This window comes from Streptomyces sp. NPDC001920, from assembly GCF_053594495.1.
The window spans coordinates 575,446-627,932 of sequence record NZ_JBSFEP010000001.1 but is presented as its reverse complement, the minus strand read 5'-3'; the positions used below and the strand labels follow the sequence as shown (position 1 = coordinate 627,932).

Below are 52,487 nucleotides of genomic sequence, written 5' to 3'. Positions count from 1 at the left end.
GTAAGGCTCCCAGTAGACGACTGGGTTGATAGGCCGGATCTGGAAGCACGGTAACGTGTGGAGGTGACCGGTACTAATAGGCCGAGGGCTTGTCCATAGAGGCTCGCGTCCACTGTGTTGGTTCTGAAACCACGAACAGCCCCGCACATTCTGTGTGTGGTGCGGCGGTTCACAGTTTCATAGTGTTTCGGTGGTCATAGCGTGAGGGAAACGCCCGGTTACATTCCGAACCCGGAAGCTAAGCCTTACAGCGCCGATGGTACTGCAGGGGGGACCCTGTGGGAGAGTAGGACACCGCCGAACTCCTTTTGGAGGGCTGGATCCTGAACTTCGGTTCGGGGTCCAGCCCTTTTTTGTTCTCCGTCATCTGAAGTTCACGTTGCGCAACCACCATCGCCGATATGGGTACTGCTGCGATGCTCAAGGCCGCCGGCATAGGAGTCGGCGACGAGGTTGTCGTACCGGCCTTCGGGAACGTCGAAGTCGCCGAGTCCGTGATATCGGCGGGGGCGCTGCCGGTCTTCGCCGACATAGATCCGGTGACGTACTGCCTGGATGCCGCCGCTGTCGAGGCGGTCGTCACTCCGCGGACGGCGGCTGTCGTCGCCGTACATCGTTTCGGTCGATCTGCGGATATCGCGAGGTTGCACGCGACAGGGCACCGGCACGGGCTGTTGGTCCTGGAGCAGGGGGAGTCCGAGGCGCCGTACGACGAGGTGGCTCAACGCAGGCAGCGGGCCGCCTATCTGGATGCGAAGTTGAAGGGTGTGCGCACGCCCGATGGTGGTGACGGGCACACCTACCAGCAATATGTCGTGCGGGTACCGGGGAACGGTCGGCCGGATCGGGACGCGTTCGCCCGAGCCGTGCGGGCCAAGGGAGTTGAGTGCCGGGTGCCGGTGAAGACGCCTGTGCACCGGCTGCCGGAGTTCCGGCGGTGTGTGTCCCTGCCGGAGACCGAGCGAGCCGCGGATGAAACGTTGGCTCTTCCGGTCGATGCCGCTTTGACCAAGCGGGACATGCAGCGGATTGTGTCCGCCTGCAACGCGCTCGGTGGGCTTCTCCAACCCGCCTTCTAGCGAGTTTGGGAGCACGGGCGTGTTCGGGGTATGATCTATTCCGTTGCCGCGAGGGACACTTCGCAAAAGGCAGCTGGCCCCTATAGCTCAGTCGGCAGAGCGTCTCCATGGTAAGGAGAAGGTCAACGGTTCGATTCCGTTTGGGGGCTCCAGGCAAAAAGGCCCCGCCCTTTCGGGCGGGGCCTTTTTCGTGCCCGTTCGGGGTGTCCTTCCTCAGTCCTTGTGGAGGCCCGGTACGCGCATGGCCAGGATCGCCATGTCGTCGGAGGGGGCGTCCGAGGCGAAGCGTTCGACGGCGCGCATGATCCGTGCGGCGACCGCGCCGGCGGTCAGGCCCGTGCAGGTGGTGAGGACGTCCGCGAGGCCGTCGTCCCCCAGCATGCGGCTGCCTTCGCGGCGCTCGGTGACGCCGTCGGTGACGCACAGGAGGACGTCACCCGGATCGAGGGTGACCGTCTGCTGGTAGAGCTCCAGGTCGTCCATGACGCCGAGGAGCGGCTGGGGATCGGCGGCCGGTTCCACGGTGCCGTCCTGGCGCAGGCGCAGGGGGAGCGGATGACCGGCGCAGACGACCTTCAGTTCCGCGCTGCCGTCCTCCTGCGGCCTCAACTCGCCGTAGAGCAGGGTCAGGAAGCGGCTGCGGGCCCCCTCGTCCAGGATCGCGGAGTTGAGGCGCTCCAGCACCGCCGGGCCGCTGAGACCCTCGCGTGCCAGGAGGCGCAGGGCGTGCCGGGCGAGCCCCGTGACCGCCGCCGCGTTCGGGCCCGTACCGCAGACGTCACCGATGGCGAAGCCGTACGCGCCGTCGCTGATGGGGAAGAGGTCGTAGAAGTCACCGCCGACCTCGTTGCCCTCGCCGGCCGCGCGGTAGATGACCTCGACCTCGACACCGTCGATCTCGGGCAGCTCCGGCGGCAGCAGGCTGCGCTGGAGGGATTGGCTGATGGCCGTGCGCTCCGAGTAGAGGCGGGCGTTGTCGAGGGCCAGGGCGGCTCGGCGGCTCAAGTCCTCGGCGAGTTCCAGAATTTCCTGGCGGAAGTGTTCGTCGGTGGGCTTGCCGAGGGTCAGCATGCCGATGACGCGGTTGCGGGCGACCAGGGGGAGGACCACCGTCTCGCCGCCGACCGCGGACGCGGTGGCGAGGGTCGGTCCGATACCGATGCTCCCGCTGACCCGATGCGGGGGCTCGCCCAGGCCGAGGCTGCGCATCGAGGTGCGCAGGGCCGCTTGGTGAGCGGCCTCTGCGGGGGCCGACCAGACGCGGGCGCCGGGGGTGGGAACCGGGTCCGGCGGAGCGATCTTCGACAGCAGGGACTTGATGCCGTCGATCAGTTCCTCGTCCTCGTGCAGGACGTACGAGAGGTAGGGCTCCGAGGCCTGGTCGGCGATCGTGTAGACGGCGCACCAGGTGGCCAGGGTCGGGACCGTCATCTGGGCCATCAGGGCCAGGGTCTGGTCGCGGTCCAGAGTGCCGGCCAGGAGGTCGGAGGCCTCGACCAGGAAGCTGAGCGAGCCTCGGCGCAGGCGTTCGAGTTCGCCGAGGCGGGCGGACTCGACGGCCAACGCGATGCGGTCGGCGGCGAACTGGAGGCGCAGGGCCTCTTCGTTGGAGTATCTGCCGGGGGCTTCGGCGGCGACGCCGAGGGAGCCGGTGAGGCGGCCCTCGACCTTGAGGGGGACCGTGACGACGGAGCGCATGCCGGTGCCGCTCAGCAGGGGGACGGCGCCGGGGACCATGGTGAGGTCCTCGTGGACCGACGGCATGCGGGCGGAGCCGTAGCGGCCGGGACCGGCTTCGACGGGCACGCGCGCGAAGCGCTGGCGGGCGGAGGGCAGGCCGGTCGAGGCGCGGACCTCCAGCTCCGTTTCGTCGTCGGTGGCCAGGAGCAGGAACGCGGAGTCGCCGTCGAGCATGTCGCGGGCGCGTTCCACCGTGCGCTGGAGCAGGCCGTCGAGGTCGTCGGGGGCCGGGGAGCCGATGAAGACCTCGAAGGGGTCGGTGCTCTGGGCCTCGGTGGTGGTGGAGGTGTCGGAGGCCGGGACGCGCAACGGGGTCTGCAGTACTGCGCGTTCGTGGTCGCGCACCAGGAGGCAGACCGTGGACGGCTCGCCGCCCGTGTCGCGGACGCGCAGGTGGGAGGCGTACACCGGGGTGACGCGGCCGTTCGCGCCCCTTATGCCGTAGCTGCCTTCCCAGCGGGAGAGTTGGAGGGCCTCCGCGATGCCCGTGCTGGTGCCGGGTGTGTGAGGCCAGGCGGCGAGGTCGGTCAGTGGTTTTCCGACGACCTGCTCAGGGGCGTAACCGAAGAGGTCCTCGGCGTCCTCGTTCCAGGACGAGATGGACCCCGTACGGTCGATCTGGACCACCGCCACCCGGACGCGGCCGTCGGCGAGCGGGAGGAGGTCGGAGGGCAGGGACGGGCCTGCGGCGCGGGTGCCCACCGGGCGCTCGGGAAGGTCGAGTTGGAACCACACCTGCTTGTGCGTGGGCGTGTACTCGACGCCCCAGCGGCCGGCCAGGGCCGCGCAGAGCTGGAGGCCGCGGCCGCCCTCGCGGTCCGGGCTGCCCATGTTGACGGGCGATCCCTGGAGAGGGATCTCGCGCTCGGGATAGCGGTCGGCCACCTCGATGCGTACACCGTCGTCGCTGCGCAGGCACAGGACGTCGGCGGAGGTGCCCGCGTGCACCACGGCGTTGGTCACCAGCTCGCTGGTGAGGACGACGGCGTCGTCGACGATGTCGGCGAAGCCCCAGCCCTGGAGGGTGTCGCGGACGAAGGAGCGGGCGCTCGCCACCGATCGCCCGACGGGATCGAAGCTGGCTGCCGCGCGCGCGGTGATCACAGAACTCCTCGACCGGTTGTCGACGTGCAGGGCTTCCGGGCCGGCAGGCTCGTGCCGCTGGTGCGGCAGCTGTGTGCCGTTCGGCCCGTCCGGGGGCTGTCCCCCCGGGATCAGTCCGGTGGTCATGTCCGGCTGTCCCTCCGATGCCCGCTCGTACTCCTGCCACCGCCCAGGCCGGACGGACCGGTGCGGCTGGACAGCCGCATGCAAGGTTACTTACCTTCGCCGTCGATGCGGATGCCGGTCTGCAGTGTTTCCGTCCGGAGGGTGTGCGGACGATGTGCGAAGGTGCCGAACTGTTATGGCCGGGTTCAGCCGGGGTGAAACACTGGGCAAGCTTCTTGTGAAGGTCCGGGCAGGCTGAGTGTCATTCACGTACCGCGGGCAGCAGCACGTGGAGTGGCCTGGTATATCCGGCAGGAATACGCATCAGTAACGGGTACGCCGAGCAGTAGCACCCGAGCACAGCAGTAATGGTCGACCCCTGCGGGAGGGACACAGTGGAGTCTGGCGCAGCGACGCGGGGCACTAAGACGCGCGCGAAAGGCGGACAGTCCCTGAAGAACGAGCGCAAGGCGCGAGGCGGGACCACTGCCGTGGACACGGCTGCCCTGAACCGGCTGCTGGCGGCCCTGGTGTCGATGCGCGACGGAAACTTCCGCAAGCGGCTCACGGTGTCCGGCGACGGCGTGATGTCGGAGATCGCCGCGGTCTTCAACGAGGTGGCCGACCGCAATCTCCACCTGACGGGTGAGCTGGCGCGGGTGCGGCGCATGGTGGGACGTGAGGGCAAGCTCACGGAACGCCTGGAGACGGGGGCCTGCGAGGGCTCCTGGGCGGCTGCCGTCGACAACTCGAACGCCTTGGTGGACGACCTGGTACGGCCGGTCTCCGAGGTCGGACGGGTGCTGTCCGCGGTGGCCGAGGGTGATCTCTCGCCGCGCATGGAGCTGCGGACGCAGGCGCCGGACGGCACCGGGCATCCGCTGCGGGGCGAGTTCCTCAAGGTCGGGCGGACTGTCAACAACCTTGTCGATCAGCTGTCGACGTTCACCGACGAGGTCACGCGTGTGGCCAGTGAGGTGGGCACCGAGGGCAAGCTCGGCGGGCAGGCACGCGTGCGGGGCATGTCGGGTTCGTGGAAGGACCTGACGGACTCCGTCAACACGATGGCGTACCGGCTGACGGCTCAGGTGCGGGACATCGCGCTGGTCACCACGGCGGTAGCCAAGGGTGATCTGTCACGGAAGGTCACGGTTCATGTGGCCGGCGAGATGCTGGAGCTGAAGAACACCGTCAACACGATGGTGGACCAGCTGTCGTCCTTCTCCTCCGAGGTGACGCGGGTCGCCCGTGAGGTGGGTACCGAGGGCGAGCTCGGCGGGCAGGCGCAGGTGCCCGGCGTCGCCGGTGTGTGGAAGGACCTCACCGATTCGGTGAACCTGATGGCCGGCAACCTGACGGCGCAGGTGCGTGGGATCGCCCAGGTGACGACCGCTGTCGCCAACGGTGACCTGTCGCAGAAGGTGACCGTGTCGGCGCGGGGCGAGGTCGCGCAGCTCGCGGACACGATCAACCAGATGACGGAGACGCTGCGGATCTTCGCCGACGAGGTCACGCGTGTGGCCAACGAGGTCGGGGCCGAGGGGCAGCTGGGCGGTCAGGCGAACGTTCCGGGTGCGGCGGGGACGTGGAAGGACCTGACGGACTCCGTCAACACGGTGTTCCGGAATTTGACCATTCAGGTGCGGGACATCGCCGCGGTGACGACGGCGGTGGCCAACGGTGACCTGTCGCAGAAGGTCACCGTCGACGTGGCCGGTGAGATGCTGGAGCTGAAGAACACCGTCAACGGCATGGTGGACCAGCTGTCGTCCTTCGGCTCCGAGGTGACGCGAGTCGCTCGTGAGGTCGGTGTCGAGGGTGAGCTCGGCGGGCAGGCCCAGGTGCCGGGCGCGGCGGGGACGTGGAAGGACCTGACGGACTCCGTCAACACCGCGTTCCGCAACCTCACCGGACAGGTCAGGAACATCGCCCAGGTGACGACGGCGGTGGCCAACGGTGACCTGTCGCAGAAGGTCACCGTGGACGTATCCGGCGAGATGCTCCAGCTGAAGAACACCGTGAACACGATGGTGGACCAGCTGTCGTCGTTCGCCGATCAGGTGACCCGGATGGCCCGGGACGTGGGCACGGAGGGCCGGCTGGGGGGTCAGGCGGTCGTACCCGGAGTGGCCGGTACGTGGAAGGAGCTCACCGACTCCGTCAACGGAATGGCAGGAAACCTCACCGCCCAGGTGCGCAACATCGCGCAGGTGACCACCGCCGTCGCCCGCGGTGACCTCTCGCAGAAGATCGACGTCGACGCGCGAGGCGAGATCCTGGAGCTGAAGAACACCATCAACACGATGGTCGACCAGCTCTCCGGCTTCGCCGACCAGGTGACCCGGGTGGCCCGCGAGGTGGGTACCGAGGGCCGCCTCGGCGGTCAGGCGCAGGTGCCCGGCGTCGCCGGTGTGTGGCGGGACCTCACCGACTCGGTGAACGGTATGGCAGGAAACCTCACCGCCCAGGTGCGCAACATCGCGCAGGTCGCCACCGCGGTGGCCCGGGGCGACCTGTCGCAGAAGATCACCGTGGACGCGCGCGGCGAGATCCTGGAGCTCAAGAACACGCTGAACACGATGGTCGACCAGCTGTCGTCGTTCGCGGAGGAGGTCACCAGGGTCGCCCGAGAGGTGGGTACGGAGGGCCAGCTCGGCGGTCAGGCCGAGGTGCAGGGTGTCTCCGGCACCTGGAAGGACCTCACCCAGTCGGTGAACGGCATGGCGAACAACCTGACCCTTCAGGTGCGCTCCATCGCCGACGTCACCACGGCGGTCGCCAAGGGCGATCTGTCGAAGAAGATCACCGTCGACGCCAAGGGCGAGATCCTCGAACTCGTCACGACCGTCAACACCATGGTCGACCAGCTGTCCAGCTTCGCCGAGCAGGTGACCCGGGTGGCCCGTGAGGTGGGCACGGAGGGCATCCTGGGCGGTCAGGCCCATGTGCCCGGTGTCACGGGCATCTGGAAGGACCTGAGCGACAACGTCAACCTGATGGCCAAGAACCTGACCATCCAGGTCCGCAACATCTCCCAGGTGTCGGCCGCGGTCGCCAACGGCGACCTGACACGCCAGGTGACGATCGAGGCGCGCGGTGAGGTCGCGCAGCTCGCCGACACCATCAACACCATGGTCAAGACGCTGAGTTCGTTCGCCGAGCAGGTCACCAAGGTGGCCCGTGAAGTGGGCACGGACGGCATCCTCGGCGGTCAGGCGCACGTTCCGGGCGTCGCGGGCACCTGGAAGGACCTCACGGAGTCCGTGAACCAGATGGCGTCCAACCTGACCGGTCAGGTGCGCAACATCGCCATGGTCACCACCGCCATCGCCAAGGGTGACCTGACCAAGAAGATCGACATCGACGCGCGTGGCGAGATCCTGGAGCTGAAGACGACGATCAACACGATGGTCGACCAGCTGTCGTCCTTCGCCGAAGAGGTGACCCGAGTCGCTCGCGAGGTGGGTACCGAGGGGCAGCTCGGTGGACAGGCACGCGTGCGGGACGTCGACGGCACCTGGCGCGACCTGACCGAGTCCGTGAACGAAATGGCAGGAAACCTCACCAGGCAGGTGCGTGCCATCGCGCGCGTGGCGACCGCGGTGACCCGTGGCGACCTGAACCTGAAGATCGACGTCGACGCCTCCGGCGAGATCCAGGAGCTTCAGGACTACATCAACAAGATGATCGCCAATCTGCGTGACACCACGATCGCCAACAAGGAGCAGGACTGGCTCAAGGGCAACCTCGCCCGGATCTCCGCGCTCATGCAGGGCCGCCGCGACCTGGAGGACGTGGCCTCGCTGATCATGAGCGAGCTGACGCCGGTCGTGTCCGCCCAGCACGGCGCGTTCTTCCTGGCGATGCCGCTGGTCGACGGCAAGGACATGAGTGCCGAGGGGGAGGACCAGTACGAGCTGCGGATGCTGGGTTCGTACGCCTACTCGATGGGGTCCATGCCGACGTCGTTCCGGCCGGGGGAGGGCCTGATCGGGACGGCCGCCATGGAGAAGCGCACGATCCTGGTGGAGAACGCGCCGAGCGGCTATCTGAAGATCTCCTCCGGGCTCGGCGAGGCGCCGCCCGCACAGGTGATCGTTCTGCCGGTGCTCTTCGAGGGCAAGGTGCTCGGCGTGATCGAGCTGGCGTCCTTCACGCCCTTCACGCAGATCCAGAAGGACTTCCTCAACCAGATCGCCGAGATGATCGCGACCAGCGTCAACACCATCTCCGTCAACACCAAGACCGAGGTGCTGCTGAAGCAGTCGCAGGAGCTGACCGAGCAACTGCGCGAGCGGTCGGCCGAGTTGGAGAACCGGCAGAAGGCCCTCCAGGCGTCCAACGCCGAGCTGGAGGAGAAGGCCGAGCTGCTGGCCCAGCAGAACCGCGACATCGAGGTGAAGAACACCGAGATCGAGGAGGCGCGGCAGGTCCTGGAGGAGCGGGCCGAGCAGCTCGCGGTCTCCATGCGCTACAAGAGCGAGTTCCTCGCGAACATGTCGCACGAACTGCGTACGCCGCTCAACTCGCTGCTGATCCTGGCCAAGCTGCTCGCGGACAACGCCGAGGGGAACCTCTCGCCGAAGCAGGTCGAGTTCGCCGAGACGATCCATGGCGCGGGCTCCGACCTGCTCCAGCTGATCAACGACATCCTGGACCTGTCGAAGGTCGAGGCGGGCAAGATGGACGTCTCCCCGACCCGGATCGCGCTCGTCCAGCTCGTCGACTACGTGGAGGCCACCTTCCGCCCGCTGACCGCGGAGAAGGGCCTGGACCTGTCCGTACGGGTCTCGCCGGAACTGCCCGCCACGTTGCACACCGACGAGCAGCGCCTGCTGCAGGTGCTGCGCAACCTGCTGTCCAACGCGGTGAAGTTCACCGACTCGGGGTCGGTCGAGCTGGTCATCAGGCCCGCCGGGACGGACGTGCCGCACAAGATCCGGGAGCAGCTGCTGGAAGCCGGTTCCCTGGCCGAGGCGGACGCGCCCCTGATCGCGTTCTCCGTGACCGACACCGGCATCGGGATCGCCGCCAGCAAGATGCGGGTGATCTTCGAGGCGTTCAAGCAGGCGGACGGCACGACCAGCCGCAAGTACGGTGGTACGGGGCTGGGACTGTCCATCTCGCGGGAGATCGCCCAGCTGCTCGGCGGGGAGATCCACGCGCAGAGCGAGCCGGGGCGCGGCTCGACGTTCACGCTGTATTTGCCGCTGCACCCGAGCGAACTGCCTCCGCACGGCTACCAGCAGCAGCTGCCGCCCCTCGACGCGGGCGACCTGGTGGCCTCGGCGGCCGAGCTGGCGGAGCTGTCGGACGTGGAGGTCGAGACGCCGGCCGAGGTGCGGTCGTACCGGGAGACGCAGAACGGCGCCGCCGCGCTCTTCAGGCGCCGCCGCAGGGCCGCGACCGAGCTGGAGCAGCGGCCGGCGCAGCAGGAGCAGTGGTCGGCGGCGGAGCAGGACACGGCGCCGCAGTCGTTCCGGGGCATCCGGTTCGGCGGCGAGAAGGTGCTGATCGTCGACGACGACATCCGCAACGTCTTCGCGCTGACCAGCGTTCTGGAGCAGCACGGCCTGTCCGTGCTGTACGCCGAGAACGGCCGGGAGGGCATCGAGGTCCTCGAACAGCATGACGACGTGGCGGTCGTCCTGATGGACATCATGATGCCGGAGATGGACGGGTACGCGACGACCACGGCGATCCGCAGGATGCCGCAGTTCGCCGGTCTCCCGATCATCGCGCTGACCGCCAAGGCGATGAAGGGCGACCGCGAGAAGGCGATCGAGTCCGGCGCGTCCGATTACGTGACGAAGCCGGTGGACCCCGATCATCTCCTGGCGGTGATGAACCAGTGGATGAGGGAGCAGTGACGGGAACGAACGGTGGGCACACGAAGTTGCTGACTCAGTGTGCTCGAAGTCGTGTAGAAGAGCGGGATTCGGGGAACCTTCTGGTCTCCTGCCGCGTTTCTGCTACGTGCACAGTGACATCGCGGTGACAGGGTGTGGCGACAGGCGGGGTGCGGCTACCATGACCGGCACGAGGGCGGGCGGCGTAAGGGAGTCGTCCCCTGGGGCGGAGCCCGGTGCACTGCCGGGGCGAGGAGGGCGGGCCATGGTGCAGAAGGCCAAGATCCTCCTGGTCGATGACCGGCCGGAGAATCTGCTGGCGCTGGAGGCGATCCTCTCTGCGCTCGATCAGACCCTGGTGCGGGCATCGTCCGGGGAGGAAGCGCTCAAGGCACTGCTGACGGACGACTTCGCGGTCATTCTGCTGGACGTTCAGATGCCGGGAATGGACGGTTTCGAAACCGCCGCGCACATCAAGCGGCGGGAACGGACCCGGGACATCCCGATCATCTTCCTCACCGCGATCAACCACGGCCCGCACCACACCTTCCGCGGGTACGCGGCGGGCGCGGTGGACTACATCTCCAAGCCGTTCGACCCGTGGGTGCTGCGGGCCAAGGTCTCGGTGTTCGTCGAGCTGTACATGAAGAACTGCCAGCTGCGTGAGCAGGCGGCGCTGCTGCGGCTGCAGTTGGAGGGCGGCGGCAAGGCGGCGGACGCCAAGGAGCCCGCGGGCCTGCTGGCGGAGCTGTCGGCGCGGCTCGCGGCGGTCGAGGAGCAGGCCGAGGCGCTGTCCAAGCAGCTGGACGACGAGTCGGCGGACGCGGCGGCGGTGGCCACCGCGGCCCATCTCGAACGCAAACTCACGGGACTGCGGCGGGCGCTGGACGCCCTGGAGCCCGGCACCGGAAGCACCTCGTCGGTGTCCTCGCAGAACTGACCTCGCCGTACGGGGCGTTGCCGGCCGGTGTCGAGTCGTGCTGCCCGTGACCGGTGGGTGAACCGGCGTCAGTTCCGCGCCTGAGCAAGGGCGACACGAACGGGTGAAGCAGTGGGCACACGTGTCCACTGTCTTCTCCACCGGTAACCTCACCTCCATGGCCTCACGTCCCTCCGCAGCCAAGAAGCCGCCCGCGAAGAAGGCGGCCGCTTCCGCGAAGGCTCCGGCGAAGAAGGCCGCCGCCAAGAAAGCCCCCGCCAAGAAGGCGCCGGCCAAGAAGGCCGCGGCGAAGAAAGCCGCGCCGCCGAAACCGGCACCCAATCCCACCGGGGGCGTCTACCGGCTGGTGCGCGCCGTCTGGCTCGGGCTCGCGCACGCCGTCGGCGCGGTGTTCCGCGGCATAGGGCAGGGCGCGAAGAACCTCGACCCCGCCCATCGCAAGGACGGCGTCGCGCTGTTGCTTCTCGGCCTCGCGCTGATCGTCGCCGCCGGTACCTGGTCCAATCTGCGCGGTCCCGTCGGCGATCTCGTCGAGATGCTGGTGACCGGTGCCTTCGGCCGGCTCGACCTGCTCGTGCCGATACTGCTCGCGGTCGTCGCCGTACGGTTCATCCGGCACCCCGAGAAGCCCGAGGCCAACGGCCGTATCGTCATCGGACTGTCGGCGCTGGTCATCGGTGTGCTCGGCCAGGTCCACGTCGCCGTCGGCTCGCCCGCCCGCAGTGACGGCATGCAGGCGATAAGGGACGCCGGCGGGCTCATCGGCTGGGGCGCGGCGACTCCGCTGACGTACGCCATGGGCGAGGTCCTCGCCGTACCGCTGCTCGTGCTGCTGACGATCTTCGGTCTGCTGGTCGTCACGGCCACCCCGGTCAACGCCGTCCCGCAACGGCTGCGGCAGCTCGGGGTGCGGCTCGGCATCCTGCCCGATCCCATCGAGGACGACGAGTTCGGCGACGACGACCAGCGTTACGACGACCAGTGGCGCCAGTCGCTGCCCGCGTCGCGCAGCCGCAGGCGGGGGCCGGCCCCTGAGACGTACGACCCCGACGGCGCCGAACAGGAGGCCCTCTCGCGGCGTCGTGGCCGCCCGAGGCGCTCGGCGGTGCCGCAGCCCGAGATGGACCGCCCCATGGACGCTGTGGACGTCGCAGCGGCCGCCGCGGCGGCTCTCGACGGTGCCGTCCTGCACGGAATGCCGCCCTCGCCGATCGTCGCCGACCTCACGCAGGGCGTCAGCGTGGGCGACCGGGCGGAGACCACGCCGGTGCCGACACCGGTTCCCGCCGCGCGGCCGCCCAAGCAGGAGAAGCCGCCGAAGACCAAGGCCGCGGACCGCACCAGGGCCGAGTCGCCGGACCTCGCCACGTCCGGGGTTCCCGACCTGACCAAGGCCGCGCCGCAGGAGATCCGGGACCTGCCGCCGCGCGCGGAACAGCTCCAGCTGTCCGGTGACATCACGTACGCGCTCCCGTCGCTCGACCTCCTTGAGCGCGGCGGCCCCGGCAAGTCGCGCAGCGCCGCCAACGACGCCATCGTCGAGTCGCTCACCACCGTCTTCACCGAGTTCAAGGTCGACGCCCGCGTCACCGGCTTCACGCGGGGACCGACGGTCACGCGCTACGAGGTCGAGCTCGGGCCCGCCGTGAAGGTCGAGCGGATCACCGCGCTGACGAAGAACATCGCGTACGCCGTCGCCAGCCCCGACGTGCGGATCATCAGCCCGATCCCCGGCAAGTCCGCCGTCGGCATCGAGATCCCGAACACGGACCGTGAGATGGTCAACCTCGGTGACGTGCTGCGTCTCGCGGCCGCGGCCGAGGACGACCATCCGATGCTGGTCGCGCTCGGCAAGGACGTCGAGGGCGGCTACGTGATGGCCAACATCGCGAAGATGCCGCATGTGCTGGTCGCCGGTGCGACCGGTTCCGGTAAGTCGTCGTGCATCAACTGCTTGATCACTTCCGTCATGATGCGGGCGACCCCGGAGGACGTCCGCATGGTGCTGGTCGACCCCAAGCGTGTCGAGCTGACCGCGTACGAGGGCATCCCGCACCTGATCACGCCGATCATCACCAACCCCAAGCGGGCCGCCGAGGCGCTCCAGTGGGTCGTACGGGAGATGGACCTTCGCTACGACGACCTGGCGGCGTACGGCTACCGGCACATCGACGACTTCAACGAGGCCGTGCGCAGCGGCAAGGTGAAGGCGCCCGAGGGCAGTGAGCGCGAGCTCCAGCCGTACCCGTACCTGCTGGTGATCGTCGACGAGCTCGCCGACCTGATGATGGTCGCTCCGCGCGACGTCGAGGACGCGATCGTGCGCATCACGCAGCTCGCGCGCGCGGCCGGCATCCACCTGGTGCTCGCCACGCAGCGTCCGTCGGTCGACGTCGTCACCGGTCTGATCAAGGCGAACGTCCCCTCACGGCTCGCGTTCGCCACGTCGTCGCTCGCCGATTCCCGCGTCATCCTCGACCAGCCCGGCGCCGAGAAGCTCATCGGGAAGGGCGACGGGCTGTTCCTGCCGATGGGTGCGAACAAGCCCACCCGTATGCAGGGCGCGTTCGTGACCGAGGAGGAGGTCGCGGCGGTCGTCCAGCACTGCAAGGACCAGATGGCACCCGTCTTCCGGGACGACGTCGTCGTGGGAACCAAGCAGAAGAAGGAGATCGACGAGGAGATCGGCGACGACCTCGACCTGCTGTGCCAGGCGGCCGAGCTGGTGGTCTCCACGCAGTTCGGGTCGACCTCCATGCTCCAGCGCAAGCTGCGGGTCGGGTTCGCCAAGGCCGGGCGGCTGATGGACCTCATGGAGTCGCGGGGCATCGTTGGGCCGAGCGAGGGTTCCAAGGCTCGTGACGTTCTTGTGAAAGCTGAAGAGCTGGACGGCGTGCTCGCCGTCATCCGCGGGGAGGCATAAAGGAGTCCGGAGCGGAAACAAGGAGGCAGTGGCCGCCTTGCGGGCGGGTGGGCGGTGGTTCGATGCCCGATCGTGATCCACCCGTGAGGGATCTTCGAGCAACCCTTTTCCTTCGGCGTACGTCAAGTTGAGCGAAGCGACAAACCCGTAGTCCACCATCGGCGTGTCCGGCCATTCCGATGGCGTACAAAGTCCCACCGCCCGGTTGCCCCACCCTTTTGCACCCCCCCTAGACTGAACCTCCAGCACAGGTGGCTTAAACGCTCGAAAGGCGCCCCCGTGTCCATCGGCAACTCCCCTGAAGACGAGCGTCCGTTCGAAGACGTACACGACGAAGACCGCCCCTCGATCGGCCGTGCCCTCAGGCAGGCGCGCATCGACGCCGGGCTGACCGCCGACGACGTCAGCAGTGCCACCCGGGTCCGCATCGCCATCGTGCATGCCATCGAGGCGGACAACTTCGCTCCCTGCGGCGGCGACGTGTACGCCCGAGGCCATGTCCGGACCCTGGCCAAGGCCGTCGGCCTCGATCCGGCTCCCCTCCTCGCCCAGTACGACGACTCGCACGGCGGTCGACCGGCGCCCACCCCGGCCGCCCCTTTGTTCGAGGCGGAGCGCATCCGTCCCGAGCGGCGCGGACCCAACTGGACCGCTGCCATGGTCGCCGCGATCGTCGCGGTGATCGGGTTCGTCGGTTTCACCGCGTTCAAGGGCGAGGACGACGGCGGCAAGTCGTCCGTCGCCGACGGCGGGTCGGTGCCCACGGCCGACAAGACCAAGCCCACTCCGAAGACCGACAAGCCCAAGGACCCGAAGCCGGAGCCGTCGGACAGCGCCATCGCGGCCGTCCCCCAGGACAAGGTGACCGTGAAGGTCAGCGCCGTCGACGGCAGGAGCTGGGTCGGGGTCAAGGACCACAACGGCCGGCTGCTCTTCGACGACCTGCTCAAGCAGGGTGACTCCAAGACCTTCCAGGACAGCGAGAAGATCAACCTCGTCCTCGGCGACGCTGGTGCGATCGACCTGTACGTCAACGGCAAGAAGATCGACGACGACTGGCAGCCCGGCGCCGTGGAGCGCCTCACCTACACGAAGGGCGACCCGCAGGCCGGATAAGTCCGGCCGAAGGGTTGAGCACGGACGGGGTTGGCCAAGATCGGCCAACCCCGTCGACGTGGGCCGTCAGTGAGACAAAGTAGTCTTGAGCCCATGCCTGAACGCCGTACCGTCGCACTCGTCACTCTTGGCTGCGCCCGTAACGAGGTGGACTCGGAGGAGCTCGCAGGCCGCTTGGAGGCGGACGGCTGGGACCTCGTGGAGGACGCCGCGGACGCGGACGTGGCCGTCGTCAACACGTGCGGCTTCGTCGACGCCGCCAAGAAGGACTCCGTCGACGCGCTCCTGGAGGCCAACGACCTCAAGGGCCATGGAAGAACCCAGGCCGTCGTGGCGGTGGGCTGCATGGCCGAGCGGTACGGCAAGGACCTCGCCGAGGCCCTGCCCGAGGCCGACGGCGTGCTCGGCTTCGACGACTACGCCGACATCTCGGACCGCCTCCAGACCATCCTGTCCGGCGGTGTCCACGCCTCGCACACCCCGCGCGACCGCCGCAAGCTGCTGCCGATCAGCCCGGCCGAGCGCCAGGAGTCCGCAGCTGAGGTCGCCCTGCCCGGGCACGCCCCCGCCGACCTGCCGGAGGGACTCGCTCCGGCCTCCGGCCCCCGTGCGCCCCTGCGCCGCCGTCTGGACGGCGCCCCGGTCGCCTCGGTGAAGCTCGCCTCCGGCTGCGACCGGCGCTGCACCTTCTGCGCCATCCCGTCCTTCCGCGGCTCCTTCATCTCGCGCCGCCCGAGCGACGTGCTGAACGAGACGCGGTGGCTCGCCGAGCAGGGCGTCAAGGAGATCATGCTGGTCTCCGAGAACAACACGTCGTACGGCAAGGACCTGGGCGACATCCGGCTGCTGGAGTCCCTCCTGCCGGAGCTGGCGGAGGTCGACGGCATCGAGCGGGTCCGCGTCAGCTACCTCCAGCCGGCCGAGATGCGGCCCGGGCTGATCGACGTCCTGACCTCGACGTCGAAGATCGCCCCGTACTTCGACCTGTCCTTCCAGCACTCCGCCCCGAACGTGCTGCGCGCCATGCGCCGCTTCGGCGACACCGACCGCTTCCTGGAGCTGCTCGACACCATTCGCAACAAGGCTCCCCAGGCCGGTGTGCGCTCCAACTTCATCGTCGGCTTCCCCGGCGAGACCGAAGCCGACCTGGCGGAGCTGGAGCGGTTCCTGAACGGCGCGCGGCTGGACGCCATCGGGGTCTTCGGCTACTCCGACGAGGAGGGCACGGAGGCGGCGACGTACGACAACAAGCTCGACGAGGACGTCGTCGCCGAGCGACTGGCCCATGTCTCCCGGCTGGCCGAGGAGCTCGTCTCGCAGCGGGCCGAGGAACGCGTCGGCGAGACCGTGCACGTGCTGGTCGAGTCGGTGGGCGCCGAGGACGCGCCGGAGGGCGCCCACGGCCGCGGGGCGCACCAGGCGCCCGAGACGGACGGGCAGGTGCTGCTCACGAGCGGCGCGGGCCTGAGCATCGGTCGTATGGTCGAGGCGAAGGTGGTCGGTACGGAAGGTGTCGACCTGGTGGCCGAGCCGCTGCAGGGCACGCTCGCGTGTAGTGAGGAGGCGGGCAGATGACCGGAGTTCCGGCGTCCGCCGCGGGAGGTTCCTCCAAGACGGGTCCGGCCGGCCAGGCGAGCGCGGTGGGGCCGGCCGGTTCGTCCGAGGCCGGTAGCGCGAAGGCGGGCGGCGACGAAGCCGGTGTCCCGGGTGGTGCCAAGCCGCCGCGTGGGGGGAAGATCGCGGCCGCGGCCGTCAACCAGGCGAGTGTCTGGAACATCGCCAACCTGCTGACCATGCTCAGGCTGGTCCTCGTGCCCGCGTTCGTCGCCCTGATGCTGGCCGACGGCGGATACGACCCGGCGTGGCGTTCCTTCGCCTGGGCGGCGTTCGCCGTCGCCATGATCACCGACCTGTTCGACGGCCATCTGGCACGGACGTACGACCTCGTCACCGACTTCGGGAAGATCGCCGACCCCATCGCCGACAAGGCGATCATGGGGGCGGCGCTGATCTGCCTGTCCGCACTGGGCGATCTGCCTTGGTGGGTGACGGGCGTCATCCTCGGCCGGGAACTCGGGATCACTCTGCTGCGTTTCATCGTCATCCGGTACGGCGTGATCCCGGCGAGCCGTGGCGGCAAGCTCAAGACCCTCACGCAGGGCGTGGCCGTCGGGATGTACATCCTCGCGCTGACGGGGTGGCTGGCCACGCTGCGGTGGTGGGTGATGGCCGCGGCGGTCGTCCTGACCGTGGTGACCGGGCTCGACTATGTGAGACAAGCCATTGTGCTGCGTCGGCGGGGAATCGCCGCGCGCAAGGCCGCGTCGGAGGAGACGGAAGCGTGAATTCCACGGCCGCCGACGTGGTGCGACTACTTACCGTGAGGGGGGAGACGCTCGCTGTGGCCGAGTCGCTGACCGGTGGTCTCGTTGCGGCGGAAGTCACAGCGGTCCCCGGGGCGTCCAAGGTCTTCCGTGGGTCGGTGACCGCCTACGCCACCGAGCTGAAGCATCGGCTGGTCGGCGTCGACGCCACCCTGCTGGAGCAGCACGGCCCGGTGAATCCGCAGGTCGCGGCAGAGATGGCGGTCGGTGTGCGGAAGGCTCTGGGTTCCGACTGGGGAATCGCGACGACCGGTGTCGCGGGACCCGAGAGGCAGGACGGTCACCCCGTGGGCACGGTTTTCGTTGCCGTGGACGGGCCCTTCGATCAGGGTTCCGGTTCCGCCGGTGGCGGAAAAGTAGAGGCCCTGCGGTTGAACGGCGACCGTGCGGAAATTCGTATGGAGAGTGTACGGAGCGTACTCGCACTGCTTCTGAAGGAGCTTGCGAGCGAACACAGTGGGAATGAGCGGACACAGGATACGGAACAGAACGGGGGGTTTTGATGTTTGCAGCCCTGAGTGAACACGACATCGCTCCCCGCACGGCCGCGGCGCAAGGCGGTACGGTGGGGCGTGAAGGATGCGGCTACGCGGTCCGAGGAGGGAGCCACCGATGATTCTGCTCCGTCGCCTGCTGGGTGACGTGCTGCGTCGGCAGCGCCAGCGCCAGGGCCGTACTCTGCGCGAAGTCTCCTCGTCCGCCCGAGTCTCACTCGGCTATCTCTCCGAGGTGGAGCGGGGGCAGAAGGAGGCTTCCTCCGAACTGCTCGCCGCGATCTGCGACGCGCTGGACGTACGGATGTCCGAGCTCATGCGGGAAGTGAGCGACGAACTCGCCCTCGCCGAGCTGGCCCAGTCTGCTGCGGCCACCCCCAGCGAGCCTGTGCCCACGTCGGTCCGTCCGATGCTGGGTTCCGTGTCGGTGACCGGTGTGCCACCGGAACGAGTGACCATCAAGGCGCCTTCCGAGGCGGTGGACGTGGTTGCCGCGTGACGGTGACGCTCACGCGTGTGGGCTGACCACCATGCGCTGAGGGAGTTGTGTGAGGCCCCGGCCAGGGCTTTTTCCAGGGAGATCTGGAGGAGCGTGGTCGGGGTTTCGTGCTGTGCGGGGCATGCCCGGCCCGTCGGGGTCCCGTTTGCCGGGCGGTGGCCCGGAGGTCATCGTGGAGGGTGTGACGGCGCCTGACTCGCCGTGACGACGTTGGTCCGCGCTGCATCCGTGTGCCCTTGATGCGCCCTCCCGGCGGGTGAGCGGGCGGCCTGGCCTCGGGCTGGAGGTGGGTGGATGGCACGGCCGATAGCGCGCTGGGGGGTGGTCCTCGGTCTCGGGGCGCTGTGGTGGTGGGCCGTGCTGCGACTCGCGCTGGTGCCGGACGCCGGGGCGCTGGAGGGGGCCGTCGCCGCCGGCGGGTGGGGGCTGAGCCTGCTGCCGGTGCACTGTGTGCCGAAGCGGCGGGCAGTGGGAGCGGTCGATGCGCGACGCTGGGCGGTGGCCTGGCGGGTGGAGCGGACTACCACGGCATCGCGACACCACCGTTCGGACGCAGGATCTGCCCCGTCGTGAAGGACGCGGCGTCGGATGCCAGGTGCAACACGGCGTGCGCGATGTCCTCCGGCTCGCCGACCCGGCCCAGCGGAGACATCCGGGCCATGAGCGCCTCGGTCCGAGTCTGCGCCGCGGTATCGTGGCGGTCGGTCATGGGTGTGCGGATCCAGCCCGGGGCGACCGCGTTGACGCGGATGCCGTGCGGGCCCATCTCGGTCGCCAGTGTCTTCGTCAGTTGTACGACGGCCGCCTTGGCGGCGCCGTAGCAGAGCAGGCCGGGGCCGCCGGTGTCGACCGCGCCCGAGGCCATCGTGATGATGCTGCCCCTGACGTGCTGGGCGAGCATCGCGCGGGCTGCCTCCTGGCAGGCGTACAGCACGCCTTTGAAGTTGACGTCCAGTACGCGGTCGAGGTCCTCGTCGCGGGTCTCCAGAACCAGGCTGCTGTGCATGATCCCGGCGACCGCCGCCATCACGTCGAGCCGCTCGCAGGAGGCGACGGCCCGGCGGAGCCGGTCGCGGTCGGTGACGTCGAGGTGGTGGGTACGGGCGGTGCCGCCGTTCGCCTTGATCAGAGCCGCCGTGTCCCGCAGGCCCTGCGCGTCGAGGTCGGCGCAGTGCACGGCCGCGCCGGCCTCGGCGAGCAGGACGGCCGAGGCGCGGCCGATGCCACTGGCTGCGCCGGTGACGAATGCGGTGCGTCCGGTGAGGTCGTACGCCTTGACGGCCATGAAGGGACGGTACGAAGGTTTCTGACGGCACGTCAATCGGTTGGGCGGTGCTGGGCTCTGTAGAGGGAGGACCCGCCGCGCGCCGTGCTCGGGGCCGGGCCCGCCTGGCAGTTCGGGCACCAGTAGGTGGGGCGCTCGCGGGAGCCGTCGCCCTGGTCGGCGACGCGGATCGGGGTGGCGCAGCGCAGACAGGGACGCTTGGCGCGTCCGTACACGAAGAGGTCCTGTCCGCGGTGGCCCGTCGTCCTGCGGATCGGACGCTCGCGGTTGGCTTCCAGGAGCTTCTTTGCCAGGACCGGCAGTTGAGCGGTGTGCTCGGCGGGGAGCGCGCCGACGGGGAGCCACGGCGTGACACGGAGGAGGAAGCAGAGCTCGCTCTTGTAGACATTGCCGATCCCGGCGAGGTTGCGCTGGTCCAGCAGGGCTTCGCCGAGGGCGCGGTCAGGGTCCGTGAGCAGGTTGGCGAGGGCGCGGTCGGGATCCCAGTCCGTGCCCAGCAGGTCAGGACCCAGGTGGCCCACGGCGCGGCCTTCGTCGGCGGTACGCAGAAGTTCGAGGACGGGGAGGCGGTAGCCGACGGCCGTGCGGGCGGGTCGGGTGTCGGGGGCGTCCGCGTCCGGGGCCACGGCGAGGATCACTCGGATCTGGTGGGCGGGGCCACCCGTCCAGCGCTGCTCGTCCGCGTACACCTTCCAGGAGCCCTCCATCCCCAGATGCGTGTGGATCGTCAGGTCGCCCCCGACGCGGGTGAGGAGGTGTTTGCCGCGCGGGGTGACGTCAAGGACGGGACGGCCCGCCAGGTCGACCGTGGCGTACTTCGGGACCCGGAAGTCGCTGAGGGTCAGCGTCCTGCCCGCGAGGGCGGTGTGCAGCCGTCTCGCGGTCTGCCAGACGGTGTCTCCTTCGGGCATGGGTCCAGGGTGGCATGGGGGGTGGGGGTGGCCGGGTGGCTGGGTGGATGGGGGGCGGAGCGGGGTTGGGGGGCGGAGCGGGGTTGGGGGCGGTAGTGCGTGGTTGGACGGGTGGGTCGTCGGGTGGTCGGGTGGGGGTTCGTCTCAGGCGCGTAGGCGCAGGCCTCGTGGGGTCGCGATGAAGCCTGCTCCTTCCAGGAGGGTGCCGAAGGGGGACGTCAGGGCCGAGGCGCCGTTCACGCGTTCCACCGTGACCGTGCCGAGGGAGCCGGCGCGGGCCGCCGTGGCGAGGGCCTCCGCCGCCGCGCGCAGGTGCGGGTCGTCGGCGGGATCGGCGTCAGGGCCCGCGGGCCAGGCCAGCAGGGTCTTGCCGCCGCGCTCCATGTAGAGGGTCAGCTCGCCGTCGACGAGCACGACGAGGGAGCCCGCTTTGCGGCCCGGCTTGTGCCCGGCACCGGTGGGTGGCTCGGGCCAGGGGAGGGCGGCGCCGTAAGCGTTCGCCGGATCCGCGGCGGCGAGGACGACGGCTCTGGTGTCGGGGGCGGGGCGGGCACGGCGGGATCCGAAGCCCGGCCCGGCGCCGGCGCCGTACGGTGCGCCGCCGTTGCGCCACGCGGGGTTCTGCGACGGGCGTCGGCCGTCCTGGGCGGCGCGGTCGTGGGGGGAGACGTAGTCGCCCGGGCCGAGGTGGGCGTCCAGGAAGTCGTGGTCGAGGTCGGGGATGTCGTACCCGGGGGCGTCGCTGGGGTGGGCGCCCGTGGGGGTGCCTCCAGGGAAGTGGTACGCCTGATCGTCGGGTCCGTCGAGTCCGTCGAGTCCGTCGGGTCCGTCGGGTCCGTCGGGTCCGTCGGGTCCGTCGGGTCCGTCGGGTCCGTCGGGTCCGTCGATGTCGGAGGCTGTGGGGTCCTGGGGTGTGCCGAAGCCGGCGGAGGCGCCCAGGCGGGCGGCGGCGTCGGCGTTGCCGGGAGCGGCGGGGGCGGGCAGGCCGTCGCCGCGTTCGCGGGCGTTGGCCACCGCGCGGAGGCGGTCCACCGCGCCGTCCATGGCGAACTGGGCGGCGCCGAGACCCTCCACCACGTAGCCGCGCCGCGCCTGGCCGGTCTCCTCGAAGGCGGACAGGACGCGGTACGTCGCCGAGAAGCCGCCCTCGACGCCCTCGGCTGCGACCGCGCCCCGGGTCACCACACCGTGCCGGTCGAGGAGCGTGCGGGCCAGGGCATGGGCGCGCACAGTGGGGTCGGGTTCCTGCGCCGGGAGCAGCGACCAGCGGCCGGCCACGGTCGGCGGGCCGGTGCGGGAGGCTGTCCGAGCGGCGGCTGTGAGGGAGCCGTAGCGGCCGCGCGGGACGGTGCGCTTGGCGCGGTGCGCCGTCGAACCCGCGGTGCGGCCCGATCCCAGCAGGGAGCGCAGGGGAGCGAGCGTGTCGTTCGTCAGACGGCCGGACCAGGCCAGCTCCCACAGGGCGTCGGCGAGCTGGGGGTCGGTGGCTTCGGGGTGGGTGGTGGCGCGGATCTGGTCGGCGATCTGACGGAAGAACAGGCCGTAGCCGCCGGACAGCACGTCCAGGACGGACTGGTGCAGCGCCGTCAGCTCCAAGGGGTGGGGCTGCGCGAGGAGCAGGGGGGCCGCGTCCGCCATGTAGAGGGAGACCCAGCCGTCCTTGCCGGGGAGCGAGCCGGCGCCGGCCCAGACGACCTCGCCGGCCGCCGTGAGTTCGTCGAGCATCGCGGGTGTGTAGTTCGCGACGCGGGACGGCAGGACGAGCTTCTCCAGGGCGGACGCGGGCACGGACGCGCCCTGCAACTGCTCGATGGCGCGCACCAGTCCGTCGATGCCACGCAGCCCGTGGCCCCTGCCGATGTGCTGCCACTGCGGCAGGAACTGGGCGAGCGCGGCCGGCGGCACCGGTTCCAGTTCGTGCCGGAGGGCGGCGAGGGAGCGGCGGCGCAGACGGCGCAGGACCGTCGCGTCGCACCATTCCTGGCCGATGCCGGCCGGGTGGAACTCGCCCTGCACGACGCGTCCGCTCGCCGCCAGCCGCTGAAGGGCGCCGTCCGTGACCGCCGTGCCCAGGCCGAAGCGGGCCGCCGCAGTGGCCGAGGTGAACGGGCCGTGGGTGCGGGCGTAGCGCGCGAGAAGGTCGCCGAGCGGGTCCTTGACCGGCTCGGTGAAGGCCTCGGGCACACCGACCGGCAAGGCCGTGCCGAGCGCGTCGCGCAGGCGGCCCGCGTCCTCGATGGCCGCCCAGTGGTCGGTGCCGGCGACACGGACCTTGATGGCACGCCGGGCGGCCGCCAACTCCTGGGCCCAGTGCGGTTCGGCGCCCCTCTCGGCCAGCTCGGCGTCGGTGAGCGGGCCGAGGAGGCGCAGAACGTCCGCGACTCCCTCGACGTCCTTCACCCGGCGGTCCTCGGTGAGCCATTGCAGCTCCCGTTCCAGCTCGGTCAACACCTCGGCGTCGAGCAACTCGCGCAGTTCCGCCTGGCCGAGCAGCTCGGCCAGCAGCCGCGAGTCCAGTGACAGGGCGGCGGCGCGGCGCTCGGCGAGCGGTGAGTCCCCCTCGTACAGGAACTGTGCGACGTACCCGAAGAGAAGGGAGCGCGCGAAGGGCGACGGCTCGGGGGTGGTGACCTCGACGAGGCGTACCTTGCGCGACTCCAGGTCGCCCATCAGCTCGATGAGTCCGGGGACGTCGAAGACGTCCTGGAGGCACTCGCGGACCGCCTCCAGGACGATCGGGAACGAACCGAACTCGCTGGCCACCTCCAGCAGTTGCGCGGCGCGTTGACGCTGCTGCCACAGCGGGGTGCGCTTGCCGGGATTGCGGCGCGGCAGCAGCAGCGCGCGGGCGGCGCACTCACGGAAGCGGGACGCGAACAGGGCCGAGCCGCCCACCTGGTCGGTGACCACCTGGTCGACATCGCCCTTGTCGAAGACGACGTCCGTCGCACCCACAGGCGCCTGGTCGGCGTCGTACTCCGTGCCGGCCTTTCGCGGTTCCTGGTCCAGTAGGTCCAGGCCCATGAGGTCGGCGTCGGGCAGGCGCAGCACGATCCCGTCGTCGGCGTGCATGACCTGTGCGTCCATGCCGTACCGCTCGGAGAGCTTGGCGCCGAGGGCGAGCGCCCAAGGTGCGTGGACCTGGGCGCCGAAGGGGGAGTGCACGACGACGCGCCAGTCACCGAGTTCGTCGCGGAAGCGCTCGACGACGATGGTGCGGTCGTCCGGGATGTGGCCGCAGGCCTCGCGCTGCTCGTCCAGGTAGGCCAGGACATTGTCCGCCGCCCACGCGTCCAGACCGGCGGCGAGCAGACGCAGGCGGGCATCGTCCTTGGACAGGGAACCGACCTCGCGCAGGAACGCGCCCACCGCGCGGCCCAGTTCGAGCGGGCGGCCCAGCTGGTCGCCCTTCCAGAAGGGGAGGCGGCCCGGTACGCCCGGGGCGGGGGAGACCAGGACGCGGTCGCGGGTGATGTCCTCGATGCGCCAGGAGCTGGTGCCGAGCGTGAAGACGTCACCCACGCGGGACTCGTAGACCATCTCCTCGTCGAGCTCGCCGACCCGGCCACCGCCCTTCTTGGGGTCCGAACCGGCGAGGAAGACCCCGAAGAGCCCGCGGTCGGGAATCGTGCCCCCGGAGGTGACGGCGAGGCGCTGGGCGCCGGGGCGGCCGGTGATCGTGCCGGTGACACGGTCCCAGACCACGCGCGGGCGAAGCTCCGCGAACGCGTCGGACGGATAGCGGCCGGCGAGCATGTCGAGAACCGCCGTGAAGGCGGATTCCGGCAGGGAAGCGAAGGGGGCGGCTCGCCGGACCGCGGCGAGGAGGTCGTCGAACTGCCAGGTGTCCATCGCCGTCATGGCGACGATCTGCTGGGCGAGGACGTCCAGGGGGTTGGCCGGGACCTTGAGGGACTCGATGGACCCGGTGCGCATGCGTTCCGTGACCACGGCTGCCTGGACGAGGTCGCCGCGGTACTTCGGGAAGACGACACCCGTGGAGACGGCACCCACCTGGTGGCCCGCGCGGCCCACGCGTTGGAGGCCGGAGGCGACGGAGGGAGGCGATTCGACCTGGACGACGAGGTCGACCGCGCCCATGTCGATGCCCAGTTCGAGGCTGGACGTGGCCACGACCGCGGGGAGTCGGCCGGCCTTGAGATCCTCCTCGACCAGGGCGCGCTGCTCCTTGGAGACCGAGCCGTGGTGGGCGCGGGCGATGACCGGGGGCGCGCCCTGGGCCGCGCCGGAGCCGCCCATGAGCTCGGCGGGGGCGTGGTGCTCGTCCAGGGTTTCGCCGGTGGCACGCTCGTACGCGATCTCGTTGAGGCGGTTGCAGAGGCGTTCCGCGAGGCGGCGGGAGTTGGCGAAGACGATCGTGGAACGGTGGGACTGGACGAGGTCGGCGATCCGCTCCTCGACGTGCGGCCAGATCGACGGGCGTTCCGCGCCTTCGGAACCGTCGGCCACCGGTGAGCCGCCGAGTTCGCCGAGGTCTTCCACGGGGACCACGACCGAGAGGTCGAACTCCTTGCCCGACTTCGGCTGGACGATCTCCACCTTGCGACGGGGGGAGAGGAAGCGGGCCACCTCGTCGACCGGGCGGACGGTCGCTGAGAGGCCGATGCGCCGGGCCGGCTTCGGGAGAAGCTCGTCGAGGCGCTCCAGGGTGAGGGCGAGGTGGGCGCCGCGCTTGGTGCCCGCCACCGCGTGGACCTCGTCGAGGATCACCGTCTCGATGCCGGTCAGGGCGTCGCGGGTGGCCGACGTCAGCATCAGGAACAGGGATTCGGGGGTGGTGATCAGGATGTCCGGGGGGCGGGTCGACAGGGCTCGGCGCTCCGCGGCCGGGGTGTCTCCCGAGCGGATGCCGACCTTCACCTCGGGCTCGGGGAGGCCGAGGCGCACGGATTCCTGGCGGATGCCCGTCAGAGGGCTGCGGAGGTTGCGCTCCACGTCCACGGCCAGGGCCTTGAGTGGGGAGACGTAGAGAACTCGGCAGCGCTTCTTGGGGTCGGCCGGTGGGGGCGTGGAGGCGAGCTGGTCGAGGGCGGCGAGGAAGGCGGCCAGGGTCTTGCCGGAGCCGGTGGGGGCGACGACCAGCACGTCCGAGCCCTCACCGATGGCCTGCCACGCGCCGGCCTGGGCTGCGGTGGGCGCGGAGAAGGCGCCCGTGAACCAGCCGCGGGTCGCGGGGGAGAAGCCGTCGAGGGCTCGGTGCGGTTTGCTGACCATGCGTCCATCCTGCACCCGGGGACTGACAATGCGGCTGAGCTGGGGATTGTCCGCGGCTGCGGGTGCAGGGGGGCGTCGACTCCGGGTGGCGGCTCGGCGGTGGCGGCGGGGGCTGGGTGGGTCCTGCGGCGCCTGTGCGGGGAGGGTAGGGGCGTGAAGCGTCTGCGAGGGGCGGGCGGTGCCGGGGGTGTCCGTCCCCTCGGGGCGGCGGCCGGCTGGGGCCGGGACGTGCCGTTTCCTGACGTCGGCCGCTGCGGGCGGGCCCCCGACACGGTCCTTTGCCGCCGTCGGCGGCCGGCCGCTTGACGGCAGGGATCTCACCGCGCCCTGCCGGAGAATGAAGCCATGGCTGGTTCGGGTGAGCGGGCGCGGCACTGGCAGTACTCAGGGTTGCCGGGTGTCGATCTCCTGCGCGCCCGGTATGTGCGGAAAACATTCGTACGGCACACCCATGAACACTTTGTGATAGCCGCTATCGCCGATGGCGTGGAGGTCTTCCGCCACGGCGGTGCCGACCAGTACGCGGGGGCCGGTGCCCTCGCCCTGGTCAATCCCGATACGCCGCACACCGGGCGGGCCGGGGTCCCGGAGGGGTGGCGGTACGGGGCCCTGTATCCGTCGCCCGAGGTGGTCGCCGAGATAGCCGCCGAGACCATCTCGATCCGGGGGACACCCGGTTTCGTCGAACCGGTGCTGGACGACCCGTACGCCGTGAGGCTGGTGCACCAGGTGCTGCGTGCCGCCGACGAGGGCAATGCGCTGGCCGCGGACACCATGCTCAGAGTCGCCGTGACGCGACTGCTGCGGCTGAACGGCGGCGCCCTGCCGCGGCGGGAAGTGCGGACGGCGGGGGCTCGGATCGCGGTACGCGCGCGTGAGGTGCTGGAAGAGCGGATGGCCGCGCCGCCGAGCCTGGAGCGGCTGGCCACGGATCTCGGTACGAGTCCGTTCGCCTTGCTGCGGGCCTTCCGAGGTGTGTACGGGATGCCGCCACACACCTGGCTGACGGACGCGCGGGTACGGCAGGCTCGGCATTTGCTGGACGCCGGGAGCTCGCCGACGAAGGCGGCCCTCGCCGTGGGCTTCGCCGACCAGCCGCATCTGAACCGGCACTTCAGCAGGATCGTCGGCGTTCCGCCGGGGGCCTACCAGCGGGAGCGCAAGAACGTACAAGACGGGCCGCCGTGGCCGTCCTAAAGTCGCGGGCGTGGCGGAACAGAGAGCTCTCGCAGATCCGAGCGTCGACGGAGGCAGGTCCGATGCCGTGGTCGTCCGGGACGCCCTCGGCGTAGGCGTCGCCGTCGGGCTGTCCGGGTTCGCCTTCGGGGTCACGTCGGCCGGCAGCGGGCTCACACTCCTGCAGACCTGTGCGCTGAGCCTGCTGGTGTTCACCGGAGCGTCTCAGTTCGCGCTCGTGGGGGCGCTGGCAGTCGGCGGCAGTCCGCTGACCGCGGCCGCGGGGGCCTTCTTCCTGGGGGTGCGCAACGCCTTCTACGGGCTGCGGCTGTCGCAGTTGCTGAGCCTCACGCGCGCGGTGCGGCCGTTCGCCGCGCAATGGGTGATCGACGAGACGGCTGCCGTAGCCCTGGCGCAGCCGACGCGGCGTAGCGCCAGGGTCGGGTTCGTGGTGACGGGGCTCAGCCTGTACGTGCTGTGGAACCTCACCACGTTGCTGGGTGCGCTGGGGGCCGAAGCCGTCGGGGACACCGACGCCTGGGGGCTGGACGCGGCCGGGCCCGCGGTGTTCCTGGCGCTGCTCGCTCCCATGCTGACGTCCGCGACGGAGCGTGCCGTCGCGGGTCTCGCCGTGGTGCTGGGGCTCGGACTGCTGCCTGTGCTGCCTGCCGGTGTGCCCGTCCTGGTGGCCGCACTCGCGGCACCGGTCGTGCTGTGGGCGCAGGGGCGTCGTGGTGGAGACGGGCGGGAGGGGCAGCGGTGAGCGTCTGGATCGCGATCGGCGTCACCGCCCTCGGCTGCTACGCGGTCAAACTCGTCGGACTGCTGGTGCCCGCGGGTGCCCTCGAGCGGCCCCTCGTCCGGCGTCTTGCCGCCCTGTTGCCCGTCGCCCTCCTTGCCGCCCTCACAGCGCAGCAGACCTTCGCCGACGGGGACGCGCTGGCACTGGACGCGAGGGTGGCCGGAGTCGCCGCGGCGACCGTGGCGCTCGTCCTGCGGGCCCCGTTCCTCCTGGTCGTCGCGACAGCCGTGGTCGTGACGGCGGGCGTGCGGGCGCTGGGCGGGTGAGGCGGGTCAGCCGATGTGGCGGCCGTACGCCCTGAGCGTGCGCAGCGCCTCGATCGTCACCATGGGCCGCGCCTCCAGGGCGATGCCAGGAGCCCACTGTTGCCAGAGGATCGGCCAGCCGCCGTCCTCCTGCTGCCCGTCGGCGAGATGGTCCAGGGAGCGGTTCATCTCGTCGTCCGTGAACCACGCGCGCGCGAGGGACCGCGGAGTGCGCGCGTAGTCGTGCGGGAAGTGGTGCTCGCCCGGGGCGTAACCGGGCGGTACCGGGTAGGCGCCGAGGTCGTCCGGCTCCAGTGCCGCCAGACGCTGTTCGCGCACCAAGCGGCCCAGCCGGTCGGCGGCCGCCTCCGCGCGCGGGCGGTCCGGAGCGGAGTCCAGGAAGGTCACGGCGGCCCGGATCTCGTACGGATGGGACTTCTCCAGGGACTCGACCGCCTGCCAGCAGAAGTCCGTGGCCCGGAACAGCCAGGCGTGCCACACCTCGTTGCGGTGCAGCAGACCGACCACCGGCCCGGTGGCCAGGAGGGAGCTGGGCGGGTCGTCCACGATCGGCACGAAGGGCGCCGTGGGGTAGCCCCGCTGGCTGGGGTGGACGGCCGGGAGAGCACCCTCGGCAGTGGAGACCGACGTGAGGTACCGGCACACACGGTCCACGCGCTGCCCGCCGCAGCGTTCGATGGCGTCCAGCACGTGGAGCGCGTGACCGGCGTGCAGCGGCTGGCTGACCGGGCCCCGCAGGTCCGGCTCCAGGGCGTGGCCGTATCCGCCGTCCTCGTTGCGGTAGGCGTCCAGAGCCCTCTCGACCGGGTCGGCGGCGCCGTTCAGGAAGTGATACGAGAAGAGGCGCTGCTCCAGGGCGCGCGCGGTGAGCCAGACGAACTGCTCGGCGCGGAAGAGCGGGGAATGCGACGGGGGCGTCGGGGGGAGTGGGGGAGCTCCTGTTACGGCCATGCGTCAGACCGTAGGGCGGAAAGCGGTCTCGGCAAGCGGTCCCGGCGCAGGCCCACCCTCAGGAGCGGGATACTGGACGCATGCGGTTGACGGTCTTCTGGCAGCGGATGGCGGACCATTTCGGTCCTGGATACGCCGAAACGTTCGCGCGCGACCACGTGATGTCGGAACTCGGTGGGCACACGGTCCTCGGGGCGCTGGATGCCGGCTGGGACGCGAAGGACGTGTGGCGCGTGGTCTGCGCTGTCATGAACGTTCCGGGGGAGAAGCGCTGACCGGGCACGAAGATCGCAGTACGGCAGCCGGTTGTCGGTGGCGTGGGCGAGACTTGCACCGTGGCACGCACTGACGAGACCGGGCAGCCCGCCCGGCACGCATCCCCGTCCGGCCCCACGCCGCCCACCCCACCGCCGGGCGCGGGCGACGCCGGGTCGAACGCCCGTATGCCGCGTTGGCTGCCGCGTGCCATGGTCCTCGCCCTGGCCCTCGTGGGCGTGTTCCAGCTGGGCAGCTGGGCGTTTCACCAGCTCACCGGTCTCCTGATCAACATCCTCATCGCCTTCTTCCTGGCCCTGGCCATCGAGCCCGCGGTGAGCTGGATGGCCTCACGAGGGATGCGCCGGGGACTGGCCACGGCCGTCGTCTTCCTCGCCGTGATCGTCGTGTCCGCCGGGTTCGTGACGTTGCTCGGTTCCATGCTCGCGGGCCAGATCATCAAGATCGTCGAGGATCTTCCGGCCTACATCGACTCCGTCATCAACTGGATCAACACGCATTTCAACACCGAACTGCGCCGTGTGGACGTCCAGGAGGGCCTGCTCCGCTCCGACTGGCTGCGCAACTACGTGCAGAACAGCGCGACCGGAGTCCTGGCAGTGTCCGCACAGGTCCTCGGCGGTCTCTTCCAGCTGCTGACGATCACCCTGTTCTCGTTCTACTTCGCCGCGGACGGCCCACGACTGCGCCGCGCGCTGTGCTCCGTACTACCACCCGCGAAGCAGGCCGAGGTGCTGCGCGCATGGGAGATCGCCGTCAACAAGACCGGCGGCTACCTGTACTCACGCGGTCTGATGGCGCTCATCTCCGGCATAGCCCACTACATCCTGCTCGCGAGCCTGGAGGTGCCGTACGCGCCCGTGCTCGCCGTGTGGGTCGGCCTCGTCTCGCAGTTCATCCCCACGATCGGCACGTATCTCGCGGGCGCGCTGCCCATGCTGATCGCCTTCACGGTCGATCCCTGGTACGCGCTGTGGGTGCTGATCTTCGTCGTGGTCTACCAGCAGTTCGAGAACTACGTACTGCAGCCCAAGCTGACCTCGAAGACCGTCGACATCCACCCCGCGGTCGCCTTCGGCTCGGTCGTCGCCGGTACCGCTCTCCTCGGTGCCGTGGGCGCGCTGATCGCCATCCCTGCGATCGCCACGCTGCAGGCGTTCCTGGGGGCGTACGTGAAGCGGTACGACGTCACGGACGACCCGCGTGTCCACGGACACCGGGGACGGGGAACGGGACGCAGTTTCTTCACGCGCGCGCGTGGGCTGTGGGTGAGACGGCCGGAGGAGCGGCCCCCGACGGAGCAGGGGAACTCCGGGGGCGGTTCCGTCTGAACCCGAACCCGGCGCGCGGGCCGGGCCGTCATGACGGCGGCCGGGGCGGAATCAGGGGCGCTGCCGGACCCCGGGCGTAGGGTCGTAGGTGCCGCGTGGTGCGCTTGACACAAAAATCGAACATCCATTCTCATGGAGGCTCCGGCGAGGCGCTCGGCGGGCGTTTCCTCACGGTTTCGACCTGGATGTGCCCGAGTTATCCACAGGCTGGACGGGCGTCGGGGCGCATTGTCAGTGGCAGGCGTTAGCGTCTTTGACGTGAAGCGATCGACTCAAGCAAACCGGGTGGAACCCATGGCAGGAACCGACCGCGAGAAGGCGCTCGACGCCGCGCTCGCACAGATTGAACGGCAATTCGGCAAGGGCGCGGTCATGCGCATGGGCGAGCGGTCGAAGGAGCCCATCGAGGTCATCTCGACCGGCTCGACCGCCCTCGACGTGGCCCTCGGCGTCGGCGGTCTGCCGCGCGGCCGTGTCGTGGAGATCTACGGCCCGGAGTCCTCCGGTAAGACGACCCTGACCCTGCACGCGGTGGCGAACGCCCAGAAGGCCGGCGGCCAGGTCGCCTTCGTGGACGCGGAGCACGCCCTCGACCCCGAGTACGCGAAGAAGCTCGGCGTCGACATCGACAACCTGATCCTGTCCCAGCCGGACAACGGCGAGCAGGCGCTGGAGATCGTGGACATGCTGGTCCGCTCCGGCGCGCTCGACCTCATCGTCATCGACTCCGTCGCGGCGCTCGTCCCGCGAGCGGAGATCGAGGGTGAGATGGGTGACAGCCACGTCGGTCTGCAGGCCCGTCTGATGAGCCAGGCCCTGCGGAAGATCACCAGCGCGCTCAACCAGTCCAAGACCACCGCGATCTTCATCAACCAGCTCCGCGAGAAGATCGGCGTGATGTTCGGCTCGCCGGAGACCACGACCGGTGGCCGGGCCCTGAAGTTCTACGCCTCGGTGCGTATCGACATCCGCCGCATCGAGACCCTGAAGGACGGCACGGAGGCGGTCGGCAACCGCACCCGCTGCAAGGTCGTCAAGAACAAGGTCGCGCCGCCCTTCAAGCAGGCCGAGTTCGACATCCTCTACGGCCAGGGCATCAGCCGCGAGGGCGGCCTGATCGACATGGGTGTGGAGCACGGCTTCGTCCGCAAGGCCGGCGCCTGGTACACGTACGAGGGCGACCAGCTCGGCCAGGGCAAGGAGAACGCGCGCAACTTCCTGAAGGACAACCCCGACCTGGCCAACGAGATCGAGAAGAAGATCAAGGAGAAGCTCGGCGTCGGCGTACGGCCGGAGGAGCCGGCTGCCGAGCCGGGCGCGGACGCCGCGGTCTCCGCCACCCCGGACGACGCCGCGAAGACGGTGCCCGCGCCGGCGGCGACCAAGGCCGCCAAGAGCAAGGCCGCGGCGGCCAAGAGCTGATCGGTGACACGGCGAACGGACTGGGCCGAGTACGCCGCCCACCCGGATGCTCCGCACCAGCGGGGGAGAGGCGGCCACGGGCCTTCCTCCTCCGGCATGGACGGCGGCGGTCACGGAGGGGACGCGGCCCATGGCACGGACGGGGGGAACGACGATGCGGCGCCGTACGACAGGAGCGGGTCGTACGGGATGTACGGCGACGAGTCGGGCCTGACGCCGGGCACGAACACCTCGGGCGGCTCGGACCGTACGACCGGTTCGCGCGGGCGTCGTCGGCGCCGTCGCACAGAGCCGTCCGGTGAGGACGGAGGTGCCTCTTCCTCGTCGAGGGCCGAGACGGGGGCGCCTTCAGCGGACCCGGTGGAGCAGGCGCGGGCGATCTGTCTGCGCCTGCTCACCGGGACCCCGCGCACGCGGAAGCAACTCGCGGACGCCCTGCGCAAGCGGGAGATCCCGGACGACGCCGCCGAGGAGGTGCTGTCGCGGTTCGAGGAGGTCGGCCTCATCAACGACAGCGCGTTCGCGGACGCCTGGGTGGAGTCCCGGCACCACGGCCGGGGCCTGGCCCGACGCGCTCTCGCTCGGGAACTGCGAACCAAGGGCGTCGACTCCACGCTGATCGACGCGGCCGTGGCCCAGCTGGATTCCGGGCAGGAAGAGGAGACCGCGCGGGAACTCGTCGCGCGCAAGCTGCGGGCCACGCGCGGCCTCGACCGCGACAAGCGCCTGCGCCGCCTCGCGGGGATGCTCGCCCGCAAGGGCTATTCCGAGGGGATGGCCCTACGGGTGGTGCGGCAGGCACTGGAGGAAGAGGGGGAGGACACGGAGTTCCTGGGGGACGAGGGGTACTGATCCCGACAGCCCACCGCGTGCTGAGAAGCCCGGGAGCGGGGCAAGGACGGTGACCTCGGTTCCCGGCGCCGGACACGGGTGGACGCGCGGGGGCGCCTATCGCGTGCGGGGCTGGGTTCGAGGGCTTGAGGGGGGCGGCTGCTGAAGGTGGGCCTCCTCACTCTCCCCCCGTCACCGGAAGCCCCTCCGCCCGCCAAGCCTGGAACCCCCCGACCAGATCGGTCGCCCGGCGCAGGCCCAGTCGTCGGAGCGACTCGACCGCCAGGCTGGACGCGTACCCCTCGTTGCAGATCACCACGACCCGCAGATCATGATTCGTTGCCTCGGGGACACGATGGCTGCCCTGGGGGTCGAGCCGCCACTCGAGTTCGTTGCGCTCGACGACGAGGGCCTCGGGAATGAGCCCGTCCCGTTCGCGCAGGGCCGCGTACCGGATGTCGACCAGCAGGGCCTCACCGGCCTGAGCGGCCTCGTACGCCCTGCGCGCTTCGATACGTTCGTAGCCCGCGCGCACCCGTTCCAACAACTCGTCGATACCGACGGGCCGTTCGCCCACGCCGTCGGTCACGGTCACGTCGTCCACCCCACTCACTGCCAGTCCTCCGGCCGCTCCACCTGCTCCAGGCGCAGAACCGGCCCGGTGCGGCTGAAGCGGCGCATCTGCGGCAGGGGTGGGTAGTAGGCGTGCACGGAGATCGCGTGCTGGTCGGCGGATTCGTTGAGGACCTCGTGCACATGGTGGTGACCGAAGGAGCGGCCCTTGCCGGCCGGCAGTCGGCGTTCGCGGTCCACGCCGTCCGTCAGCTCCAGCGTCTTCCAGCCGTCGGAGGGCAGCCGCACGGCGAGGGAGTTCTCCTTGAGCTCGCCCGCTGCCGTCACGAAGGCGCCAGCCGAGTCGGCGTGGTCGTGCCAGCCGGTGCCGGTCCCGGGGGGCCAGCCGATCAGCCAGGCCTCGCTGCCGCCGGGGCCATCGAGCCGTACCCAGGTACGGCCCTGGGGATCAAGGGGAAGTGAGGCGATCAGTTCGGCGTCGGCGGCGGTACGCCGTACGAAGTCGAGGAGGTCCGCCTGCGTCGGCGCGGACGCCGGAGCAGACGCCGAGGAGCCGGCCGACGCGGAGACCCGCTGAGAGGCGGCAACGGAGACATGGGGGACAGACAAGAGGCACCGTCCTGATGAGAGTTCGCGAAGAGCGCGCGGCAGCGCGGGTGAGATCGCGGCGCGCGCGGATGAATGAGGGCGCGAGTTCAGCAGGACGGACGACACACGCAGCCCGCATAGCGGACGAGGTCCATATGGACCCTCCGCCACAGGCGCACATAGGTGTCGGTCACGATCCGGAGTACACCATGGCGGTGCGGACCGGTCAACTCACCGTCACTATGCGGACCACACAGTGACGGTGAGTACTTCCTTCACGCCGGTGTCAGCGCGACCCGGCCGTGGCCCCGGCTTCCGCGGTGGCTCCGGCCGCCGTCGTGACCGGCCCGCCCAGCGCTGCCTCGGCAGCCGAGTACAGATCGGCCGGCCGTACCCCGCTCAGTGCCGTGACCAGGTGACCGTCGGGCCGCACCAGCAGGACCGTGTGCGCGGCCGCCCCCGGGTAGCTCTCCGCGACCAGCAGCTCGGCCCGATAGGGCAGCGCCGTCACCGCGGCCGCCAGCCGGGGCATGATCCCGGCGGTCGCCCAGTGCTTGCGGTCCCACACACCCGTGCCCGGCGCGATCAGCACGACCAGCAGCGCGCCGCGCCCGAGCCGGTCCCGCAGCCGCACGAAGGAGCCGTCCTCCGCGGTGACGCGCACGTCCATGACCTGCGCACCCCGCGGAGTGTCCACGGCAGTCTCGCCCTCCAGTTGCCGGGGCGTCAGTGGCGAATCGGCGTACGCCCCCGGCGCACCGATCGCTCCGTGCCCCAAGTGGCCGTCCGTCAGCAGCGCGTCATGCCCTCGCGCGGAGCCGGGGACGTACGCGCGCAGCCCTCCGCCACCTCGCAGCAGCGGCAGCGCCTGGTCGGCGGCGCGCAACCGGGCGGCGACGACCGCGCGGCGCTCCGCCTGGTAGCTGTCGAGCAGGGCCTCACGGGGCCCGTAGTGCCAGGCCGGTGCCAGCTTCCAGGCGAGGTTGTCGGCGTCCCGCAGCCCCTCGTCGAGCCCGTGCGTGCCCAGCGCGCCCAGGCAGTGCGCCGCGTCCCCGGCGAGAAAGACACGGCCCACGCGCCAACGCCGGGCCAGCCGGTGATGGACCGTGTGCACTCCGGTGTCCAGGAGTTCGTACGACGGTGTCGACCCGCCGCACCAGCCGGCGAGGGTCTCGCGGACGTGGGACACGAGCATCTCCGGCGTCACCAGGTCCTTGCCCGGCGGCAGCAGCCAGTCGAGGCGCCACACCCCGTCCGGGAGCGGACGCGCAGCGACCTCCCCGCCCGAAGGTCCGGACGTCCGCCACGGCGGCATCCGATGGAGCAACGCCTGGCCGTCCCAGGGGAGTTCCGCGCGCAGCGCGGCCACGGCGTGTCGCTCGACCGCCGTACGTCCGGGGAAACGGATGTCCAGGAGTTTGCGCACCGTCGAGCGCGTGCCGTCGCAGCCGACGAGATAGCTGCCGCGCCACCACGTGCCCGTGGGCCCGCGAGTGTGAGCGGTGACGCCCGAGGGCTCCTGCTCGACGGCGTCCAGGCGGCTGTCCACGGCCACCTCGACGAGAGGCTCGTCGGCGAGGGCCGCGCGCAAGGCGCCGGTCAGGACGTGCTGGGCGATGTGCAGGGGGGCGGGGTTCGTGCTGCTTCCGGGCCCCTCCGCGGCGTCGTCGAACGTGACCTCGCGCATCACCTGCTTGCGCCGCATCGCCCGCCATCCGGCCCAACGGGCCCCGGCCTCGGAGAGCGGCACTCCCGTCAGGCGCTCCATGAGGGCGGCGGTGTCCTCGCGCAGTACGACAGTGCGCGCGAGGCGTGGCTCGTCCTTGCCGGACCCCTCGTCGAGAACGACGGACGGCACCTCCTGACGGGCCAGCGCCAGGGCGAGCGTGAGCCCGACGGGCCCAGCTCCGACAATGATCACCGGGTCCACGGCGCGGCGCCCCCTGCCCGCAGCGGTGTCCCGAGGGACGCAAGTGAACAGAAAGTTGGAGCAGGGTGCACGATCACAGAACGTATGCAACCTATTGCCGGTGCTTGCGTCAAGTGACGGAGGGCAGTGGCGGTCATGCCACTGCCCTCCGGGTCGTTCGTGCCCTCTGATTGTTCGTCAGGTGTAGGTCTTGGAGCCTGGGAGGCCGCCGCCCTCGCCACCGGTCCCGTAGGTGCCGCCCGTCGCCGCCGGGTTCAGCTCCTCCATGTCCTCGGCGCTGAGGACCGCGCCCGTGCTCTTCTTGCTGCGCCGCAGACGCTTCTCCAGCCAGCTGGCGAAGCTGGTGAGGATGAAGTTGAGGACGATGTAGATGATCGCCACCACGATGAAGCTGGGGATGGGGTTGGCGTAGGCGGCCGCAAGAGTGCTGCGCGTGTTGAGCAGCTCGGTGAACCCGATCATCACGCCGCCCAGCGCGGTGTCCTTCACGATGACCACGAGCTGGCTGACGATGGCCGGCAGCATGGCGGTCACGGCCTGTGGCAGCAGGATGATCCCCATCGTCTGGCCCTTGCGCAGGCCAATGGCCTTGGCAGCCTCCGACTGACCCTTGGGCAGGGCGAGGATGCCCGCACGGACGACCTCGGCGAGGACAGACGCGTTGTAGAGCACCAGGCCGGTGATGACCGCGTAGAGCTGCCGCTGTTCAGTGGTGACGTCAGTCCAGCGGTCGTAGGCCTCGTTGGCGAACAGCATCAGCAGGAGGACCGGGATCGCCCGGAAGAACTCGATCACTGAGGCTGACGGACCCCGCACCCACCGGTGGTCGGAGAGGCGCGCGATGCCAAAGAGCGCGCCCAGAGGAAGGGCGATCACCATTGCCCAGGCCGCGGCAGTCAGAGTGTCGGCCAGACCGGGCAGGAGGTATGTCGTCCAGGCCTGGGACTCGGTGAACGGCTTCCATAGCGCCCACTCCAGTTGGTTCTTCTCGTCCATGGCGTCCCAGATGAACCACAGGAGAAGGACGAGCAGGGCGAAGAAGACCACGGAGATGACCATATTGCGCCGCTTGGCGCGAGGGCCCGGAGCGTCGTAGAGAACGGAGCTCATCGCTTCACCGCCAGTCGCTTGCTCAGCCAGCCGAGGACGAGGCCGGTAGGCAGGGTCAGTACCACGAAACCGAAGGCGAAGACCGCGCCGATGAGCAGCGTCTGGGCCTCGTTCTCGATCATTTGCTTCATCAGGTAGGCCGCTTCGGCCACGCCGATCGCGGCCGCCACGGTCGTGTTCTTGGTCAGGGCGATCAACACGTTGGCCAGCGGGCCGATGACCGAACGGAAGGCCTGCGGCAGGATGATGAGCCGGAGGGTCTGGCTGAAGGTCAGCCCGATGGCACGGGCCGCCTCCGCCTGGCCGAGCGGCACGGTGTTGATGCCGGAGCGAAGCGCCTCGCAGACGAAGGCGGCCGTATAGGCGACAAGACCGAGGATCGCCAGACGGAAGCCCCGGATCTGGAAGTCGGAGGCCCCCATCGTCACGCCGAAGACATCGGCGAGGCCGAGCGAGGTGAAGATGATGATGACCGTCAGGGGGATGTTCCGGACGAGGTTCACATAGGCCGTGCCGAACCCACGCATAAGAGGAACCGGGCTGACCCGCATCGCGGCCAGGAGGGTGCCCCAGACCAGGGAGCCGATGCCGGAGAAGAAGGTGAGTTTCACCGTCGTCCAGAAGGCGCCCAACAAGGTCGGGTTGTTGTAGTCAGAAAGAAAGTCGAACACGATCTCCCGCGCTTCCGGGTGGGTGGCGTACGTGGATAGCGCGGCGCGCCGCCGCCCTGATCGCGGTGGACGGCGGCGCGCCGGTCAGGCAGTGCGCTACTTGACGATGACGCCGATCTTCGGCGCGGGCTCGTTCTTGTAGTTGGCCGGACCGAAGTTCTCCGTGACCGCCTTGTCCCAAGCCTTCGAGCTGACCATCTTCTCGAGGGCCGCGTTGATCTTGTTCAGGGTCTCGGTGTCACCCTTCTGCACACCGATGCCGTAGTTCTCGTTGCTCAGCTTGAGGCCGACGAGCTTGAACTGACCCTTGTACTGCTCCTGCGAGGCGAAGCCGGCGAGGATCGAGTCGTCCGTGGTCAGGGCGTCCACAGCACCGCTCTGCAGCGAGGAGATGCACTCCGAGTAGCCGCTCCGCTCCTGCAGGTTGGCCTTCGGCGCGAAGTCGTTCTTGACGTTCTGCGCCGAGGTGGAGCCGGTCACCGAGCACAGGTTCTTGCCGTTGAGGTCGGTGGCCTCGGTGATGTCGGAGTCGGCCTTGACCAGCAGATCCTGGTGCGCCAGCAGGTACGGCCCGGCGAAGTCGACCGACTTCTTGCGCTCGTCGGTGATCGAGTACGTGGCCGCGATGAACTTGACGTCCCCGCGCTTCAGGGCGTTCTCGCGGTCGGGCGTCTTCGTCTCGACGAACTCGATCTGGTCGGCGTCGTAGCCGAGCTCCTTCGCGACGTACGTCGCCACGTCCACGTCGAAGCCCGAGAAGGAACCGTCCGGCTCCTTCAGGCCCAGACCCGGCTGGTCGTACTTGATGCCGATCTTGATCTTGTCGCCGCCACCGGAGCCCGAGCCACCCTCGTTGTCGCCGTCCCCGCCACCACAGGCGGTAGCGGTGAGGGAGAGGACGACTGCGGCGGCCGCCGCGGCGGAGACCTTGCGGAGCTTCATGGTGAACATCCTTTGCGTGATGAAGAGATGCGGTCCCGTCAGGGACGGGTGACGCAGGTCGTCGGGTGCGTGAAGCGGTCCCTCAGTGGTGCCGGATCGTGTTCGTCAGTGGTTCCGGATCGTGTTCGTCAGGGGTGCCGGATCGTGTGCGTCAGTGGTGCAGGAGGGTCGTCAGTGGTGCAGGATCTTCGACAGGAAGTCCTTCGCGCGGTCGCTGCGCGGGTTGCTGAAGAACTGGTCCGGCACAGCTTCTTCGACGATCTTGCCGTCCGCCATGAACACCACCCGGTTGGCGGCCGAACGGGCGAAGCCCATCTCATGGGTGACGACGATCATGGTCATGCCGTCGCGGGCGAGCTGCTGCATGACCTCCAGGACCTCGTTGATCATCTCCGGGTCGAGAGCCGACGTGGGCTCGTCGAAGAGCATGACCTTGGGGTCCATGGCCAGGGCCCGGGCGATGGCCACACGCTGCTGCTGACCACCGGAGAGCTGTGCGGGGTACTTGTCCGCCTGGGTGCCCACACCCACCCGGTCGAGCAGGGAGCGAGCCTTCTCCTCGGCCTTCTTCTTGTCGGCCTTACGGACCTTGATCTGGCCCAGCATCACGTTCTCGAGCACGGTCTTGTGCGCGAAAAGGTTGAAGGACTGGAAGACCATTCCGACGTCGGCGCGCAGCTTGGCCAGCGCCTTGCCCTCCGCGGGCAGCGGCTTGCCGTCGATGGCGATCGAGCCGGAGTCGATCGTCTCGAGGCGGTTGATGGTGCGGCACAGGGTGGACTTCCCGGACCCGGAGGGTCCGATGACCACGACGACCTCACCGCGGGCGATCGTCAGATCGATGTCCTGGAGTACATGCAACGCGCCGAAGTGCTTGTTCACGTTCTTCAGGACGACCAGGTCGCCGGTCGCGGCCATGTCTTCCTTGACCACCGATACTTCGGTCATCGCTCTCAGGCTCCGTCCTCCTCGGTTTCGGAGGACAGTAATAACCGTATCCGACCTGCGTCATTAGTTCTGAGGTGAATCTGAGCATCACGATCCGATAGCAATCGGACACGTGTCGTAGTACTTGACAGCAGGGCGCGTACCGGCTGGATAACGGAAGCCGCGAGCAGCCGGAACCCCCTTGACGGCGTCCTCGTCCATCAGCGTGACTGCCTTGGTGCACGCGCGCGCGTGCACGCACTGGGTATCCACCAAAATCGTACGGCCGATGAACCGAAGGAGGCCGGGATGAGACTGCTCCTCGTCGAGGACGACAACCATGTCGCCGCCGCGCTGTCCGCGGTCCTGGCACGGCACGGTTTCGACGTCACGCACGCGCGCAGCGGCGAGGAGGCTCTTCAGGCACTCGTCCCGGAGGGCAACGGCTTCGGCGTCGTCCTCCTCGACCTGGGCCTGCCCGACCAGGACGGCTACGAGGTGTGCGGCAAGATCCGCAAGCGCACCAGCACGCCGGTCATCATGGTCACCGCCCGCTCCGACGTCCGCTCCCGCATCCACGGCCTCAACCTCGGAGCCGACGACTATGTGGTGAAGCCGTACGACACCGGAGAGCTGCTCGCCAGGATCCACGCGGTCAGCCGGCGCAAGGTGCAGGAGGACCCGACGGCGGCAGGCGACGGGGTGCTGCGTCTGGGCGCGGTGCACATCGAGCTGCCCACCCGTCAGGTCAGTGTGGACGGCTCCGTCGTCCAGCTGACGCGCAAGGAGTTCGACCTCCTCGCCCTGCTCGCCCAGCGCCCAGGCGTGGTCTTCCGCCGGGAGCAGATCATCAGCGAGGTGTGGCGTACGAGCTGGGAGGGGACGGGGCGCACTCTTGAGGTGCATGTGGCGTCCCTGCGTGCCAAGCTCCGCATGCCCGCGCTGATCGAGACCGTACGCGGCGTCGGCTACCGACTCGTCGCCCCGGCCGCTTAGCGGGCAAGGGTGCGCACTCGTCTCCTCCCGCTGCTCATCGTCCTGATGGCGGCCGTGCTGCTCGCGCTCGGCGTGCCGCTCGCCGTCAGCCTCGCCGCGGCCCAGCAGCAGAAGGTGGTCGTCGACCGGATCGACGACACGGCGTACTTCGCGGCCATCGCACGGCCCGCCGCCGACGCCACGACCGGTTCCCGCGACGAGCGGCGGATCCTGAGCAGGGAGCTGGAGAGCTACTACGACGTCTACGGCATCCGGGCGGGCGTCTTCCTCCCCGACGACACGTCCCTGACCAAGGGACCCGCGACCTGGTCCCTGCCCGAGACCGGTGAAGTGCGCGACGCCTTCGAGGAGTCGCTGCTCAGCCGGCGCAGCCATGACCCCAAGCAGGTGTGGCCCTGGCAGCGTGGCCGTCTCGTCATCGCCTCGCCGGTGATCCGGGACGGTGACGTCGTCGCGGTCGTCGTCACGGACTCTCCCACCGAGCAGATGCGTTCGCGGATCCTGGACGGCTGGCTGATCATCGGCGCGGGTCTGACGGCCGCGATGCTGGTGGCCGTCGGGGCCGCTCTCCGGCTGACCGGCTGGGTGCTGAAGCCGGTCCGCGTGCTGGACACCACCACGCACGCGATCGCGAGCGGGCGCCTGAAGTCCCGGGTGGCGGTGGCCAGCGGTCCGCCGGAACTCCGCAGGCTGGCCCGGTCGTTCAACGAGATGGCGGACAACGTCGAGGATGTTCTGGAGCAGCAGCGCGCCTTCGTCGCCGACGCCTCGCACCAGCTGCGCAACCCCCTCGCGGCGCTGCTGCTGCGCATCGAACTGCTCGCTTTCGAACTACCGGAGGGCAATGAGGAGATCGCCTCGGTCCAGACCGAGGGCAAGCGCCTGGCCCAGGTGCTGGACGACCTGCTCGACCTGGCCCTGGCCGAGCACACCGAGGCCGACCTGCGGCTCACCGACGTCGGCGCGCTGACCGCGGAGCGTGTGGCCGCCTGGGCGCCGACCGCGGACTCCAAGGGGGTACGGCTGGTGGGGAACTGCCCGCCCACCACCGCCTGGACCGACCCGGTGGCGCTGTCCAGCGCGCTGGACGCGGTGATCGACAACGCGGTCAAGTTCACGCCGGAGGACGAGCGCGTCGAGGTGACCGTCACCTCCAACGGCAGCATGTCGACGATCATGGTCACCGACCGCGGTCCCGGCCTCACGGACGAGGAACTCGCCCGGGTCGGCGACCGCTTCTGGCGCAGCGGCCGGCACCAGAACATCAAGGGCTCCGGACTGGGGCTGTCGATCTCGCGGGCACTGCTCGCGGCGTGCGGCGGCTCCATCTCCTACGGCCATCACGAGCCGCACGGACTGCGGGTGACGGTGACCGTGCCCAGGACCGCGCCGCCCCGGTGAACAGGGGGCGGAGCAGCTACGGCTTGACCGAGCGGTAGTAGTCCTTGGCGCCCTGGTGCAGGGTCAACGGGTCGGTGTAGATCGCCGTGCGCAGGTCGACGAGCTGCGCGGAGTGGACGTGGGCACCGATGCCGTCGCGGCTCTTGATCACCGTACGGGTCAGCCACTCGGTGAGCCGGGGGTCCATGTCCTTTCGGGTGATCAGGAGGTTGGAGACCGCGATCGTCGGCACCGTGTCGCCGTTCTGGACGCTGGGGTAGGCCGACTCCGGCATGTTGGTCGCGCGGTAGAAGTGGGCCGTGTCGCCCTGGGCGTGCACCTTGGCGACGAGGTCGGCGTCGATCGGCACGAACCGGAACGAGGAGGTCTTGGCGATCTCCTCCAGACCGTCCGTGGGCACCCCGCTCGACCAGAAGAACGCGTCCAGTTCGCGCCCCAGGCGCTCGGGGCCGGTGTCGATGCCGTCGGACCTGGGCGTGATGTCCTTCTCCGGGTCGATGCCGGCCGCCTCCAGCACGCGGGTGGCGATCAGCCGTACACCGGAGTTGGGCAGCCCTATGGCCACCCGCTTGCCCTTGAGGTCCGCGACGGAACGGATGTCCGAGTCGGGCGGTACGACGAGCTGCACGTAGTCGTCGTACAGGCGGGCGACACCGCGCAGCTCGTCGGTGACGGGTCGGCCGCCGATCTTGAAGGTGTCCACCGCGTCGGCGGCGGCGATCGTGAAGTCGGCCTGGCCCGTCGCCACGCGCTCGACGTTCTCCTGCGACCCGTCACTCGTCAGCAGCCGCACCTTCAGCTGGGGCATGTCCTTGGCGAGCTCCTTGCGCAGCCGTTCGCCGTACTCCTGGTACACCCCCGCGCGCGTGCCCGTGCTGAACGTGATCGTCCCGCTCGGCGGCTCCTCTCCCAGGGGAAGCAGCCACCACAGCAGCAGTCCCAAGGCGACGAACCCGGCGGCCGCGCCCTGCAGGGCCCGGCGTCCGGTGATGCGGGTGAGTGCCTTGGACATGGGCGAGATCCTGCCAGCCGGTGCGGGGTGCTGACCAGGGCAGGGGTCACAGAGACAGCCGGGGGAGCGGGCGGCCCCGGCACCGGGCGCCCGCGGCAGGGGCACTGTCGTACCCGGCCGCTACAGTCGGCGCATGAGTTCCTCGCCCGCCGACCTCGTCCGTGAGTTCCACCTGGCCTTCGGGCTCGACGCCCGTACTACGCCCACCCGGGTCTCCCCTGAGCTCGCCGCGCACCGGGGCGAACTGCTCGCCGAGGAGGCGGCGGAGGTCGCCGAGGTCTCCGTCACCGGCCCGCTCGACAAGCTGGCGCACGAACTGGCGGACGTGGTCTACGTGGCGTACGGCACGGCCCTGGTCCACGGCATCGACCTGGACGCCGTGCTCTCCGAGATCCACCGCTCCAACATGACCAAACTGGGCCCCGACGGCCAGGTCGCCCGCCGGTCCGACGGCAAGGTGCTCAAGGGGGAGCACTACGAGGCACCGGACGTGTCGGCCGTGCTGCGCCGTCAGGGGTGGGTGGCCGAGAGCGGGTGACGCCTTCGCCTGTGGTCCGGCGATCGGCCCGTCGGCCGCACCGGGACGGGTGGCCCCCGGGACCGCCTACCCTTGAGGGCATGACCAGCAGCAGTGACCGGAGCCTCGCAGTGGACGTTCAGGGATCCAAGACCTATGAAGTGCGCACCTATGGGTGCCAGATGAACGTCCACGACTCCGAGCGATTGTCAGGGCTGCTGGAGGACGCGGGTTACGTGCGCGCGCCCGAGGGGTCCGACGGCGACGCCGACGTCGTCGTCTTCAACACCTGCGCGGTCCGCGAGAACGCCGACAACAAGCTGTACGGCAACCTCGGCCACCTCGCCCCGAAGAAGGCCGCACGACCCGGGATGCAGATCGCGGTCGGCGGCTGCCTCGCGCAGAAGGACCGCGACACCATCGTCAAGAGGGCGCCCTGGGTGGACGTCGTCTTCGGCACGCACAACATCGGCAAGCTGCCCGTCCTGCTGGAACGCGCCCGCGTGCAGGAGGAGGCGCAGGTCGAGATCGCCGAGTCGCTGGAGGCGTTCCCCTCGACGCTGCCGACGCGCCGCGAGAGCGCGTACGCGGCATGGGTCTCGATCTCCGTCGGCTGCAACAACACCTGCACCTTCTGCATCGTCCCGGCCCTGCGGGGCAAGGAGAAGGACCGCCGCCCCGGTGACATCCTCGCCGAGGTCGAGGCCCTGGTCGCCGAGGGCGTCTCCGAGATCACGCTGCTCGGGCAGAACGTCAACGCGTACGGTTCCGACATCGGCGACCGCGAGGCGTTCAGCAAGCTGCTGCGGGCCTGCGGAAAGATCGACGGCCTGGAGCGCGTCCGCTTCACCTCCCCGCACCCGCGTGACTTCACCGACGACGTCATCGCCGCCATGGCCGAGACGCCGAACGTGATGCCCCAGCTGCACATGCCGCTGCAGTCCGGCTCGGACCCGGTCCTGAAGGCGATGCGCCGCTCCTACCGGCAGGAGCGCTACCTCGGGATCATCGAGAAGGTCCGCGCCGCCATCCCGCACGCGGCGATCAGCACCGACATCATCGTGGGCTTCCCCGGCGAGACCGAGGAGGACTTCGAGCAGACGCTGCACGTCGTGCGCGAGGCCCGCTTCGCGCAGGCGTTCACGTTCCAGTACTCCAAGCGCCCCGGCACCCCCGCGGCCACCATGGAGAACCAGATCCCGAAGAAGGTCGTGCAGGAGCGCTACGAGCGTCTGGTCGCCCTTCAGGAGGAGATCTCCTGGGAGGAGAACAAGAAGCAGGTCGGACGCACGCTGGAGCTGATGGTCGCCGAGGGCGAGGGCCGCAAGGACGACACCACCCACCGCCTGTCCGGCCGTGCCCCCGACAACCGGCTGGTCCACTTCACGAAGCCGGAGCAGGAGGTCCGCCCCGGCGACGTGGTGACGGTCGAGATCACCTACGCCGCACCGCACCACCTGCTCGCCGAGGGCGCCGTCCTCGACGTGCGCCGCACGCGCGCGGGTGACGCCTGGGAGAAACGCAACGCCGCAGAGGCGGCCAAGCCGGTCGGCGTCATGCTCGGCCTGCCCAAGGTGGGCGTTCCGGAGCCGCTGCCGGTGGCCACCGGTGGTTGCGCGGTCGACTGATCCGACCACGGGACACGTCCCGGGCCCTTCCGGGACGTCCCAGTAGGCTGCCGATCATGCTTGTCGCCGCCGCCGTGTGCCCGTGCCCGCCCCTGCTCGTGCCCGAGGTCGCCGCGGGTGCCGCGCCCGAGCTGGACGCCGCGCGTGCCGCCTGCGCGGATGCGCTCGGCGTCCTCGCCGCCGCCAGGCCGGACCGTCTCGTGGTCGTCGCGCCCGCCGAGGAGAGCGAGCACGGGGCCTATGCCGAAGGGACGCCGGGCTCGTTCCGGGGGTTCGGCGTGGATGTCGACGTACGACTCGGAGCGAGACAGGACGGCAGGCCGCAGCGCGTGCTGCCGGCTTCGCTGGCCGTGGCCGCCTGGCTGCTGGAGCGGACCGGATGGTCGGACGCCCCGATCGAGGGACTCGGAGTGGGGGAACCTCTCGGGGCCGAGCGGTGTATCGACATCGGAAGGGAACTCGCCGCCCGGGCCGAGCGGGTGGCGCTGCTGGTGATGGGTGACGCCAGCGCCTGCCGCACGCTCAAGGCACCCGGCTACCTCGACGAGCGGGCGGCACCCTTCGACGCGTCCGTCGCGCGTGCGCTGGGCACGGCGGACGTCGCCGCCCTCAAGGCGCTCGACCTCGGGCTCGCGCGCGAGCTGAAGGCTGCGGGCCGGGCCCCCTGGCAGGTCCTCGCGGGGGCCGCCGAGGACGCGGGACTTGGCGCAGCGCTGCTGTACGAGGACGCGCCGTACGGCGTGGGGTACCTGGTTGCCACCTGGTCGTGAAGGGGCGGTGCCGCCACCTCGTGGTGAAGGGGCCGTGCCCGCCACCTGGTCGGTAGAGGGCCGACCGGTGCCGTCGGCCGGGTCCGGAGGGCCGATCTCGCCCTCGTCGTAGAGGGCCGGTGCCGCCACCCGGACGTGGAGTGGGCCGCGCAAACGGCGGACGGCCGGGAGCCGTCACGCTCCGCGGCCGTCCGTCGGTATGCCGTTCGGGCTGAAGCGCCGTTCGGGCCGTTTCCGCCGTTCAGGTGGTCGGCGGGGGTGCGTCCGGCGGCGGCGTGCTCCTGCCCGTCGCCGTGTCGCCACCCTTGTGCGCGAGTCGGTCCATGGCGCCCTTGGCCTTGCCCGTACCCGTGTGGATCTTGTTGCTGTACTTGCCCTTGGTCCTCTCGTCGACGACCTTCGCGGCCTTCTCGAGACCGTGGTGGACCTGCTCCTCATGTCGCTGCGCGAAGTCGGAGACCCTGTCCTTGGCCGGGGCGAGTTTGGCTTTCAAATTCTGCATCAGACCCATGCTTCACCTTCCCGCGCGGGGCAGTTACGTGCGGGCGCCCTCGCCGGCCTCGCTGTCGGCCGCCTCGTCGGCGCACTGCTGCTTGGGAATCTCGACGCCGTCGTCGGTGTCGGCGTCGACGGACTCCGCCGCCGTGGACCGGTCCTTGTCCGACTCGGTCTTCGCCTCCTCGACCTCGGCCGCGGCCGAGGTCGAGGAGGCGACCTCGGCCGCGGCCGGCTCCTGCGCCTGTGCCGCTTCCTCCGCCGCCGGCTCGGCCGATGGTGTGTCGGCCTGCGCCTCGGTGGTTGACGCCTCCTCCGTGGCCTTCGACCTCCGGAAAAGTCGTGCGAAAACGCCCATAACAACTCCATACGTTACTCGTGCGGTCGAAATTCCGCGTCGTCCGGTGCGTCCGTTTGCGCCCCCGGGTGGCCGCCTCCGCGAAACGGCGGCGAAAACCTCGCAACTGGCAACGACCCCGAGCCTGCGCCGTCACGTAACCCGTTCGAGTCCACCCCCTGAGGTTTGCGAGACTGGGTCGGTGAGCAGCGCACCCCCCGCCCCCCGTGTCATCGCCGTAGTCGGACCCACCGCGGCAGGAAAGTCCGATCTGGGCGTTTTTCTGGCCCAGCAGCTCGGTGGCGAGGTCGTCAACGCCGACTCCATGCAGCTGTACCGAGGGATGGACATCGGCACCGCAAAGCTGACGCCCGAGGAGCGCGCCGGGGTCCCGCACCACCTTCTGGACATCTGGAACGTGACGGTCACGGCGTCCGTCGCCGAGTACCAGCGGCTCGCGCGGGAACGCATCGACGCGCTGCTCGCCGAAGGGCGATGGCCGGTTCTCGTCGGAGGGTCCGGCCTGTACGTCCGCGGAGCCGTGGACAACCTGGAGTTCCCCGGCACCGACCCCGAGGTCAGGGCCCGGCTGGAGGAAGAGCTCGCGCTGCACGGCTCCGGGGCGCTGCACGCCCGCCTGGTCGCCGCCGACCCCGAGGCCGCGCAGGCCATCCTGCCCGGCAACGGCCGCCGGATCGTCCGGGCCCTTGAGGTGATCGAGATCACCGGCAAGCCCTTCACCGCCAACCTTCCGGGCCATGACTCCGTCTACGACACCGTCCAGATCGGCGTCGACGTGGCGCGCCCCGAGCTGGACGAGCGCATCGCCCGCCGGGTCGACCGGATGTGGGACGCCGGGCTCGTGGACGAAGTGCGCGCGCTGGAGGCGCAGGGGTTGCGTGAGGGGCGTACGGCCTCGCGCGCGCTCGGCTACCAGCAGGTCCTCGCGGCGCTCGCCGGGGAGTGCACCCTCGAAGAGGCGCGGGCCGAGACCGTACGTGCCACCAAGCGCTTCGCGCGCCGCCAGGATTCATGGTTCAGGCGCGACCCGCGGGTGCATTGGCTCAGTGGGGCCGCGGCGGACCTCACAGAACTTCCGCAGCTGGCACTGGCGTTGGTCGAACGACCGGTTACAGCCTGATCACGTGATGGCATCGGGACGCTCCGGCCGTCATCCCGGCCTCCCGCGCCGTGCCATCATCGAGCTTCGATCGACCAAGTGGAGTCCGAGTTGGGAGGGCGCGTGGCGATGGAGGCCGGCCCTCGCGACACCGCACAGAGCACCGAGAACGTCACCGCCGAAGCGGGCGATCCGGAGCAGGACCGCGACCGTCTGAGCCCTGACGTGCCCGACGAGGCGGAGGGCGGCGTCACCGACGACGGCCCCGAGCCCGAGGAGATGTACGCGAGCGGCCCGGAGGTCGAGGTCGAGCTGCGCCCGCAGCGCCGCCTGCGCATCTGGCAGCTCGCGCCCATCGTGTCCCTGGCCGCGGTCGGCTCCCTGATGTTCGCGTTCCCGCTCGCCTTCGACTTCGGCGACAGCGGCGCCGTGATCGCCATGCTGGGGCTGCTGATCTGCTCCTGCGCGGCCGGCTGGGGCATGATGGCCGCCCGCCGGGTGGGCCACACCTGGCCCGGCCTGCCGCAGCGGGGCTCCGGGCGCAGACCGGACTGGCGGGTCGTGCTGGCCTATGGCCTGGTGGTCGCCGCGATCGTCGTGCTGGCCGTGTGGCGAGTGGCCCGCCTGCGCTGAGGCGGCCGTCGGGTCTCTGGTCGGCACTGTCGTAGCGGCACCGTACGATCGAGGAATGAGCACGCGGATCGCCTTCCTCAAGGGCCACGGGACCGAGAACGACTTCGTGATCGTCCCGGACCCCGAGAACGACATCGACCTGCCCCCGGCCGTCGTCGCCGCGCTGTGCGACCGCCGCGCGGGCATCGGTGGTGACGGGCTCCTGCACGTGGTGCGGTCCGCGGCGCACCCCGAGGCCCAGGACATGGCGGCCGAGGCCGAGTGGTTCATGGACTACCGCAACGGCGACGGATCCGTCGCGGAGATGTGCGGCAACGGCGTGCGCGTGTTCGCGCGCTACCTCCAGCGCGCCGGCCACGTCTGCGAGGGGGACCTCACGGTGGCCACGCGCGGGGGCGTGAAGACCGTGCACATCGCCAAGGACGGTGACGTCACCGTAGGCATGGGCAAGGCCCTGCTCCCCGCAGGAGACGTCACGGTCAGCGTCGGTGAGCGCAGCTGGCCCGCGCGCAACGTGAACATGGGCAACCCGCACGCCGTCGCCTTCGTGGACGACCTCGCGCACGCAGGCGACCTGCTCTCCCCGCCGCCGTTCAGCCCCGCCTCGGCTTATCCGGACGGGGTCAACGTCGAGTTCGTGGTCGACCGGGGGCCCGGGCATGTCGCGCTGCGCGTGCACGAGCGCGGCTCCGGCGAGACCCGTTCCTGCGGCACGGGCGCGTGTGCCGTCGCCGTGGCCACCGCGCGACGGGACGGGGCGGACCCGTCGGTCACCGGCACCCCCGTGACGTACACCGTAGACGTGCCCGGCGGCACCCTGGTGATCACCGAGCGGCCCGACGGCGAGATCGAGATGACCGGTCCCGCGGTGATCGTGGCCGAGGGCGAGATCGACTCGGAGTGGCTGGAACAGCTCGTTCGTTGATACCCCTTCGGGCTTGGCATCAAAGCCCTGAGCGGCTCATGTCCTGGATGTGAGGTCGTCTGGGGTGCCGTAGACGTTCGGAATCGCGAACTCCTGCTCGTTACATGGCGCGAAACCGTAAACCTGCGAAGCCTCGCTCGAATGGGTGATCCGTTTCACGCTCGGCGAGAGGCGGTCAGTCGCACGTGATGGGCTCGGTAGCATCAAGCACCGGCCCGGACGGGGGAGAAGTCGCCATCCCCTGAGCCGTGTCCGCCATGGGGCACCCCGTTCGCCGGTCCACGCAGCCGGAGGTGCCCATGAGTGCGGAGGCCACTAACCCCGCGACGCCAGGCCCGGTAGCAGGCCCTGCCACGCCTGCCGTGCCCCGCAGGAAGGCCCGCGCCCGCCTCGATCTGCGCCGCCTGGGCCGAGCCGCGCTGCTCGGTCCCGCCTCACGCGACCGGCTGCCCGACGCGATCGGCCATGTCGTCGACGCCCACCGCGCCCACCACCCGGACGCGGACCTCGATCCGCTGCGCCGCGCCTATGTGCTGGCCGAGTCCTCGCATCGCGGCCAGATGCGCAAGAGCGGCGAGCCGTACATCACCCACCCCCTGGCCGTCACCCTGATCCTCGCCGAACTCGGAGCCGAGACCACCACCTTGACGGCCTCTCTGCTGCACGACACGGTCGAGGACACCGATGTGACCCTCGATCAGGTCGGGGAGCAGTTCGGCGCGGAGGTCCGCTTCCTCGTCGACGGCGTGACGAAGCTGGAGAAGGTCGACTACGGCGCCGCCGCCGAGCCGGAGACCTTCCGCAAGATGCTCGTGGCCACCGGCAACGACGTCCGCGTGATGTCGATCAAACTCGCCGACCGGTTGCACAACATGCGCACCCTCGGTGTGATGCGCCCCGAGAAGCAGGCCCGCATCGCCAAGGTGACCCGGGACGTCCTCATCCCGCTCGCCGAACGACTGGGTGTCCAGGCGCTCAAGACCGAACTGGAGGACCTGGTCTTCGCGATCCTGCATCCCGAGGAGTACGAGCACACCCGGGAGCTGATCGTCGAGAACGCCTCCCGTGGGGACGACCCGCTCGCCGAGACGGCCGACGAGATGCGCAAGGTCCTGCGCGAGGCCGACATCCAGGCAGAAGTCCTGATCCGGCCACGACACTTCGTCTCCGTGCACCGGGTGTCCCGAAAACGCGGGCGGTTGCGCGGTACCGACTTCGGCCGACTGCTCGTGCTGGTGAACGAGGACGCGGACTGTTATGGCGTCCTGGGTGAACTGCACACCTGTATGACGCCCGTCGTCTCGGAGTTCAAGGACTTCATCGCCGTCCCCAAGTTCAACCTGTACCAGTCGCTGCACACCGCCGTGGCCCGTGCGGACGGCCAGGTCACCGAAGTACTCATCCGCACCCACCAGATGCACAAGGTCGCCGAGGCCGGTGTCGTCGCCCTCGGCAACCCCTACGCCCCGCCTTCGGAGGAACTGGCCGCCGCCGGCGACGGCGAGCGCGCGGACCCCACCCGCCCCGGCTGGCTGTCCCGCCTCCTCGACTGGCAGCAGGCCGCACCCGACCCCGACACCTTCTGGTCCACCCTGCGCGAGGACCTCGCCCAGGACCGCGAGATCACCGTCTTCCGGCCCGACGGGGGCACACTCGGCCTTCCCGAGGGCGCGACCTGCGTGGACGCCGCCTACGCGCAGTACGGCGAGGACGCGCACGCGTGCATCGGCGCCCGCGTCAACGGCCGGCTGGCCACCCTCAGCACGGTTCTGCGGGACGGTGACACCGTCCAGCTCCTCATGGGGCAGGACCCGGCCTCGGAACCCTCCAGGGAGTGGCTGGAGCACGCCCACACCCCCGCCGCCAGGATCGCCATCCAGCGGTGGCTGACCACCCATGCACCGCAGGGCGAGAGTTCCGCCGAAGCGGGCGACGCAGCCGGGACGGTGCCCTTCCGGGCCACGGCGGACGCGCCGGCCGACCAGGACGCTGCCGGGAACGAACCGGGTCTCCGCCCGGCCTTCGAGGCAGCGGTGGGCCGCGCCGCCGCCAACGTCCTCGTCGACCGGCCGGACGCGACCGTACGCCTGGCCGGCTGCTGCACCCCCGTACCGCCCGACGAGGTCGCCGGTTTCTCGGTGCGCGGGGGAGTGGTGACCGTGCACCGCGTGGAGTGCGCCGCGGTGGCGCGCATGAAGGATGCGGGGCGCTCGGAGGTCGACGTGCGCTGGGGGGAAGCCACCGAGTGCCGGGTCACCCTGGTCGCGGAATCGTTCGTTCGCCCGCATCTGCTGGCGGACCTCACGGAAGCCATGGCCACGGAGGGCGCGGAGATCGTCTCGGCGACGGTCGAGCCCCCGACCCAGCAGCGCGTGCGCCACACGTACACGGTCCAGCTCCCGGACGCGGCTCAGCTCCCCGTGCTGATGCGGGCCATGCGCAACGTGGCGGGCGTGTACGACGTGAGCAGGGCGCAACCGATGACGCAGGGGGCGTGAGGGCAGCCGCGACACCAGGGAGCGGCTCGCGGCCTCCCCCGCCTCCTTGTAGGCCCGCCCGCCGCGCCGGTTCCCGAGCACTGCACCCACCGGACCTACCCGTTCGGGTGGGCCGGTCGCGCGTCGTCGACGTCCCGCGCACTCGCGCTGATAGCCGTGGTGCATGCTGCTCACCCCCCGCACCAAGGTCCAGCGACCAGTCCCTGGCGCTTCCCGTCCTCGTCCCCGGACCCGCCGGCGCCTCCGGGTACCCGCGCTGCTCGCCCTGGCCGTCTCCTCCTGCCTCGTCGCCGCCAGTGCCCCCGCCACGCCCCTGGGCGTCGGTGACCGCCTCTACCCGTACCTGGGCAACCCCGGCTACGACGTGATGTCGTACGACCTCTCCTTCACCTATCCGGGCACCAACCGCAAGCCCCTCCAGGCCGTGACCAGGATCGACGCGTGGACGACGGCGGACCTGGAACGCATCAACCTGGACTTCGCACACGGCGAGGTCGAGTCCGTCGAGGTCGACGGGACGCCCGCGTCGTTCAGCACCGCCGGAGAGGACCTCGTGGTCACGCCGGCGGAGCCGCTGTCCGACGGCAACTGGACGCGCATCACCGTGCGGCACACCAGCGATCCCGTGTACGGCGAGAAGCGGGAGGGCGGCTGGGTGCGGACCGCCGATGGCCTCGCCATGGCCAACCAGGCCG

The 52,487-nt window shown here is 70.1% G+C and carries 42 protein-coding genes, 1 tRNA gene, 1 rRNA gene and 1 pseudogene (1 of these 45 running past the window's edge); 29 read left to right on the top strand and 16 right to left on the bottom strand.

Going from position 1 to position 52,487, the window contains the following annotated elements; all coding sequences use genetic code 11:
• Nucleotides 1-186 precede the first annotated feature (186 nt).
• From rrf to ACWCPI_RS02530, 3 genes are all read left to right on the top strand, one after another.
• Nucleotides 187-303: ribosomal RNA gene (gene rrf / locus ACWCPI_RS02540) — 5S ribosomal RNA — on the top strand.
• 113 nt (nt 304-416) lie between these two features.
• Nucleotides 417-1,079, top strand: a complete 663-nt coding sequence (locus ACWCPI_RS02535) for a DegT/DnrJ/EryC1/StrS family aminotransferase (RefSeq protein ID WP_451036337.1) — start codon at nt 417-419, stop codon at nt 1,077-1,079.
• 76 nt (nt 1,080-1,155) lie between these two features.
• Nucleotides 1,156-1,231 (top strand) — tRNA-Thr (locus tag ACWCPI_RS02530).
• 61 nt (nt 1,232-1,292) lie between these two features.
• Here the strand turns inward: ACWCPI_RS02530 and ACWCPI_RS02525 are convergent.
• Nucleotides 1,293-4,049 (bottom strand): SpoIIE family protein phosphatase, encoded by a 2,757-nt coding sequence (locus ACWCPI_RS02525; RefSeq protein WP_451036336.1) that lies wholly within the window; start codon nt 4,047-4,049, stop codon nt 1,293-1,295.
• Between the two features lie 374 nt (nt 4,050-4,423).
• Between ACWCPI_RS02525 and ACWCPI_RS02520 the strand changes: the two genes are divergently transcribed.
• From ACWCPI_RS02520 to ACWCPI_RS02480, 9 genes are all read left to right on the top strand, one after another.
• The gene (locus ACWCPI_RS02520; protein WP_451036335.1) at nt 4,424-9,898 is read left to right on the top strand and encodes a HAMP domain-containing protein; all 5,475 of its coding nucleotides are present in this window, start codon (nt 4,424-4,426) and stop codon (nt 9,896-9,898) included.
• 244 nt (nt 9,899-10,142) lie between these two features.
• Nucleotides 10,143-10,817 carry a response regulator gene (locus ACWCPI_RS02515; RefSeq protein WP_388810850.1) on the top strand — a complete coding sequence of 225 codons (675 nt, stop codon included), beginning with the start codon at nt 10,143-10,145 and terminating at the stop codon, nt 10,815-10,817.
• 157 nt (nt 10,818-10,974) lie between these two features.
• Nucleotides 10,975-13,740 (top strand): DNA translocase FtsK, encoded by a 2,766-nt coding sequence (locus tag ACWCPI_RS02510; protein WP_451036334.1) that lies wholly within the window; start codon nt 10,975-10,977, stop codon nt 13,738-13,740.
• A gap of 279 nt (nt 13,741-14,019) precedes the next feature.
• A complete protein-coding gene (locus ACWCPI_RS02505; protein WP_451036333.1) occupies nt 14,020-14,856 on the top strand; it encodes a helix-turn-helix domain-containing protein in 837 nt (278 codons plus the stop codon).
• A gap of 93 nt (nt 14,857-14,949) precedes the next feature.
• On the top strand, nt 14,950-16,431 hold the full coding sequence (gene rimO / locus ACWCPI_RS02500) for a 30S ribosomal protein S12 methylthiotransferase RimO (protein WP_451036332.1): 1,482 nt from the start codon (nt 14,950-14,952) through the stop codon (nt 16,429-16,431).
• Entirely contained in the window at nt 16,428-17,201 is a 774-nt protein-coding gene (gene pgsA / locus ACWCPI_RS02495) for a CDP-diacylglycerol--glycerol-3-phosphate 3-phosphatidyltransferase (RefSeq protein ID WP_451036331.1), read from the top strand. Before rimO ends, pgsA begins: the two co-directional genes overlap by 4 nt.
• A complete protein-coding gene (locus ACWCPI_RS02490) occupies nt 17,198-17,743 on the top strand; it encodes a CinA family protein (RefSeq protein WP_451036330.1) in 546 nt (181 codons plus the stop codon). The genes pgsA and ACWCPI_RS02490 overlap by 4 nt, the downstream gene beginning before the upstream one ends.
• 109 nt (nt 17,744-17,852) lie before the next feature.
• Complete coding sequence (locus ACWCPI_RS02485; RefSeq protein WP_019756312.1) at nt 17,853-18,233, top strand: helix-turn-helix domain-containing protein; 381 nt, start codon at nt 17,853-17,855, stop codon at nt 18,231-18,233.
• 294 nt (nt 18,234-18,527) lie between these two features.
• A complete protein-coding gene (locus ACWCPI_RS02480; protein ID WP_451036329.1) occupies nt 18,528-18,806 on the top strand; it encodes a hypothetical protein in 279 nt (92 codons plus the stop codon).
• On the opposite strand, the gene ACWCPI_RS02475 is transcribed toward ACWCPI_RS02480, so the two are convergent.
• The 3 genes from ACWCPI_RS02475 to ACWCPI_RS02465 form a co-directional block, all read right to left on the bottom strand.
• The gene (locus ACWCPI_RS02475; protein ID WP_451036328.1) at nt 18,754-19,518 is read right to left on the bottom strand and encodes an SDR family NAD(P)-dependent oxidoreductase; all 765 of its coding nucleotides are present in this window, start codon (nt 19,516-19,518) and stop codon (nt 18,754-18,756) included. The genes ACWCPI_RS02480 and ACWCPI_RS02475 overlap by 53 nt on opposite strands.
• 32 nt (nt 19,519-19,550) lie before the next feature.
• A complete protein-coding gene (locus ACWCPI_RS02470; protein WP_451036327.1) occupies nt 19,551-20,429 on the bottom strand; it encodes a DNA-formamidopyrimidine glycosylase family protein in 879 nt (292 codons plus the stop codon).
• Between the two features lie 144 nt (nt 20,430-20,573).
• Nucleotides 20,574-25,664 (bottom strand): ATP-dependent helicase, encoded by a 5,091-nt coding sequence (locus ACWCPI_RS02465; RefSeq protein ID WP_451036326.1) that lies wholly within the window; start codon nt 25,662-25,664, stop codon nt 20,574-20,576.
• Nucleotides 25,665-26,009: 345 nt separating this feature from the next.
• Here ACWCPI_RS02465 and ACWCPI_RS02460 point away from each other — a divergent pair.
• The 3 genes and pseudogenes from ACWCPI_RS02460 to ACWCPI_RS02450 all read left to right on the top strand — a co-directional run bounded on the left by ACWCPI_RS02460 (nt 26,010) and on the right by ACWCPI_RS02450 (nt 27,908).
• Nucleotides 26,010-26,956, top strand: a pseudogene (locus ACWCPI_RS02460) (AraC family transcriptional regulator).
• Entirely contained in the window at nt 26,872-27,603 is a 732-nt protein-coding gene (locus ACWCPI_RS02455) for an AzlC family ABC transporter permease (protein ID WP_451036325.1), read from the top strand. Before ACWCPI_RS02460 ends, ACWCPI_RS02455 begins: the two are co-directional and overlap by 85 nt.
• Nucleotides 27,600-27,908 (top strand): AzlD domain-containing protein, encoded by a 309-nt coding sequence (locus tag ACWCPI_RS02450; protein WP_451036324.1) that lies wholly within the window; start codon nt 27,600-27,602, stop codon nt 27,906-27,908. The genes ACWCPI_RS02455 and ACWCPI_RS02450 overlap by 4 nt, the downstream gene beginning before the upstream one ends.
• Nucleotides 27,909-27,914: 6 nt before the next feature.
• On the opposite strand, the gene ACWCPI_RS02445 is transcribed toward ACWCPI_RS02450, so the two are convergent.
• Nucleotides 27,915-28,859, bottom strand: coding sequence for a hypothetical protein (locus tag ACWCPI_RS02445; RefSeq protein WP_451036323.1), 945 nt, complete (start codon nt 28,857-28,859; stop codon nt 27,915-27,917).
• 80 nt (nt 28,860-28,939) lie between these two features.
• Between ACWCPI_RS02445 and ACWCPI_RS02440 the strand changes: the two genes are divergently transcribed.
• The 4 genes from ACWCPI_RS02440 to recX all read left to right on the top strand — a co-directional run bounded on the left by ACWCPI_RS02440 (nt 28,940) and on the right by recX (nt 32,740).
• Nucleotides 28,940-29,134, top strand: a complete 195-nt coding sequence (locus ACWCPI_RS02440; protein WP_019754911.1) for a DUF3046 domain-containing protein — start codon at nt 28,940-28,942, stop codon at nt 29,132-29,134.
• Between the two features lie 60 nt (nt 29,135-29,194).
• Nucleotides 29,195-30,466 (top strand): AI-2E family transporter, encoded by a 1,272-nt coding sequence (locus ACWCPI_RS02435; RefSeq protein ID WP_451036322.1) that lies wholly within the window; start codon nt 29,195-29,197, stop codon nt 30,464-30,466.
• A gap of 294 nt (nt 30,467-30,760) precedes the next feature.
• Nucleotides 30,761-31,888, top strand: a complete 1,128-nt coding sequence (gene recA / locus ACWCPI_RS02430) for a recombinase RecA (RefSeq protein ID WP_451036321.1) — start codon at nt 30,761-30,763, stop codon at nt 31,886-31,888.
• 3 nt (nt 31,889-31,891) lie between these two features.
• Nucleotides 31,892-32,740, top strand: a complete 849-nt coding sequence (recX, locus tag ACWCPI_RS02425; protein ID WP_451036320.1) for a recombination regulator RecX — start codon at nt 31,892-31,894, stop codon at nt 32,738-32,740.
• 157 nt (nt 32,741-32,897) lie between these two features.
• Here the strand turns inward: recX and ACWCPI_RS02420 are convergent, their stop codons facing one another.
• From ACWCPI_RS02420 to ACWCPI_RS02385, 8 genes are all read right to left on the bottom strand, one after another.
• Nucleotides 32,898-33,323 carry a rhodanese-like domain-containing protein gene (locus ACWCPI_RS02420; protein WP_451036359.1) on the bottom strand — a complete coding sequence of 142 codons (426 nt, stop codon included), beginning with the start codon at nt 33,321-33,323 and terminating at the stop codon, nt 32,898-32,900.
• A 5-nt stretch (nt 33,324-33,328) separates the two neighbouring features.
• Nucleotides 33,329-33,901 (bottom strand): cysteine dioxygenase, encoded by a 573-nt coding sequence (locus ACWCPI_RS02415; RefSeq protein ID WP_451036319.1) that lies wholly within the window; start codon nt 33,899-33,901, stop codon nt 33,329-33,331.
• Nucleotides 33,902-33,987: 86 nt separating this feature from the next.
• Nucleotides 33,988-34,059, bottom strand: coding sequence for a putative leader peptide (locus ACWCPI_RS02410; RefSeq protein WP_309544753.1), 72 nt, complete (start codon nt 34,057-34,059; stop codon nt 33,988-33,990).
• 107 nt (nt 34,060-34,166) lie between these two features.
• Nucleotides 34,167-35,810: an FAD-dependent monooxygenase gene (locus ACWCPI_RS02405; protein WP_451036318.1), complete on the bottom strand. Its 1,644-nt coding sequence runs from the start codon at nt 35,808-35,810 to the stop codon at nt 34,167-34,169.
• Between the two features lie 177 nt (nt 35,811-35,987).
• Nucleotides 35,988-36,920 carry an amino acid ABC transporter permease gene (locus ACWCPI_RS02400; protein WP_451036317.1) on the bottom strand — a complete coding sequence of 311 codons (933 nt, stop codon included), beginning with the start codon at nt 36,918-36,920 and terminating at the stop codon, nt 35,988-35,990.
• On the bottom strand, nt 36,917-37,591 hold the full coding sequence (locus ACWCPI_RS02395) for an amino acid ABC transporter permease (protein ID WP_451036316.1): 675 nt from the start codon (nt 37,589-37,591) through the stop codon (nt 36,917-36,919). The genes ACWCPI_RS02400 and ACWCPI_RS02395 overlap by 4 nt, the downstream gene beginning before the upstream one ends.
• A gap of 96 nt (nt 37,592-37,687) precedes the next feature.
• Nucleotides 37,688-38,533 (bottom strand): glutamate ABC transporter substrate-binding protein, encoded by an 846-nt coding sequence (locus ACWCPI_RS02390; RefSeq protein ID WP_451036315.1) that lies wholly within the window; start codon nt 38,531-38,533, stop codon nt 37,688-37,690.
• A gap of 171 nt (nt 38,534-38,704) precedes the next feature.
• Complete coding sequence (locus ACWCPI_RS02385) at nt 38,705-39,481, bottom strand: amino acid ABC transporter ATP-binding protein (RefSeq protein WP_451036314.1); 777 nt, start codon at nt 39,479-39,481, stop codon at nt 38,705-38,707.
• A gap of 288 nt (nt 39,482-39,769) precedes the next feature.
• Here ACWCPI_RS02385 and ACWCPI_RS02380 point away from each other — a divergent pair, with 288 nt between their 5' ends.
• Both ACWCPI_RS02380 and ACWCPI_RS02375 read left to right on the top strand, forming a co-directional pair.
• Entirely contained in the window at nt 39,770-40,456 is a 687-nt protein-coding gene (locus ACWCPI_RS02380) for a response regulator transcription factor (RefSeq protein WP_451036313.1), read from the top strand.
• A gap of 9 nt (nt 40,457-40,465) precedes the next feature.
• Nucleotides 40,466-41,857, top strand: a complete 1,392-nt coding sequence (locus ACWCPI_RS02375; RefSeq protein ID WP_451036312.1) for a sensor histidine kinase — start codon at nt 40,466-40,468, stop codon at nt 41,855-41,857.
• 16 nt (nt 41,858-41,873) lie between these two features.
• Here ACWCPI_RS02375 and ACWCPI_RS02370 read toward each other — a convergent pair whose 3' ends face one another.
• Entirely contained in the window at nt 41,874-42,869 is a 996-nt protein-coding gene (locus ACWCPI_RS02370; RefSeq protein WP_451036311.1) for a TAXI family TRAP transporter solute-binding subunit, read from the bottom strand.
• A 133-nt stretch (nt 42,870-43,002) separates the two neighbouring features.
• Between ACWCPI_RS02370 and ACWCPI_RS02365 the strand changes: the two genes are divergently transcribed.
• From ACWCPI_RS02365 to ACWCPI_RS02355, 3 genes are all read left to right on the top strand, one after another.
• The gene (locus tag ACWCPI_RS02365) at nt 43,003-43,407 is read left to right on the top strand and encodes a pyrophosphohydrolase domain-containing protein (protein WP_451036310.1); all 405 of its coding nucleotides are present in this window, start codon (nt 43,003-43,005) and stop codon (nt 43,405-43,407) included.
• 80 nt (nt 43,408-43,487) lie between these two features.
• Nucleotides 43,488-45,014, top strand: a complete 1,527-nt coding sequence (gene miaB, locus ACWCPI_RS02360; RefSeq protein ID WP_451036309.1) for a tRNA (N6-isopentenyl adenosine(37)-C2)-methylthiotransferase MiaB — start codon at nt 43,488-43,490, stop codon at nt 45,012-45,014.
• Between the two features lie 56 nt (nt 45,015-45,070).
• Nucleotides 45,071-45,784 (top strand): class III extradiol dioxygenase subunit B-like domain-containing protein, encoded by a 714-nt coding sequence (locus ACWCPI_RS02355; RefSeq protein WP_451036308.1) that lies wholly within the window; start codon nt 45,071-45,073, stop codon nt 45,782-45,784.
• A 241-nt stretch (nt 45,785-46,025) separates the two neighbouring features.
• On the opposite strand, the gene ACWCPI_RS02350 is transcribed toward ACWCPI_RS02355, so the two are convergent.
• On the bottom strand, nt 46,026-46,295 hold the full coding sequence (locus ACWCPI_RS02350; RefSeq protein WP_451036307.1) for an antitoxin: 270 nt from the start codon (nt 46,293-46,295) through the stop codon (nt 46,026-46,028).
• 24 nt (nt 46,296-46,319) lie between these two features.
• Nucleotides 46,320-46,637: a hypothetical protein gene (locus tag ACWCPI_RS02345; RefSeq protein ID WP_451036306.1), complete on the bottom strand. Its 318-nt coding sequence runs from the start codon at nt 46,635-46,637 to the stop codon at nt 46,320-46,322.
• A gap of 181 nt (nt 46,638-46,818) precedes the next feature.
• Between ACWCPI_RS02345 and miaA the strand changes: the two genes are divergently transcribed.
• The 5 genes from miaA to ACWCPI_RS02320 all read left to right on the top strand — a co-directional run.
• The gene (gene miaA, locus ACWCPI_RS02340; protein ID WP_451036305.1) at nt 46,819-47,757 is read left to right on the top strand and encodes a tRNA (adenosine(37)-N6)-dimethylallyltransferase MiaA; all 939 of its coding nucleotides are present in this window, start codon (nt 46,819-46,821) and stop codon (nt 47,755-47,757) included.
• Between the two features lie 108 nt (nt 47,758-47,865).
• Entirely contained in the window at nt 47,866-48,369 is a 504-nt protein-coding gene (locus ACWCPI_RS02335) for a hypothetical protein (RefSeq protein ID WP_451036358.1), read from the top strand.
• Between the two features lie 55 nt (nt 48,370-48,424).
• Entirely contained in the window at nt 48,425-49,294 is an 870-nt protein-coding gene (gene dapF / locus ACWCPI_RS02330; protein ID WP_451036304.1) for a diaminopimelate epimerase, read from the top strand.
• A gap of 299 nt (nt 49,295-49,593) precedes the next feature.
• Complete coding sequence (locus ACWCPI_RS02325; RefSeq protein ID WP_451036303.1) at nt 49,594-51,792, top strand: RelA/SpoT family protein; 2,199 nt, start codon at nt 49,594-49,596, stop codon at nt 51,790-51,792.
• A 163-nt stretch (nt 51,793-51,955) separates the two neighbouring features.
• Nucleotides 51,956-52,487 carry the start of a M1 family metallopeptidase gene (locus ACWCPI_RS02320; RefSeq protein WP_451036302.1) on the top strand. Its footprint extends 1,034 nt past the window's final position, so only the first 532 of its 1,566 coding nucleotides appear in the window; the start codon lies at nt 51,956-51,958; its stop codon lies off the right edge, out of view.

Bases quoted from the DNA above. Each gene is read 5' to 3' on its own strand.
- ACWCPI_RS02535 (WP_451036337.1), top strand. From the start codon at position 417: ATGCTCAAGGCCGCCGGCATAGGAGTCGGCGACGAGGTTGTCGTACCG.
- ACWCPI_RS02525 (WP_451036336.1), bottom strand. From the start codon at position 4,049: ATGACCACCGGACTGATCCCGGGGGGACAGCCCCCGGACGGGCCGAAC.
- ACWCPI_RS02515 (WP_388810850.1), top strand. From the start codon at position 10,143: ATGGTGCAGAAGGCCAAGATCCTCCTGGTCGATGACCGGCCGGAGAAT.
- ACWCPI_RS02510 (WP_451036334.1), top strand. From the start codon at position 10,975: ATGGCCTCACGTCCCTCCGCAGCCAAGAAGCCGCCCGCGAAGAAGGCG.
- rimO (WP_451036332.1), top strand. From the start codon at position 14,950: ATGCCTGAACGCCGTACCGTCGCACTCGTCACTCTTGGCTGCGCCCGT.
- pgsA (WP_451036331.1), top strand. From the start codon at position 16,428: ATGACCGGAGTTCCGGCGTCCGCCGCGGGAGGTTCCTCCAAGACGGGT.
- ACWCPI_RS02485 (WP_019756312.1), top strand. From the start codon at position 17,853: ATGATTCTGCTCCGTCGCCTGCTGGGTGACGTGCTGCGTCGGCAGCGC.
- ACWCPI_RS02480 (WP_451036329.1), top strand. From the start codon at position 18,528: ATGGCACGGCCGATAGCGCGCTGGGGGGTGGTCCTCGGTCTCGGGGCG.
- ACWCPI_RS02475 (WP_451036328.1), bottom strand. From the start codon at position 19,518: ATGGCCGTCAAGGCGTACGACCTCACCGGACGCACCGCATTCGTCACC.
- ACWCPI_RS02470 (WP_451036327.1), bottom strand. From the start codon at position 20,429: ATGCCCGAAGGAGACACCGTCTGGCAGACCGCGAGACGGCTGCACACC.
- ACWCPI_RS02465 (WP_451036326.1), bottom strand. From the start codon at position 25,664: ATGGTCAGCAAACCGCACCGAGCCCTCGACGGCTTCTCCCCCGCGACC.
- ACWCPI_RS02445 (WP_451036323.1), bottom strand. From the start codon at position 28,859: ATGGCCGTAACAGGAGCTCCCCCACTCCCCCCGACGCCCCCGTCGCAT.
- ACWCPI_RS02440 (WP_019754911.1), top strand. From the start codon at position 28,940: ATGCGGTTGACGGTCTTCTGGCAGCGGATGGCGGACCATTTCGGTCCT.
- recA (WP_451036321.1), top strand. From the start codon at position 30,761: ATGGCAGGAACCGACCGCGAGAAGGCGCTCGACGCCGCGCTCGCACAG.
- ACWCPI_RS02400 (WP_451036317.1), bottom strand. From the start codon at position 36,920: ATGAGCTCCGTTCTCTACGACGCTCCGGGCCCTCGCGCCAAGCGGCGC.
- ACWCPI_RS02390 (WP_451036315.1), bottom strand. From the start codon at position 38,533: ATGAAGCTCCGCAAGGTCTCCGCCGCGGCGGCCGCCGCAGTCGTCCTC.
- ACWCPI_RS02385 (WP_451036314.1), bottom strand. From the start codon at position 39,481: ATGACCGAAGTATCGGTGGTCAAGGAAGACATGGCCGCGACCGGCGAC.
- ACWCPI_RS02380 (WP_451036313.1), top strand. From the start codon at position 39,770: ATGAGACTGCTCCTCGTCGAGGACGACAACCATGTCGCCGCCGCGCTG.
- ACWCPI_RS02370 (WP_451036311.1), bottom strand. From the start codon at position 42,869: ATGTCCAAGGCACTCACCCGCATCACCGGACGCCGGGCCCTGCAGGGC.
- ACWCPI_RS02365 (WP_451036310.1), top strand. From the start codon at position 43,003: ATGAGTTCCTCGCCCGCCGACCTCGTCCGTGAGTTCCACCTGGCCTTC.
- miaB (WP_451036309.1), top strand. From the start codon at position 43,488: ATGACCAGCAGCAGTGACCGGAGCCTCGCAGTGGACGTTCAGGGATCC.
- ACWCPI_RS02355 (WP_451036308.1), top strand. From the start codon at position 45,071: ATGCTTGTCGCCGCCGCCGTGTGCCCGTGCCCGCCCCTGCTCGTGCCC.
- ACWCPI_RS02350 (WP_451036307.1), bottom strand. From the start codon at position 46,295: ATGGGTCTGATGCAGAATTTGAAAGCCAAACTCGCCCCGGCCAAGGAC.
- ACWCPI_RS02345 (WP_451036306.1), bottom strand. From the start codon at position 46,637: ATGGGCGTTTTCGCACGACTTTTCCGGAGGTCGAAGGCCACGGAGGAG.
- ACWCPI_RS02335 (WP_451036358.1), top strand. From the start codon at position 47,866: ATGGAGGCCGGCCCTCGCGACACCGCACAGAGCACCGAGAACGTCACC.
- dapF (WP_451036304.1), top strand. From the start codon at position 48,425: ATGAGCACGCGGATCGCCTTCCTCAAGGGCCACGGGACCGAGAACGAC.
- ACWCPI_RS02325 (WP_451036303.1), top strand. From the start codon at position 49,594: ATGAGTGCGGAGGCCACTAACCCCGCGACGCCAGGCCCGGTAGCAGGC.